Origin of the sequence: Mucilaginibacter sp., assembly GCF_039925265.1 — a bacterium.
GTDB lineage: Bacteria > Bacteroidota > Bacteroidia > Sphingobacteriales > Sphingobacteriaceae > Mucilaginibacter.
Map to the genome: position 1 here is coordinate 1 of NZ_JBDSZG010000065.1, position 57,671 is coordinate 57,671.

The 57,671-nt window shown below is 45.4% G+C and carries 40 protein-coding genes (1 of these 40 running past the window's edge); 30 read left to right on the top strand and 10 right to left on the bottom strand.

From position 1 onward, the window contains the following. Positions 1–177 precede the first annotated feature (177 nt). The 6 genes from ABIX36_RS26630 to ABIX36_RS26655 form a co-directional block, all read right to left on the bottom strand. Positions 178–3,237: an efflux RND transporter permease subunit gene (locus ABIX36_RS26630; RefSeq protein ID WP_348085210.1), complete on the bottom strand. Its 3,060-nt coding sequence runs from the start codon at positions 3,235–3,237 to the stop codon at positions 178–180. Further along, positions 3,234–4,175 (bottom strand): HlyD family efflux transporter periplasmic adaptor subunit, encoded by a 942-nt coding sequence (locus ABIX36_RS26635; protein ID WP_348085211.1) that lies wholly within the window; start codon positions 4,173–4,175, stop codon positions 3,234–3,236. The genes ABIX36_RS26630 and ABIX36_RS26635 overlap by 4 nt, the downstream gene beginning before the upstream one ends. After that, positions 4,172–5,407 carry a TolC family protein gene (locus ABIX36_RS26640; protein ID WP_348085212.1) on the bottom strand — a complete coding sequence of 412 codons (1,236 nt, stop codon included), beginning with the start codon at positions 5,405–5,407 and terminating at the stop codon, positions 4,172–4,174. The genes ABIX36_RS26635 and ABIX36_RS26640 overlap by 4 nt, the downstream gene beginning before the upstream one ends. Positions 5,408–5,601: 194 nt before the next feature. Next, the gene (locus tag ABIX36_RS26645) at positions 5,602–6,042 is read right to left on the bottom strand and encodes a PepSY-like domain-containing protein (RefSeq protein WP_348085213.1); all 441 of its coding nucleotides are present in this window, start codon (positions 6,040–6,042) and stop codon (positions 5,602–5,604) included. A gap of 74 nt (positions 6,043–6,116) precedes the next feature. After that, the gene (locus tag ABIX36_RS26650) at positions 6,117–7,364 is read right to left on the bottom strand and encodes a HAMP domain-containing sensor histidine kinase (RefSeq protein WP_348085214.1); all 1,248 of its coding nucleotides are present in this window, start codon (positions 7,362–7,364) and stop codon (positions 6,117–6,119) included. Beyond that, positions 7,361–8,038, bottom strand: coding sequence for a response regulator transcription factor (locus ABIX36_RS26655; protein WP_348085215.1), 678 nt, complete (start codon positions 8,036–8,038; stop codon positions 7,361–7,363). Before ABIX36_RS26655 ends, ABIX36_RS26650 begins: the two co-directional genes overlap by 4 nt. A gap of 303 nt (positions 8,039–8,341) precedes the next feature. Here ABIX36_RS26655 and ABIX36_RS26660 point away from each other — a divergent pair, with 303 nt between their 5' ends. The 7 genes from ABIX36_RS26660 (at position 8,342) to ABIX36_RS26690 (ending at position 26,449) form a co-directional block, all read left to right on the top strand. After that, positions 8,342–12,511 (top strand): two-component regulator propeller domain-containing protein, encoded by a 4,170-nt coding sequence (locus tag ABIX36_RS26660; RefSeq protein ID WP_348085216.1) that lies wholly within the window; start codon positions 8,342–8,344, stop codon positions 12,509–12,511. 581 nt (positions 12,512–13,092) lie between these two features. Beyond that, positions 13,093–16,281, top strand: coding sequence for a TonB-dependent receptor (locus ABIX36_RS26665; RefSeq protein ID WP_348085217.1), 3,189 nt, complete (start codon positions 13,093–13,095; stop codon positions 16,279–16,281). 20 nt (positions 16,282–16,301) lie between these two features. Then, positions 16,302–18,032 (top strand): RagB/SusD family nutrient uptake outer membrane protein, encoded by a 1,731-nt coding sequence (locus ABIX36_RS26670; protein ID WP_348085218.1) that lies wholly within the window; start codon positions 16,302–16,304, stop codon positions 18,030–18,032. Between the two features lie 135 nt (positions 18,033–18,167). Next, entirely contained in the window at positions 18,168–21,740 is a 3,573-nt protein-coding gene (locus ABIX36_RS26675) for a VCBS repeat-containing protein (RefSeq protein ID WP_348085219.1), read from the top strand. 87 nt (positions 21,741–21,827) lie between these two features. Next, positions 21,828–23,660: a family 16 glycoside hydrolase gene (locus ABIX36_RS26680; RefSeq protein WP_348085220.1), complete on the top strand. Its 1,833-nt coding sequence runs from the start codon at positions 21,828–21,830 to the stop codon at positions 23,658–23,660. A gap of 9 nt (positions 23,661–23,669) precedes the next feature. Continuing rightward, complete coding sequence (locus tag ABIX36_RS26685) at positions 23,670–25,616, top strand: c-type cytochrome (protein ID WP_348085221.1); 1,947 nt, start codon at positions 23,670–23,672, stop codon at positions 25,614–25,616. A gap of 65 nt (positions 25,617–25,681) precedes the next feature. Beyond that, a complete protein-coding gene (locus ABIX36_RS26690) occupies positions 25,682–26,449 on the top strand; it encodes a DUF1080 domain-containing protein (RefSeq protein WP_348085222.1) in 768 nt (255 codons plus the stop codon). A 250-nt stretch (positions 26,450–26,699) separates the two neighbouring features. On the opposite strand, the gene ABIX36_RS26695 is transcribed toward ABIX36_RS26690, so the two are convergent. Beyond that, positions 26,700–27,458 (bottom strand): SGNH/GDSL hydrolase family protein, encoded by a 759-nt coding sequence (locus ABIX36_RS26695; RefSeq protein ID WP_348085223.1) that lies wholly within the window; start codon positions 27,456–27,458, stop codon positions 26,700–26,702. A gap of 112 nt (positions 27,459–27,570) precedes the next feature. Here ABIX36_RS26695 and ABIX36_RS26700 point away from each other — a divergent pair, with 112 nt between their 5' ends. Continuing rightward, positions 27,571–29,199 (top strand): M1 family metallopeptidase, encoded by a 1,629-nt coding sequence (locus tag ABIX36_RS26700; RefSeq protein WP_348085224.1) that lies wholly within the window; start codon positions 27,571–27,573, stop codon positions 29,197–29,199. Between the two features lie 29 nt (positions 29,200–29,228). Here the strand turns inward: ABIX36_RS26700 and ABIX36_RS26705 are convergent, their stop codons facing one another. Beyond that, positions 29,229–29,957 carry an alpha/beta hydrolase-fold protein gene (locus ABIX36_RS26705; protein ID WP_348085225.1) on the bottom strand — a complete coding sequence of 243 codons (729 nt, stop codon included), beginning with the start codon at positions 29,955–29,957 and terminating at the stop codon, positions 29,229–29,231. A gap of 61 nt (positions 29,958–30,018) precedes the next feature. Next, the gene (locus ABIX36_RS26710; protein WP_348085226.1) at positions 30,019–30,615 is read right to left on the bottom strand and encodes a GDSL-type esterase/lipase family protein; all 597 of its coding nucleotides are present in this window, start codon (positions 30,613–30,615) and stop codon (positions 30,019–30,021) included. 193 nt (positions 30,616–30,808) lie between these two features. Here ABIX36_RS26710 and ABIX36_RS26715 point away from each other — a divergent pair, with 193 nt between their 5' ends. The 22 genes from ABIX36_RS26715 to ABIX36_RS26820 all read left to right on the top strand — a co-directional run bounded on the left by ABIX36_RS26715 (position 30,809) and on the right by ABIX36_RS26820 (position 56,697). After that, positions 30,809–31,828 carry a hypothetical protein gene (locus ABIX36_RS26715; RefSeq protein ID WP_348085227.1) on the top strand — a complete coding sequence of 340 codons (1,020 nt, stop codon included), beginning with the start codon at positions 30,809–30,811 and terminating at the stop codon, positions 31,826–31,828. A 284-nt stretch (positions 31,829–32,112) separates the two neighbouring features. After that, positions 32,113–32,820 carry a polysaccharide biosynthesis/export family protein gene (locus tag ABIX36_RS26720; RefSeq protein ID WP_348085228.1) on the top strand — a complete coding sequence of 236 codons (708 nt, stop codon included), beginning with the start codon at positions 32,113–32,115 and terminating at the stop codon, positions 32,818–32,820. 15 nt (positions 32,821–32,835) lie between these two features. Beyond that, entirely contained in the window at positions 32,836–35,307 is a 2,472-nt protein-coding gene (locus ABIX36_RS26725) for a polysaccharide biosynthesis tyrosine autokinase (RefSeq protein ID WP_348085229.1), read from the top strand. A 54-nt stretch (positions 35,308–35,361) separates the two neighbouring features. Next, positions 35,362–36,234 (top strand): ABC transporter permease, encoded by an 873-nt coding sequence (locus tag ABIX36_RS26730; RefSeq protein ID WP_348085230.1) that lies wholly within the window; start codon positions 35,362–35,364, stop codon positions 36,232–36,234. Positions 36,235–36,242: 8 nt separating this feature from the next. Then, positions 36,243–37,553 (top strand): polysaccharide ABC transporter ATP-binding protein, encoded by a 1,311-nt coding sequence (locus ABIX36_RS26735; RefSeq protein ID WP_348085231.1) that lies wholly within the window; start codon positions 36,243–36,245, stop codon positions 37,551–37,553. Positions 37,554–37,602: 49 nt separating this feature from the next. Beyond that, positions 37,603–38,541, top strand: a complete 939-nt coding sequence (locus ABIX36_RS26740; protein WP_348085232.1) for a glycosyltransferase family 2 protein — start codon at positions 37,603–37,605, stop codon at positions 38,539–38,541. Then, complete coding sequence (locus ABIX36_RS26745; RefSeq protein WP_348085233.1) at positions 38,525–39,139, top strand: acyltransferase; 615 nt, start codon at positions 38,525–38,527, stop codon at positions 39,137–39,139. Before ABIX36_RS26740 ends, ABIX36_RS26745 begins: the two co-directional genes overlap by 17 nt. Positions 39,140–39,163: 24 nt before the next feature. After that, a complete protein-coding gene (locus tag ABIX36_RS26750; RefSeq protein ID WP_348085234.1) occupies positions 39,164–40,150 on the top strand; it encodes a hypothetical protein in 987 nt (328 codons plus the stop codon). A gap of 5 nt (positions 40,151–40,155) precedes the next feature. Then, positions 40,156–41,007 carry a DUF5672 family protein gene (locus tag ABIX36_RS26755; protein WP_348085235.1) on the top strand — a complete coding sequence of 284 codons (852 nt, stop codon included), beginning with the start codon at positions 40,156–40,158 and terminating at the stop codon, positions 41,005–41,007. Continuing rightward, positions 40,997–42,163 (top strand): glycosyltransferase, encoded by a 1,167-nt coding sequence (locus tag ABIX36_RS26760; RefSeq protein ID WP_348085236.1) that lies wholly within the window; start codon positions 40,997–40,999, stop codon positions 42,161–42,163. Before ABIX36_RS26755 ends, ABIX36_RS26760 begins: the two co-directional genes overlap by 11 nt. A 55-nt stretch (positions 42,164–42,218) precedes the next feature. Continuing rightward, complete coding sequence (locus ABIX36_RS26765; protein ID WP_348085237.1) at positions 42,219–43,283, top strand: NAD-dependent epimerase/dehydratase family protein; 1,065 nt, start codon at positions 42,219–42,221, stop codon at positions 43,281–43,283. 8 nt (positions 43,284–43,291) lie between these two features. Beyond that, positions 43,292–44,404, top strand: a complete 1,113-nt coding sequence (locus ABIX36_RS26770; protein WP_348085238.1) for a hypothetical protein — start codon at positions 43,292–43,294, stop codon at positions 44,402–44,404. Between the two features lie 440 nt (positions 44,405–44,844). Continuing rightward, complete coding sequence (locus ABIX36_RS26775) at positions 44,845–45,972, top strand: hypothetical protein (RefSeq protein WP_348085239.1); 1,128 nt, start codon at positions 44,845–44,847, stop codon at positions 45,970–45,972. A 7-nt stretch (positions 45,973–45,979) separates the two neighbouring features. Beyond that, positions 45,980–47,143, top strand: a complete 1,164-nt coding sequence (locus ABIX36_RS26780) for a hypothetical protein (protein WP_348085240.1) — start codon at positions 45,980–45,982, stop codon at positions 47,141–47,143. Between the two features lie 53 nt (positions 47,144–47,196). Continuing rightward, on the top strand, positions 47,197–48,285 hold the full coding sequence (locus ABIX36_RS26785) for an acyltransferase (RefSeq protein WP_348085241.1): 1,089 nt from the start codon (positions 47,197–47,199) through the stop codon (positions 48,283–48,285). Between the two features lie 155 nt (positions 48,286–48,440). Continuing rightward, complete coding sequence (locus tag ABIX36_RS26790) at positions 48,441–49,682, top strand: glycosyltransferase family 4 protein (RefSeq protein ID WP_348085242.1); 1,242 nt, start codon at positions 48,441–48,443, stop codon at positions 49,680–49,682. Between the two features lie 30 nt (positions 49,683–49,712). Then, positions 49,713–51,098: a hypothetical protein gene (locus ABIX36_RS26795; protein WP_348085243.1), complete on the top strand. Its 1,386-nt coding sequence runs from the start codon at positions 49,713–49,715 to the stop codon at positions 51,096–51,098. A gap of 9 nt (positions 51,099–51,107) precedes the next feature. Continuing rightward, complete coding sequence (locus tag ABIX36_RS26800; RefSeq protein ID WP_348085244.1) at positions 51,108–52,214, top strand: glycosyltransferase family 9 protein; 1,107 nt, start codon at positions 51,108–51,110, stop codon at positions 52,212–52,214. 3 nt (positions 52,215–52,217) lie between these two features. After that, complete coding sequence (locus ABIX36_RS26805; RefSeq protein WP_348085245.1) at positions 52,218–53,435, top strand: glycosyltransferase; 1,218 nt, start codon at positions 52,218–52,220, stop codon at positions 53,433–53,435. A gap of 421 nt (positions 53,436–53,856) precedes the next feature. Then, the gene (locus ABIX36_RS26810; RefSeq protein ID WP_348085246.1) at positions 53,857–54,402 is read left to right on the top strand and encodes a putative colanic acid biosynthesis acetyltransferase; all 546 of its coding nucleotides are present in this window, start codon (positions 53,857–53,859) and stop codon (positions 54,400–54,402) included. A 20-nt stretch (positions 54,403–54,422) separates the two neighbouring features. Then, a complete protein-coding gene (locus ABIX36_RS26815; RefSeq protein WP_348085247.1) occupies positions 54,423–55,235 on the top strand; it encodes a glycosyltransferase family 2 protein in 813 nt (270 codons plus the stop codon). 205 nt (positions 55,236–55,440) lie between these two features. Continuing rightward, on the top strand, positions 55,441–56,697 hold the full coding sequence (locus ABIX36_RS26820; RefSeq protein WP_128535986.1) for a WcaI family glycosyltransferase: 1,257 nt from the start codon (positions 55,441–55,443) through the stop codon (positions 56,695–56,697). Between the two features lie 49 nt (positions 56,698–56,746). Here ABIX36_RS26820 and ABIX36_RS26825 read toward each other — a convergent pair whose 3' ends face one another. After that, a protein-coding gene (locus ABIX36_RS26825; RefSeq protein ID WP_128535987.1) for an endonuclease/exonuclease/phosphatase family protein crosses the window boundary here: on the bottom strand, positions 56,747–57,671 show its 3' portion. The gene runs 173 nt beyond the window's last position; 925 of the gene's 1,098 nt are visible here — the last part of the coding sequence; its start codon lies off the right edge, out of view; it ends in the stop codon at positions 56,747–56,749.

A 57,671-nucleotide genomic window follows, 5' to 3' on the forward strand; every position in this document is an offset into this window, starting at 1 on the left:
GGATCAGCTCTTCCCGTAAACCCTTCGGGAAATGAACCCCTGCGAAGAGCCGACCCGATCTTATTAAATCTTCATCCTCTATTTTCATACACCTTTTTTTAGTGTATAGTTATTTCAGGACGGGTCAATTTTTTGTAGATTAAATTCTCTCAACTACGCAGACCAAGCCAGCTCCTGCTATTTTACTGCCGGTTTATTAAAATTATGATTGCGATAAAATACGCGGATCAGACTTGGTAAAACGATCAGCAATAAAGGCAGCGCCGCCAAAAAGCCACCAATTACGGCAATGGCCAATGGCTGATGCAGCTGCGCACCAGCGCCTATACCTAATGCCAGCGGCGCGAGGGCGATAATGGCTCCCAGTGCTGTCATCAGTTTTGGGCGAAGGCGCGTAGAGATGGAATAAACTATCGCGTCGTCTATCGAATTGGTTTTCGCGCTCTCGCGGAATTGCCAGAAAGTAAAAATGGCGTTCTCGCCGATGATGCCTACGATCATAATGAGACCGGTATAGCTACCCACATTGAGCGGGGTATTGGTTAAGAACAGGGCCAGCATACTGCCGCCGATGCCCAGCACCGCCACAATTAATATCAGTAAAGCTATCCTGAACTGCTTGAACAGGAACAGGATCACCCCAAAAACAAGCAGACTGGAGGTAATCAGTATCATCAGTAATTCTTTAAACGATTGCTGCTGCTCGGCATAAGCGCCGCCATATTCTACGTGGTAGCCGGGCGGTAAATTTACCTTATCGGCAACGCCTTTTTGGATGGCGGGGATCACCGTGCCCAGGTCGCTGTTCTCTAAACGGCCACTGATAACGCCCATGGCCTGCAGGTTTTCGCGTTCTACCTCGGCATCGCCGGGATGCAGCTCTACATTGGCCAGCGAGGTGATGGGGATCAATCGGCCATCCGGTAAAAACACATTCAGGTTTTTAATGCCGGTAACATTTTGCATCCTGCTGCCCGGGTATACCATGCGGATGGGCGACTGCTGCTCCCGCTCGAACAAGTTACCTATCACGTTCCCTTCCAGTGCCGATTGTACCTGCGTTTGCAGCGCAGCGGGGGTAAGGTTATACTGCGCAAGTTTGGCATAATCGGGCACAATATTTACAGATGGACCCGCTATCACAATACCATCAAATACATCGGCGGTGCCTTGTACTTTGGTGGTGATATCAGCAATTTGCCTGGCAAGGGTTTGCAGTTTGGCCTGATCGTCGCCAAAAACTTTTATCTCGATGGGCTGGGTGGAGGTCATCAGGTCGCCCAGCATATCGCCGATCACCTGCCCAAAATCTACCCGTAAAGCGGGCTGCGAAGCTTCAATCTGTACGCGCAGATCGGTAATTACTTCTTCGGAAGTTTTGTCGTGCTCCTTTTTTAACTGGATAAGATAATCGCCGGTGTTGGGCTCGGTAATAAAGAAACCCATTTGCGTGCCCGTGCGGCGCGAGTAGGCGGCAACGTCCGGTTCTTTTATAATGAGTTTTTCTATTTCGCGCAGCATCCTGTCGGTTTCCTCTAAGGACGTGCCGGGAGGGGAAGTGTAATCCAGCACTATGCTGCCTTCATCCATATCGGGCAAAAAGCCGGTTTCCAGCCTGCCGGGGAGAAATATGATAACCGCTACCAATGCCAGGATCATGATAATACTGATGAAAGGGTTGAGGATAAAGAACGATACCCAGCGCTGTCTTTTTACCTCGTGTACTTCTTCTTTAGCTTGTTTGCCGTTAGCAGGCTTTTCTCTGGTGAGCAGCAGGTATATTACCGGCAGCCCTATCCAGGTTACAAAAAACGAGCAGGCGAGGGTAATGATCATGGTATTTGTCATTACCTTAAAATAGGCACCCGCCACCCCTGTCATCATCAGGAAAGGGATAAATATTACAATGGTACTGATAGATGAGCCCACCATAGCCGGGAACAGGTAATCGATAGCTTTTTGAAGCAGGGTTAATGTTGGCTCTTCAGGGTGCTCCTCGTGCGTGCGGTGAATTTGTTCTACCACCACAATGGCATCATCAATAATTAAACCTATGGCGGCGGCTATCGCGCCCAGCGTCATGATATTTAGCGTATAGCCAAAGGCATACAGCATAATAAGCGTAAGGCAAAGTGTTACCGGGATGGTGATCAGTATCGTAGCGCTTGCCTTTAACGACCGTAAAAAGATAATAGCTACAATAATGGCCAGCGCCAAACCTATCCACAGGCTATCGCTCACGCTCTTTACCGATTCGTTTACAAAATCGGCCTGTACGTAGTATGGTTTTAGGGTAACGCCTTTGGGCAATACCTTTTGCAGATCGGCAACCTTGGCCGTCATGGCGGCAGATAGGTCTACCAGGTTGGAGTTGGGTTGTTTAATAACCGCTATCAGCACGCCTTCGTGCCCGTTGGCGTTTATTTTGGTAAACTCAACGCCGGGGTTTATTTGGATCCCGGCGATATCCTTCAGTTGGATAACCCTTTTGCGGTTATTGCTTACCACCAGGTTTTGCAGCTGTTCGCTGGTGTTTACGCTGGCATCGGTAACGGTAAGGTACAGCATCTTATAATCTGCCAGGTACCCGTTAGATTTGATGAACGCCGTTTGCGTAAGCGTATTGCTGATCATATCGGGCGTGAGGCCCAGCGCGCTCATTTTCTGGCGATCGAGCACCAGCCAGTATTCCTTGGTTTTGCCGCCGATAACCCTAATTTCGGATACGCCATCCACCTGCGAAAGGAATGGCTTTACCGTGTAAGTGGCCAGTTGCTTTAGCTCGATAGGAGAGAGGTTGTGGCTCTCCAAAGTGTAACCGCTAACCGGGAGGATGGAGGGGTTCATCTTTTCAACAGATATATCTACGTCGGGCGGCAACAGGTTTTTTATCTGCGCAATGCGCGATTCGATGCGTTGCTGACTCAGGTCGATATCGGCATCCCAGTTCATATAAGCCGAAATTTCGCAGCTGCCGCGACTGGTAATACTGCGCACGTAATGCAGATCGGGCACTTGTTTAATGGCGTTCTCCAGCGGTTTGGTAACCGTAACCATCATTTTGTTTACAGGCTGCAGGCCTGCATCGGCAATGATCTTTATTTTGGGGAAGGTTATCTCGGGGAAAAGCGAGGTTTGCAAGCGCGAGTAGGAGAAGACCCCGCCCAGCAGCACAATAAAAAGCATCAGGCTGATAGGCTTTTTATGGGTGATAAAAAAGTTTTCCAGCTGGTTCATGGTTTCACAATTTTAACCTTTGCGGTATCGGCTAAACCATAATTGCCGCTTACGGCTATCCTATCATTAGTATTGAATTTGGGCGAAACGATCTCTACCTTACCGCCCGATTCGATACCTTTTTTTATCGGGGTTCTTATCGCGGTGGTATCGTTTATCAGTTTCATCACCCAAAATTCGTTCTGCGTTTCGTTGGACAGCACGGCGGATTTTGGTAACGATGGCGCGCTGCTTTTTGCTGTTTTGATGATGAGCGCTTTAGCCACCAAGTTATCGGGGATAGGGTGGCTGCTGTTTACTTTAATAACGATGCCCTGCGTTTGCGATAGCGAATCTACCGAGGGCATGGTGCTGGCCACATGCCCGTTCAGCTTTTCGCCATCGGGGAGGGTAAGCACCAGGTTCTGGTTGTTTTGCAGCACCCGCTTCAGCTCGTAAGGCAGCTGTAAAACAAAGGCGAAACTTTCGCGATCGCTTATGGTGGCCAGTTGTTCGCCGTCCTGCACGTAATCGCCTACCTGGTGGGTAAGATCGGTTACGTAGCCGCTGCGCGAAGCACGGATATTATTAATGCCCGAGAATTTGAAGGTAGTATCCAGCACATTGATGGTGTTGCCAATGCTTTGTGCCTCCTTGGTTTTAATGGTGAACATCAGCTGCCCCTTCTCTACATAATGCCCGGGCTGTATATTCACTTTTTGGATGTAGCCGATAGCGTTGGCCTTTACATAGTTTTTTTGCAGAAAAGATGAGGTGGCATTCAGTTCGATAGAATCGGCCAAAGCGCTGTTATCTATGGTTGTTACGGTTACCGGCGTTTGCGGGTTAGCAACCGTTTCTTCCTCATCGGCAGCAGAGCCACCGCCACAGCTGTAAACCGCCGTAATTACCATGCAGGCTAATAAAACAGTAAAGGGTTTTATATATTGTTTCATCATCTGCTCCAGTAATTAAGTTGGTTTATCAATTGCAGCCTGCTGATTACGTTTTGCGCAAGCTGGTTTTTTATGCTGAGGTAGCTGTTTATGGCCAGTATCAGGTCGGCAATCTTCAGGTCGCCGGTTTGCATGAGCTGGGTGTTTACTTTGATCAGGCTTTCGGAGTATTTGAATTGCTCGTTTATCTCGGCTATCAGCTTATCATATTCCTTTATCTGCTGGTTTAGCTGATTAATCTGCTGTTTGTACTGGTTAAAATAAAAAGCCTTATAAACCTGCTGCGTTTCCTGTTCTAAAGAGAGTTTTTTGTAAGCCAGTTTTTTTTGCCCGCCATCATAAATTGGCATGGTAAGACTAAAACCCGCGCTGGCACCAAAGTTTTTGTAGTACTGGCTGGTAAGGTCGGAGTTGTAGCCCCCATCTGCAAAGGCGCTTAATTTGGGGCGATAGCTGTAATCTATCAGTTTACGACTGTTTGCCAGGCGCATGCTATCCAGCTGATATTGCTTAAAAAATATGCTGTTGCTGCGGTCGTAAACTATGGCGCGCTGCAATTCGGGTTTCGCAATTTCGCTGATGGTGGTATCGGCTATGCCGCTTAAATAGTTCAGCGTGGCATAATCTGTTTTGTATTGCAGTTTAGTTTGCGAGAGCTGTAACTGCGCCCCTTTTAGGGTAACCAAAAAGGTGAGGTAATCGCTTTGGCGGTAAACGTTGCTGCGGGTAAGTTTTTTTAGCAGTTCTTCTTCTTTGCTCAGCAGGTCAACCACCTCCTGGTTAAACTGCTGCTGTTGCAGGCTGCCGTAGGCGGTGATGTATTGGCCAATAATGGTACGGCGCAGATCCTGCTCGGATAGTTTCACACTGTTGCGCAACGAATCTTGGCTGAGCCCAATGGCCGCGAATTGCGTATTGAGGTAATCTTTGCCGATGAATGATTTGCTAACAACCAACTGCCCGTTCAGGGTGCGTTCGTTGGTGATGGCCGCCGCGTAACCGTAACCTTTTATTACCGGGGCATAAAGCCCGCCGGCATTCAGCGCAACCTGTGGTTTAAAACCGGCACGAATGCGTACACTATCTATTTGGGCGGCCAGTACCTGGTTGTTGAGGTCTTTTATTAGCGGACTGTTTTTTAACGCCTGCTGCAGGTAATCGTCCAGTGTTTTGCTTTGCCCATAGCAGGTAGTTGTGGTAAGTACAAACGCAAAAAAGTATATGATATATTTCATTCGGTATCAGGTGCAGAACCCCACTATGAGAGAGGTTATGTTTGTAAATCTCTTATCAGATTCTGTATTAATTTTGTGGAATATTAAGGCTGCAAGGTGGGGTAGAAGAAAATGCCGCAGATACCTGGTATCCGCAGCATTTTGCTGCAAGCCATCTGTCCCCCGACAATAGCTTGTTTATTTACTACACCGAATTAGTCTTTGGCTATTTTGATGAACTTGCCATCTTTGTCAAATAAGAGGTCCTTGCCCTTTACTTCAGCTTCATAATTAACTTCCCCGCTGGCTGTTTTGGTGATTTTGGCGGCCTCTTTAATGGCAGCACCTTTGTAATGCTCCTTTACGTACAGGGCAATGGCTGCCGGTAATTCAGTCGCTTTTATCTCTGTTTCCGATTCTTTCTGCGTGCCATCTGCTTTAAAAACGGCTGACATTTCGCTGCTACCCTGTTTAAAACCGGCTTCGTAGCCGCCATTTTCTTTTTCCCATTTAACGGTTTTTACACCGGGGTAAGCCGATGAGAATGATTTTTTTACCATTGCGGGTACCTTGGTTGAATTAATTTTTTGCGCTGAGGCGGTGAGCCCGAATGCCGCGGCTATTGCAATAGCCATTGTTGTTTTAATGATTTTCATTTTGGTGTTTTTTACTAAGGTATTCCTCAAATCTGTCACTAAATTGGAAACAATCTGTAGCAATTTAGGATGGCTTAAAAATTTACTGAAAACAGGTGTTTTTCGCTGACATGACTATATTGCAACCCAAAACCATAATTATCGCAGATCTTTTTGCAAATGGTTAACCCAAGGCCGGTACCTTCAGATTCGCCGGACTTGTGGAACCTTTTAAGTACCTGCTCTATATCGAAGGTGTTTTTGCCGGTGTTGCTTACGGTAAGCTGGCGGGGCTGCAGGGTAATGGTAATTTCGCCGCCGCTGTAGTTATGCCTTATGGCGTTGCTGATCAAATTATTCAGCAGCACTTCCATCAGTAGCCTGCTTGCCTTAACCTGCGTCCCGTGCAGGTTGGTCACCAGAGTGATGTTTTTGCTGTGGATGATCTCCTCCTGCTGGTAAAGGCACTCTTCTAATATCGCTTTTACATCAACCTCTTCATCGCCGCCAATTATCCCGTTCTCTATTTTGGCCAGTAATAGCATAGATTTATTTAGCCGTGTTAAACGGGCAACTGTACCGTATATGTCGTTAAGTAATTTGCTTTGCCTGTCGGTAAATTCATCGGTTTGCAGCAGGGTATCCAGTTTGGAGTTGATAACCGATATGGGGGTCATTAATTCGTGCGAGGCATTTTCGGTAAAGGCTTTCAGGTTTTCATAATCTGATCTCACCCTGCCTGCCATCGCAATTACTGCCTGGTCAAGTTCTTTAAACTCGTCGATACCCGAAGGTGTACTGCTAACGCTTGCTTTATCAGCCAGGCTAAAATCTTTTAACTGAGCCAGCACCTTATAAAATGGTTGCCAGATGCTTTTTAAAATAACCCGGTTAAGTACCGTTAATAATACCAACAATACAAATATTACACAGATGGTTATCTGGAAGATGATTTTGATGAGGTACTCGGTTTCTACTTTTGATTGGGTTACCAGGATCCTGTAATTTTGCCCGCCTACCTTTACAGAACTAATGAGTGCGCGGCCTGCCTCCATATCATCCTCGTCTACCTCTTTATAAACGGTATCTAAGAACCTCCGTTTTATAACCTGCTTGCCAAGCGGTAAAAATGTGATCTGCTGATGGTTCGATTCATATACATCGGGGAGTTTATGGTTAAGGCTTACAGCGCTAAATACCTCGTTCTCTTCCAGCACCAGGTCCTTATCTATCCGTTTGGTTAAAATATGGCTAATAGCGTAATAATAAATGATGCCGGTAACCAGCATAATGCCAATGGTAACAGCAATATTAATGCGGTTATACTTGTTTAGCAGTTTCATGTCTCGGTAAATTTATACCCCATACCATAGGCTGCCTGTATATAATCATGTGCGCCCGCTTCCACCAGCTTTTTGCGGATGTTTTTAATGTGCGAGTAAATGAAGTCGAAGTTGTCGGCGATATCGATGCTGTCGCCCCAAAGGTGCTCGGCAATTGCGTTTTTAGAAACCACCTTGCCTTTATTCGCAATAAAGTATAACAACAGCGAATATTCTTTGCGGGTAAATTTTACAAAATTATCATTCACGGCTACCGTTTTTGCACCCAGGTCAATGCTCAGTTCATTGAATTTTAGCAGGTTATTACCGTTAAAGGACCGCCGCCGCACAATGGCCGTAACACGCGATTTTAGCTCCGACAAATGAAAGGGTTTGGTGAGGTAGTCGTCGGCTCCAAGGTCTAAGCCCGTCAGCCTGTCGTCGAGGGAGTTTTTAGCGGATACGATAAGCACGCCATCGTTATGCTGGTTGTTTTTTAGGTGCTTGATAATATCCAGCCCGTTACCATGCGGCAGGGTGAGGTCCAGGATGATGCAATCGTACCGGTACACGCTTACTTTTGCCAGTGCCGAGGTAAAATCGCCTGCGGTTTCGCAAATGCTGTCGCCCCCGGTAAAATAGGCCTCAATACTTTCCCGCAGCCCGGTTTCGTCTTCTATTATCAATATCTTCACCGTATAAAGTTAACGGTAAAAATTGTAGAAAACCTGTACGGTTGGTGTTGCCCTGTGCATATTTAAGTAATTGGTTTAAAGCTGGCTAAAAAAAACGCTTTAAAAAGTTTGACTTAACAAATAATCCGATGTTTGTTGGTAACTAATTGTTTTATAAATAGTTATATTTTATTATTCGATAATACCTAACCCGCCGCTATTTTTTATGAAATATCTTTTTACTACTTAGTGTGGTTGTGACAATTATTCTCTAATTTTATTTCGGTAATATTCCCCCGAATTGCCGGTGCCAATTATACTATTATGAGATTTAAATTATATGTATCCTGTGTGTTGTGTATGCTGTTGCAGCAGCAACTTTTCGCTCAGAAAGATACCTATGAGTTTTCGCGTCTCGATATCACCAACGGGCTTTCCGATAATCAGGTTAACTGCATTTTTAAGGATGAAAAGGGCTTAATGTGGTTTGGTACCACATCGGGGCTTAACCGTTACGATGGCTCAAAATTCAAAATATTTAAGCGCGATAACAACAACCCCAATTCACTGGTAGAGAACCATGTAATGCGGATAGATGGCGGCCCCGACCATAAAATGTGGGTGTTTACCCACAATAGCATCAGCGTTTACGACCCGGAGACGGAAAAGATGAACAACAACATCGCTGCCGAAACCAAACGCTACAATATCCCCAACGCTCAGATCACGCAAATAAAAACAGATGTTCAGGGGAACTATTGGTTTGTTACCAACAGGGCGGGGCTTTATTGCTATAATCCTGCTACAAAGGCTACCGTTTTTTACAGCACACTGAGTAATTCGCCGGTTATAATGCATTCAGACCGCATCTCCAGCATTGTGCCTTCGCCCAATAACACCGTTTGGCTGTTATACGAAGATGGTGTAATAGAAGAGTTAAACGCCAACCAACGTAAAGTTGCGCACACTTATACGGCTTTTGCAGAAGCTATGGGATTAATACCCCGCACCTACACTATGCAAATAGACCACATGGGAAACCTGTGGATCTGTTGTTACGAGGCACTCATCGGCGTGTACAGTTACAATACATCAACCAACGAGCTTTTACATTATAGCAAGGATACACCGGGCAGAAGGCTAAATGCTAACCTGATGACGAGCATTATCCAGGCGGATAACAACAAAATTTGGATAGGCAGCGACCACGGCGGCATCAACGTGATAGACCCGGTTACCCACGAGGTAAGCTATATTATGAGCAAGACCGATGATGCAAAATCGCTGAGCGGCAACAGCCTTTATTTGTATAAAGATAATACGGGCATTATTTGGGCGGGTACCTTTAAGCAGGGCATTAACTATTACCATAGCGGTATGATGCAGTTTCCGCTGTACAAGCATTACGCCAACGACCCCAGCACGCTGCCTTACGGAGATATTAACAGTTTTGAGGAGGATGATAAGCATAACCTTTGGGTAGGCACTAATGGTAACGGGCTGGTTTATTTTAACCGCTCCACCAATACCTATACCCGCTTTAAGCACGATGCGGCAAACCCCAACAGCATTGCCAACGATATTATTGTGAAGCTATACATAGACCGCAATAAAAAATTATGGATAGGGACTTACTTCGGCGGCTTGGATTGCTACGATGGCAAAAAGTTTATTCACTATCGCCATAACGAAAAAGACCCCAGCAGCATCACCGACGACCGTATTTACGCTATTATGGAGGATGCTGCCGGCGAAATGTGGGTAGGCACCTTCTCGGGTGGCTTTAACGTGTTCGATCCTAAAACCAATTCCTTTAAACACCCTAAATACTCTATGAGTTCGGAGTATACCTCGATTATTTACGAGGACAAGGATAAGAATAAATGGATAGGGCTTGATAGAGGTGTGGATGTTATTGATCATAAAACCAATAAGATAAGGCATTATGCATCGCAACCTAAAAACCTGAATAGCCTGGTAGGCAGCGATGTGAACGCCATAACGCAGGACAGGCGTGGGCTGATATGGATTGGCACCAAGGACGGCTTGAGTATATTAGATACCAAAACCAATAATTTCCTTAACATAGAGGAAGGTTTGAATTTGCCTGCCAACAACGTATCTAACATTATTGAAGATAAGCAGGGCATTATGTGGGTAAGCACCACCAACGGGCTTGCACGCATCAGGCTTTCCCTGGAAGGTGGCAAATACAAATTCCGCATAAACAACTACAACGAGCTTGACGGTTTGCAGGGCAGGGCGTTTAACCTTTATTCTGCATTACGTTTGCGAAGCGGCGAACTGGTTTTTGGTGGCATAAACGGCTTCAATTTATTCGACCCCAATATTGTGAACACATTTAAGCCAAAGCCAAACCTCGTTTTTACCGATCTGCACCTGTTTAACAAAAGTGTTGCCGCCGGCGAACCGGTAGCTGGCGATTTGATCTTAACCAAAGCGCTCTCAGAAACCAAAGAACTTACACTGGAGCATAACCAAAATGTTTTTGATATTGAATTTGCCGCCTGCGATTATTTTAACCCCGATAAAATAAAGTTTGAATACAAGCTGGAAGGCTTTGATAAAGGCTGGATCACCGTTGCCGGTAACAACCGTAAAGCCACATACACCAACCTTGATGGCGGCGACTATGTATTTAAAGTGCGTACGCAAAACGCGAGCCTTGATGACACCATCGCGCTTAATATTACGGTGAAGCCTCCGTTTTTAAAATCGCCTATAGCGTATGTAAGCTACTTTATTATACTGGTAGGCGGGTTGCTTTACATTCGCCACCGCGGCATACTTAAGTTAAAACAGCAGTTTGACGCCAGGCAGGCGGAGATGGAAGCCGAGCGTAAAATAGCACAGGAGCGCGAAGAAGCACGCCGGATGCACCAGCTGGACCTGATGAAGATAAAATTCTTCACCAACGTAAGTCACGAGTTCCGCACACCGCTTTCGCTGATACTTTCGCCTATTGATAACCTTATTAAAACAACCGAACGGCCCGAGCAACAGAACCAACTGGTTACCATCAAAAGAAACGGAAAGCGCCTGCTCAACCTGGTTAATCAACTGCTCGATTTTCGTAAGATGGAGTATAACGAGCTTAAATTGAGCTTGAAAAAAGGAGACATAGTTCAGTTTATTAAAGAGGTGTCATCATCATTTAAAGATGTAGCGCATCAAAAGCAGATCCAATTTTTAGTAGAAAGCGATATATGCTCGTACGTAACGGATTTCGACCATGATAAGATAGAACGGATCCTGTTCAACCTGCTTTCCAATGCGTTCAAGTTCACGCCATCGGGCGGACACATTAGCGTGATGCTGAGCATGGCTGGCATAAGCGAAAGCCCGGGCGCGCAGAATGAATTGGAAATAAAGGTAATAGATACAGGTATAGGCATTCCCAAAGAAAACCAGGACAAGATATTTGAGCGGTTTTTCCAGGATGACATGCCCGAGAGCCTGCTAAACCAGGGGAGCGGCATAGGCTTATCTATTACCCGCGAATTTGTAAAGATGCAGGGCGGCACTATCGAGATTGAAAGCGAACCCGATTATGGCAGCTGCTTTACCATATCACTGCCCGTTGGTAAGCAATCTGAGTTGAAGGATATTAAGGTTATTGCCGATATTCAGCTGCTGGAAAACGAACCGGCTATACTTAAAAACCCGGAAAGTACACCAGGAGCTGGCAAAAAACCAACCATTTTACTGGTAGAGGATAATGACGACCTCCGTTTTTACCTGAAGGATAACCTGAAAAACAGCTTCCACATTGTAGAAGCGGTTAACGGTAAGGATGGTTGGCAAAAGGCGCTTGCTATGCACCCAAAACTCATCGTAAGCGACATCAGCATGCCGGTGATGACCGGGATAGAACTGTGCAAAAAGATTAAGGCGGATAGCCGTACGGCCGAGATCCCTGTTATACTGCTTACGGCCTTGGGTACCGAAGAAGACCAGCTTGCAGGGCTTGATAGCGGCGCCAATGATTACATTATTAAACCGTTCAACTTTGAGATACTGCTATCCAAGATTCATAATTCCCTGCGGATGCAGACCACCTTCAAAAAGACCTACCAGAAACAGATAGAAGTAAAAGCGCAGAATATTACCGTGGTATCTGAAGATGACAAATTCCTCAAAAACGCGCTTGAATACATCGAACTAAATATCACCAATCTTAATTTCTCGGTAGAGGAACTGGCAAGGCATTTAAACCTCAGCAGGGTATCGTTGTACAAGAAACTCCTCACCCTCACTGGTAAAACCCCGGTAGATTGTATCCGCACCATTCGCTTAAAGCGGGCTGTACAGTTGTTAGAGAAGAGCAAGCTAAGTATTGCCAATGTGGCCTACGAGGTTGGTTTTAATAACGCGGCGTACTTTGCCAAGGTGTTCCGCGAGGAGTACGGTATACTGCCTTCAGAGTATATTACAGAGCTAAGGAACAAAGAAAAAGAAGCCGAGCTGGTTTAAATATTGGCTTACCCGCACCTTTATGCTGGCTTAACATTTATTGCATAGATGTAATAAATAGTGTTATCCGTTTTTATAAAACCAAACTAATTTTATAGCACGTTAAGTTTACATTATTGTATAACCCAAACGTACTTAACGCTCATAAATATGTGTGCATGTTTTTGGGGTTAGTTGGTTCTGTATTGGTAAATGGCGCCCCGCCTGAGAACGGGGCGCCTTTTTTATTTAAGGCCATTTTATTACTTCGATACGCCTGCAAACCCATTATTATCGCTCGTATTGTTTGTTTAGTATATTGCGGTGGTATACTAAAATTGTTAACCGGCCTTCACCTCCATTACGGGGCAGATACCGTTACTTAGCCTTAAAATACTGCCTGTTTAGCGTTTTTTGGCGCGAATTGATACTATTTTAACCGTATCTGACTCGTGGTATCCCCATTAACATTTGTTATATAAACGTTAACATTTGTGGTATTAATTCAATCGATTGTCTAATACTTTTACTTCCGATGATTAAGGCCTTGTCCGTAGGCCGGTTATCCACCACAACCAATTAAATTTTAGAAAATTAAATGTATGATGAGAAAATTACAAATTAAAAATCTTGTAGTACTACTCTGCACCAGCTTAACGCTGTGCCTGATGAGTATGGCCGGTTATGCCCAAAGCCGGCAAATTACAGGTACTGTAACCGAAACTAACGGTTCGCCTATACCCGGCGCAAGTATTGGTGTTAAAGGTACTTCAATAGGCGTGGTAACAGATGTTACCGGCTCTTTTAAATTAGTGGTTCCAACTAACGGTACGTTAGCTGTAACTATTATTGGTTACGCCAGCCAGGAAGTGGCCCTTGGCAGCGCAACTGTTTACAACTTCAAATTAACATCGAGCACAAGCGCTTTGAACGAAGTGGTGGTAATAGGTTACGGTACCGCAAAACGGAGAGACCTTACCGGCTCGGTAAGTTCTGTTAGTGCCGAAACTATTGCCAAAGTACCTGTACCTTCATTGGAGAATGCCTTACAGGGCCGTGCAGCAGGTGTACAGGTAACCAGTAACGATGGTTCACCTGGCGGTAACACTACAATATTGATCCGCGGTGTTGGTAGTTTGGCCACCAACGGTAACTCCCCGTTATATGTTGTAGATGGATACGCCATAGACGGTGGTATAAATAACATTAACCCCAGCGATATTGCTTCTATCGACATATTGAAAGATGCATCATCTACCGCCATTTACGGTGTTAGGGCTGCTAATGGTGTTGTTATTGTGACTACAAAAAAAGGCAGAAAAGACGGCGGTGTACAAGTTACTCTTGACGCTTACAGCGCTTTTCAAACTAAGCCTAAACAATACAAGTTATTAAATGCACAGCAATGGGCTACACTGGCCAACGAAGTTGCTGACGCAGATCCTCAAAAAAACTTCCAGGAATTACCTGCCTGGCGCGATCCTGCTTCGTTAACCAATGTAGATTGGCAAAATGCTATTTATCAATCAGCCAAAACGCAAAATTACAGTTTGGCTATTCGTGGCGGTAACGAGAAGGTTCAGTCGGCTACGTCTGTAGGGTACTATGATCAAAAAGGTATCGTGTTAAGATCGTTTTTTAAACGTGTTACCTTAGGCTCTAATTTAGATTACCAGGCCACCAAATGGTTAAAATCTGCAACAAGCGTTAAGTACACTTACCAAAACTCCAACAACCCCTATGGTACCGGTGCATTGGGTAATTTAACGCAATTAATTCCTACGCTTGATGGTGGTAACAAACTAACCAACCAAATAAAAGATGGTAATGGTAACTACGGTTTTTATAACCCTTTAAATACTTATACCTCTAAATACAATAACCCGGTTTATTCTATAGAAACTAACCAGTATAAAAACATCACTAATTTTTTACTGGCTAACACATCTTTGGAGGCTACAATTATTGATGGTTTAAGGATAAAAACCGGGTTGGGTATTAATAATAAAAGCTATTCGGGCTATTATCTTCAGCCGGAGGACTTACGCGCGCAAACGCAATATGGCCCTGGCGCGGTACCGGGCAGTGCTAATTACAATCAGCATATTAACAGCACGTTTGATTATACCTGGGAAAATACCATCGCTTACACCAAAACCTTTGGTGTGCACAGTATCGATTTTGTAGGCGGCGTTTCTCAACAGGAGATCACCTACAGTTCAATGGGCGGTAGCGGTATCCCTCCAAACAGTTCCATTCGCGATTTAGGGCAAGCTACCAATGTACAATTAGACAGATATGGTAATGGAGAAACCATATATGCATTACAGTCTCAGTATGCAAGGTTAACCTACAAATTTACCGACAAGTACTTAATTACTGGTACGGTAAGGCGCGATGGTTCTTCTAAATTTGACAAGGGCCACCAATACGGTATATTCCCTTCGGGTGGTGTTGCCTGGAAAGTTAAAGAAGAATCTTTCCTGAAGGATGTTAATTGGTTATCTGATCTGAAATTCAGAGCAAGCTACGGTAAAGTTGGTAACCAGAATTCCATCCAGCCATTTCAGTACCTTTCACTTTATGCATCAGGTTCGGCGGCGGCTACCAGTGGAAACAATGGTTATCCATTTGATAAAATTTTCCAGCCGGGGATAATCCAAACCCAGCCAGCCAATCCGTTTTTAAGGTGGGAGACTAATTATATGACTAACTTTGGTGTGGATGTGTCATTCTTAAATGGCGATTTAGCATTAACTGTTGACGTTTTCAAAAGACGGTCAAAAGATTTCCTGTTAACACTTGCTGCTCCTGCTCAGTCTGGGTATAATTTTTTAACCCGTAACGTAGGCAGTATGGAAAACAAAGGTTTGGAGGTTGCTTTAGCTTACAATCATACTACCCGTGATTTTCATTACGGCCTTAATTTAACTGTATCTGCTATCAAAAACAAGTTAACAGAAATTGCGTCGGGCACTAACTCTGTAACAAACTTTGGCGGCTTAGGCTTAACAGGCATGGGTTGGACTACCTTTACTCAAACCAACATAGGCCAGCCGGTGGGCGAATTCTACGGTTACAAATCGCTTGGTATTTTTCAAACACAAGCGCAAATAGATGCCTTAAATGCAGCAGCCGCGGCTAAAAACCCATCAAGCCCGTTCTACCAAAAAACAGCGACCGCGCCGGGTGACCGTTATTTTGCCGATACAAACGGCGACGGACAAGTAACCCCATCCGATCAGGTTAGCCTTGGTAGCCCATTGCCAAAATTCTTTGGCGGTCTTAATATTGATCTGTCCTACAAAGCGTTTGATTTTAATGCATACTTCTACGGTGTATACGGTAACAAGATCCTTAACTATCAGCAAAGTTCATTGCAAAGCTTCCAAAACCGCGGCTTTGTTGGTGTGGAGAACGTTAGTGTAGATTATTTTAACAACCGTTGGACAGCAACTAACCCATCTAACACTTACTCGCGCGCCACTTACAACGATGATGCTATTGGTAGCAACCTGCCATCAAGTGCATGGATAGAAAATGGCAGTTTCCTTAAATTAAAAAACGTTACAGTAGGTTATACTTTACCTAAAGAGATCTCAGAAAAAGCCTTGTTATCTAAAGTGAGGATCTATTTCTCAACACAAAACCTTTTCACTATAACAAAGTATACTGGTTTAGATCCTGAAATTGGTGTTCAAGGCGGAAACGCGACGCAGAATGGAGTGGATAATGGTACATACCCAGGCTCAAGATTTTATACCGTGGGTTTAAATGTAACTCTTAAATAAGAAGATAAAATATTAAAGACATGAAAATTAACAAGAAAAATATTGCCTTTATAGCCCTGCTTACCGCGTTGATAATGCCGGTAGGGTGTAAAAAGGACTTTTTGTCGAGAGACAGTAGCTTTCAGGCCACGGCAGATGCTACTTTCAAGAAATCATCAGATGTTGTAGCATTGGTTAACAGCATTTACGATGGCTATCAAAATAGCGACTTGCTGAAAAAATCTATCTGGTATTACGCCAACTTCACAACGCATGATTTTTATAATTATGGAGCGGATATTGCCTGGAACAATTACCAGATCAACTCAGATTTTGGCGCATTAGACGTATTCTGGAAGAATGCTTTTATCACTATTGGCCGTGCCAACGCTGCATTTAAAATTATTGCTACTGCAAAAGAGAATGGTGTTGTTACCGCTGCTCTTGCAGATCGCCTTACTGGTGAAGCATACTTTTTACGTGGTATGAGTTACTACTACCTGGCGGGTTCTTTTGGTGGCGTACCATTGGAGTTAAAGGCAGAAACAGACGGTTTAACACCACGCAGTTCTCAGGATGAAGTATTTAAACAAGTGGTAGCCGATATGAAACAAGCGGAAACTTTACTGGTATCTAAAGCAACACTTGATAAAAAAGACCTGGGCCGTGCTACAAAAGGCTCCGCTTACGCTTATGAAGGTGCTGCGCAAATGTGGTTGAAAGATTACGCTGCTGCCCTTACAGCTTTTAACAGCACCGAGCTTACCAGCAATTACCATTTATTGCCAAACTTTGCCGATGTGCATGAATTTAGCAACCAAAATAACGACGAATCGATCTTCGAGATACAGTTTGAAGTATCGGGTTCTCAAAGCTGGGACGGCGGCTGGCAAAATGGCGGTGAAGTGGCCTGGATAGATGACTTTAGCTGGCCTGAAGAGATCTCAAACTTTGGTTACGATTACGCCAACCCGGGCTTGTGGTATTCTTACCAGGCAGGTGATAAACGGAAAGCACTTACCGTTTTAGGCCCCGGCGATCAGAATATAAGCCCTGGTATCATCGCTAAATGGGGTGGTATAAAAGGTTATCCTGCGGTAACAGGTGGTTTTGCAAATGGAGATGCCCGTTTTAAAGCGGATGACGGAACTATTATTAACACTTGCGGTACGTTAACCAAACCATGGTATGGCGTATCAGATCAAAAACGGTCTGGCTACTACAATGCCAAAAAATGGCGCGATCCGCAACTTACAGGCGGTACCGGTAGCCAAATCATATTTGGCTCACAAAACCAGATCCTGATGCGTTACGCGGAAGTGCTGTTAAGCAGGGCTGAGTGTAAGGTCCGTACCGGTGATGTTGCCGGCGCAATGGCCGACCTTAAAATAGTTAGAGACCGTGCCTTTGGTGGTGTTGCACCTGCCGTAATGAAGGATGGCCTTACTTATGATGGTAAACCGTCTACGGCAATAACCGATCCTTTGCAAATGGTACTGAGCGAATACAGGCACGAATTAACTGCCGAATATTCTGTTTTTTATGATCTGCGCAGGGCCGGACCCGGTGTAGCGTCTGCATTCATCAAAGCCGCTTACGGTACCGATGCAACTTCTACACCTCAGCCTTATCCGTACGGCCCAACAGCCGATGGTTTATTGCATGGTGTATGGAAAACAACCCTTCCGGAAGGACGCGATATTTTGCCAATTCCACAAGCTGCGATTGGTCTTAACCCAAATCTTACGCAGAACCCTGCGTATGGCAAATAATAATGTTTCTACATAAAAAAAGGGCTTTCTCTGTAAAGAGAAGGCCCTTTTTTGCTGATGATAAAAATTTCGTTGAAGTGGATGTAAACCCATAAATTGTACATGCTTTTCAATCGATAACCTTAGGCTTACTATATGAGAATTTCTTACTATACAATAGTTCTGTTCTGTTTTATTGGCTTGTTTTCCTGTAAAAAGAAAACGCAGTTCCAGCAGGTCTCCTCCTCGCATTCGGGCATCGATTTTAACAATAAAATAACCGAGAACGACTCCATAAACCCACTGGATGTGGTGAATGTTTACAACGGCGGCGGCGTTGGCATAGGCGATTTTAACAACGATGGCAAACAGGACGTTTTTTTCTCCGGCAACATGGTGTCTAACCGCCTGTACCTCAATAAAGGCGATTTTAAATTTGATGATATTACCACCACGGCAGGCGTAGGCGGCAACGGGCGCTGGGGCCGCGGCGTAAGTGTGGTAGATATCAATAGCGATGGGCTAATGGATATTTATGTTTGTAACACCATTTATGCCGATGCTACCAGGCGGTACAACTTTTTGTACGTTAACCAGGGGCTTGATAAGGATGGCATACCGCACTTTAAAGATATGGCGAAAGCGTACGGGCTACAGGCTGGTCTCGAATCCACTATGGCCAGCTTCTTCGATTATGATAATGACGGCGACCTGGATATGTACCTCACGGTTAATAATGCCAGCGCACAATACAACCCCAACGTTTTTGGCTCTACCGAGAGCCGCGGGCCGCATATTATCACCGGTAAACTTTTTCGTAACGATTGGGACAGTGCAGCAAAGCATCCCGTTTTTACGGATGTAACCGTGCAGTCGGGCGTTACCATTCCCGGTTTTGGGCACTCCGCATCCACGGTAGATTTTAACGGCGACGGGTGGAAAGACATTTACGTGTCTGACGATTTTATCTCCAACAATATCTTATATATCAACAATCACGACGGTACGTTTACCGACCGCTCTAAAGAATATTTTAAACACACCTCCTTCAATTCCATGGGGCAGGATGTGGTAGACATTAATAACGACGGCCTTGCCGATGTGGTAGAACTGGATATGAACCCCGAGGATAACTATCGCAAAAAAATGATGCTCGGGCCAAACAATTACCAGCTGTTCCAAAATTTCGAACTGTTTGGCCACCAATACCAATACGTGCGTAACACCTTGCAGCTAAACCAGGGCCCGCGCCTTGGGCAGCAAGGTGCTATTGGCGAACCTGTGTTTGCCGATATTGGCTTCCTGAGTGGCATTTCCCAAACCGACTGGAGCTGGACACCACTCATTACCGATTTTAACAATGACGGTTTCAGGGATATGATCGTCACCAATGGTTTTCCAAGGGACGTATCCGACAGGGATTTTATGACCTACAGGCAGGAGGCTTATGCCGTAGCCTCAAAGGAAACCGTATTGAAACAGATCCCCGAAATTAAGATCCATAACTACGCCTTCGCCAATAACGGAAACCTTACTTTTAAAGATGTAAGTACCGATTGGGGCTTGTCCTTACCAACTTTTTCTAATGGTGCCGTATATGCCGATTTGGATAACGATGGCGCTATGGACATGATCATTAACAATATAAACGATGAGGCGCTGGTTTATCGCAACACCTCGCGCGATGATGAAAAGAACCTGGCGGGCGCGCACTACCTGCAGTTAAACTTTAAAGGTGATAAACAGAACCTGAACGGGCTGGGTGCTATCGTTAACATCTACTACGACAAAAAGCAGCAGGTTTATGAGAACAACCCATACCGCGGCTACCTGTCATCGGTAGAAAATATAGCACATTTTGGCTTAGGCAAAGTAGCTCAGCTGGATTCCGTAGTAGTGAAATGGCCCAATGGTAAACGGCAAAAGCTAATAAATGTAAAAGCCGACCAAAACTTAAAACTGAACATAGCCGATGCTGCTGACGCCAAAGTAGCACCAAAGCTCATGTTTGCCGCCAATGCCTTGTTCAAAGAAGTTACGGATTCGGTAGGGGTGCATTTTATGCATAAAGATGCCAATTTTGTGGATTTTAATATCCAAAAATTGTTGCCGCATAAACTATCGGAGTATAGCCCGGCCCTGGCGGTTGGCGATATTGATAACGACGGGCTGGACGATATGATCATCGGCGGCGATTCCTATTACCAGGCGCAGGTATTTTTCCAGTTGCCAAACGGTAAATTCAGGCAGCGGAATTTAATGCCAACAACAACCAGCCTTCCCATTCTTTTTAAAGATACCGGCATACTGCTTTTTGATGCCAATGGCGATGGTAAGCTGGACCTTTACATGGCCAGCGGCGGATACGAAATTGCAGCAAACGACCCCAAATACCAGGACAGGCTTTACCTTAACGATGGTAAGGGCAATTTTACCCTGGCAACAGATGCCCTCCCGCAAAACTACACCAGTAAGCTTTGCGTGCGTGGCTTTGATTATAATAAGGATGGTAAGTTGGATCTGTTTATCTCCGGTAGGGTGAAGCCATGGGAGTACCCTAAACCGGTATCCAGCATTATTTTGCGGAATGATAGCCAAAACGGAAAGCCTAAGTTTACCGATGTTACCATGCAGGTTGCCCCGGCTTTAAAAGATATAGGCTTAGTTTGCGATGCCACCTTTACCGATTTTGATAACGACGGATGGCCAGACCTGATCATGGCAGGGGAGTGGATGCCCATCACCATTCTGAAGAACAACCACGGTAAATTTGAGAATATTACTGCAAATTCGGGTGTAGCCAATAAATTAGGCTGGTGGAACTCCATCGTCGCCGGCGATTTTAGGCACACCGGCCGTACCGATTATATAGTGGGCAATGTTGGCCAAAACAGCCTGATGCAGGCCACCGATGAGTACCCGGTTTATATTACCGCTAATGATTTTGATAAAAGCAAAATTTATAGTGCGATACCTTCCATCTTTTTTAAAGATAAGAACGGCGTGAAGCAGGAATATCCGGTAGAAGGGCGCGACGATATGGTTAAGCAAATGATCAGCATGAAGAAAAAGTATACCAACTATAAGTCTTATGCCACCGCAACCATGGACGATATGTTTACGCCCGAACAACGCAAAGGCGCATTACGGTTAAAAGCCAACATGCTAAAAACCTGTTTTTTGCGCAACGACGGCAATGGTAAGTTTACATTGATACCCATGCCGGTTGAAGCACAAGTATCGGTAATAAATGGGATGGAAACAGGCGATTTTGATGGAGACGGTAACCTGGATGTGGTGATGAACGGCAACGATTATGGCACCGAAGCCGCTATTGGCCGCTACGATGCACTCAACGGCTTAATGCTGAAAGGCGACGGCAGGGGTAGTTTTAAGGCGCAAAGCATTTTGCAAAGCGGCATCTACATCCCCGGTAACGGTAAAGCACTGGTAAAACTGCGCGACAACAGGGGGCAGCTATTACTCGCCGCCAGCCAGAACAAGGATTACCTGAAGCTTTTTAAATTGAAAAGTAACACACGCAACATCCCGGTTGCGCCCGATGATGCTTATGCAATCATTGCATACAAGAATGGTAAAACCGAAAAACAGGAGTTTTACTATGGATCTTCTTTTCTATCGCAATCGGCCAGGTTCATCACCCGTAGTCCAAATATGCAAAGCATTATTATTTATGATAATATGGGGCATAAAAGAAGTATAAATTAATTAAAGCAATCGATTGTTTATTATATTTGGACAATTGAAACCAACAGCAATACCCTTACTTAACCGGGTAGTGCCTAATTAACTAAAATGGACAAGAAATTTTACACAGCAATTGGCGTGGTGCTGCTGCTTGCTTCGTCATTTGATGCGCGGCTGGCAAATGCCCAGGCGCTCAAAAGCCAGGTAGCACTAACAGATCTGTCGGCATTTGCTGCTCCTCCAAAAAATTGGGAAATAGATGGCGGTGTACACGCCGATTTAGACAAGCCCAACACATTTGCCTTAACCAAAGGAGTCGGGATATTGGTAAACACCGTGGACGAGAAAAACCCCGGGCACGATCTTTATTTTAACCTGCAGCACGGCGATATAGACCTGGAGATGGATTACACGATGGCCAAAGGTGCAAACTCGGGCATTTACCTCCAGGGCCGCTACGAAATTCAATTGCTGGATAGCTGGGGTACGGTAAATCCCAAATCGAGCGATAACGGCGGTATCTACGAACGCTGGGACGATACTAAACCCGATGGCATGAAGGGCTACGAGGGCCATGCACCAAGGCAAAACGCCAGCCGCGCGCCGGGCTTATGGCAGCATATCCGCATCTCGTTCCAGGCACCGAAGTTTGATGACAAGGGTGTAAAAATCGTTAATGCCAAAATACTTTATATTTGGCTTAACGGTGTGTTGATCCAGGAGAATGTAGAATTATCCGGCCCAACCCGCGGCGCTTACGATACCAAGGAAAGCGCGCTCGGTCCGCTTCGCTTGCAGGGCGACCACGGCGCGGTAGCTTTTAAAAACATCAGCTACACCAACTTTAACAAACCGCATCCAACGGTATCCGATCTTAAATACACGGTTTACAAAGGCAACTTTGCCGAAGAACCCGATTATAAAACCTTAAAACCAGAAGCCCGGGGCGTAACACCGATGCTCACTTCCAACGAGGTAAAACTGGCTAATGAGTTTTTGTTGAAATACACGGGTACTATTCATATTGCCGAGGCTGGAGAGTATGCCTTTAAATTGAGCGTACCGGGCGGTAAGGGCGCTTTGCGCATCAATGGCGCACCAGCGGTTAAAGCATCGGGCTTCCGGGGGAGCGGCACTGTACAATTACCCGCCGGCGATCTTCCTTTCGAGATATTCTACAGCAAGAATGTAGATTGGGCGAAAGCGGCTTTAGGGCTAACGGTATCTGGTCCTGGTGTGCGCGAGTACTTATTGAGCGATGCGAATGTGAGCTCTAACGACGCGGTAGATCCTATCCTGATCAACGCTACTGAAAACGCCATTCTGCGCAGCTTTAGCGATTTGCCGGGCGGCATCCGTGTAACACACGGCATAGGCGTAGGCAGTACCGAACAATTGCACTACACGTACGATGCCGATAAAGGGATGATCGTGCAGATCTGGCGCGGTGGTTTCCTGGACGCTACACCTATGTGGCACGAGCGCGGCGACGGTTCATCTAAACCTGCCGGTTCGGTTCAATATTTTGGCAAACCCGCACCAGGCATAGCTAAGTTAGCCACTGCCGATGCAGCCTGGCCTGCAGATACCAACGGTACGGTTTACAAACCTAAAGGCTACACACTGGATGCCGATGGCCGCCCAACCTTTAAATATGTGCTTTATGGTGCTGCGGTTAGTGATGCCAGTACAGTGATAGCAGGCGGGCAGGGGCTTCATCGCGTGGTAACCATTGCAACCCCGGTTGCCGGGTTAACCATGCGTTTGGCACAAGGTTCCAAAATAGAAATACTTAAAAACGGGCTGTATACGATCGACGATCAGTATTATATCCTTTTAGATGAGGGTGGCGCAGACAAGCCAGTTATACGCACTTCGGGTGGGATGCAGGAACTCATCATCCCCGTGACACAAAAATTAACCTATTCTATCATTTTTTAAAAACAGGTTATGACGAATTCAGTAAAGCAAATGATAAGCAGGTTAGTACTTTTTGTAAGTGTAATTACTGCCATAACGGCGACGGCGCAGCGTGCATTAGCGCAGGCCGAATCGCCAAAAGAGGACGACTTCTTTAAGATAATGAAAGTGCCCGCACCCGAAGGTACCATACTGGAGGTTGGCGGTTTATGCACCCTGCCAAACGGCAGTCTGGCGGTAACCACCCGCCGTGGTGATATTTTTATTGTGGAGAACCCAACCAGCCAGCACCCTTTCTTCCGCAAGTTTGCATCGGGATTACACGAGGTTTTAGGCGCGGCTTATAAGGATGGCGCTTTGTACGTGGTACAGCGCGGCGAGCTAACCAAACTGGTGGATACCAATATGGATGGCAAAGCCGATGTATTTGAAACTGTTTATGCCTGGCCATTATCCGGCAACTATCACGAATACAGCTTTGGGCCAAAGATTGCGCCGGACGGTTCTTTCTTTGTAACCCTAAACCTCGGTTTCCCGCCGGATTGGTGGCACCCTAAAAGCTTTGTGCCTTACCGCGGCTGGGCTTTAAATATAAAAGAGGACGGTACCGTTACGCCTTGGGCGGCCGGTTTCCGTTCGCCATGCGGTATCAGTATGATCGACGGCGAACTTTGGTACAGCGATAACCAGGGCGACTGGGTTGGATCGGGCAGTATAATGCCGGTAAAAAAAGGCGGTTTTATGGGTAACCCTGCCAGTTTAGTATGGACTGGCCTGCCAAACTCTCCACTAACCCTTACGCAGGAAAAATTCTTCGCCACCAATAATCCACGTATTGAGTTTGATAAAAACGGCCAGCCATTTAAGCCGCAAAACATCGTTAAAGAGAAGTTTAAAACAGAATTTGAAGCCAAAAAGGAAATTCCTGAACTACAGCTGCCTGCCGTATGGTTGCCGCATGGCATCCTGGGCATCTCCAATTCCGAAATTGTAAAAATACCCGAAGGTGCCTTCGGTCCGTTCTCGGGCCAGCTGCTGGTGTGCGATCAGGGGCAGAGCATGGTAGACCGTGTTTTCCTGGAGAAAGTGAATGGTGAATACCAGGGCGCTGCATGGGCGTTCCGCAGTGGCTTTCAATCGGGTATTGTGCGTTTGGCCTGGTTGCCTGATGGTTCACTGGCAGCGGGCGAAACCAATCGTGGCTGGGGTTCTGCAGGAGAGGCTAATATGGGCTTGCAGCGCTTGATCTGGAATAACCGTATCCCGTTTGAAATGCGTGCCATTCGTGCCCAGCCGGATGGTTTCGAAATAGAGTTTACGAAACCGGTTGATAAGAAGGTAGCGGAAGATATTGCCTCTTATTCGGTAGAAAGCTACATCTATAAATACCACGGCGTTTACGGCAGCCCGCCGGTGAATACGGAGAAATGCGCCATTACCGGCGTAAAAGTATCTGAAGACGGTATGAAGGCCCGTATTGTGGTAAGCAACCTGCGCCGGTATTACATCCATACCATTACGTTGGATGGCATGCGCGATAAAGAGAACTACTTTAACCTGGTTCACCCAACCGCCTATTACACCCTCAACAATATCCCCGAAGGGAAGAAGCTAAGCATGAGCGAAGTAAGCACCAAAAACTCGGTGAAAGCCGTTGCTCCTGTTAAAGCAACTGGTGTAAAATCGGGCGTTAAAGGCGCAGCCGTAGTTCCGGCGAAAGCGCTTACTTACGAGGATGTAAAGCCTTTGTTAGCTAAAAACACCTGTTCGGCATGTCATAACCCTACCACTAAACAGGTAGGGCCAGCATTTAAGGATGTAGCAAAACGTAATTATAGCGTAGCGCAGATTATGGCCTTGATCAAAAACCCTAAGCCCGAGCACTGGCCGGATTATTCCACGCCAATGCCGCCGATGCCGCAGGTTGCGGAGCAGGATGCCCGGAAAATAGCCACCTGGATCCGTTCTTTAAAATAGATTTTGATTTAGGTTTTTTTTAATTTTAAATGCTTTTTAAAGCAAATATCATAACAACAACAGATATGAAACAATTTCTTTTAGCAACAGTATTGCTTGCGGGCGCAACCTTAGGTGCTACCGCCCAAACCGCCAAGCCAGAGGATACCGAATTTTATACCCCCGTACCTGCGGTGGTTAGTCCGGGCAAAACTTCAAGTGACGCGCCGTCGGATGCCATCATTTTATTCGGAGGTAAAAACCTGGACGAATGGGTATTGGTGAACGATTCTACAGCCGCCAAAAAATGGCTGGTTGCCGGTGGCGTGATCACCGTAGATAAAAAGAAAGGCGATATCCAAACCAAACGCAAATTCACCGATTTTCAACTGCACATTGAATACCGCATCCCAGCCGATATTGAAGGCAGCGGACAGGCACGCGGTAACAGCGGGATCTTTTTAGCCGCCCTGCCATGGGGTGCCGGTGGTTACGAACTTCAGGTACTGGATAACTACAATAATAAGACCTACACTAACGGCCAGGCGGGCAGTATGTACAAACAATCGCCACCGTTGATGAATGCCTGCCGTAAACCCGGCCAATGGAACGCCTACGATGTGGTTTGGACTGCACCCCGCTTTAACGAGGACGGCACCGTAAAAACGCCAGCACGTGTAACAGCCATTCATAACGGCGTATTGGTGCAAAATAATTACGAGTTGAAGGGCGATACCCCTTACATCGGTGCGCCAAAGTACCGCAAGCACGGTGCCGCGCCTATCAAGCTGCAATCGCACGGCGACCCAAGCAAACCAATCAGCTACCGCAACATTTGGGTGAGAAATTTGTAAGTACTCTTAGATATTTTAAATGGAGAGGGGCTGTATGATCTTAATTTTGATACGGTCCCTTTGTTGTTTTTTGGCTGCCTGTATATCGCCAAAAAACAACAAAAAGTGTTCACGCGCACGCAGGTGAACACCGTGAACATTTATAAAAAACTCATAATCAGGTGTTTGAAAATTACGGTTTGGTGTCAATATTGTGTCACCACCAATTTGCTCTCTTTTTCCTGATTCCTGCCTTTTACCTCTTGATTCTCTACGTCAGCCCTATCTTTTTGTTCACCACTTTTAACCATTGCCTGGCCATAAGTTCGTGGCCGGCGGGCATAGGGTGGATGCCGTCCCAGATCCAGTATTCTACGGGTGCTTTGGCCAGCGCGTCGTTAAAGGGTTGCTGCAGTGGTACAAAAACGGCGGCAAATTCCAGTGCCAGTTTTTTGGCGATGGTCTGCCTCTTGGCAACTTCTTCGGTCCATTGAGCAAAATTGGCATTTACCCGGGCACCCGGTAACATAAAAGGTTCGCAAATAATGAGTTTAATATTGGGCAGGGCATCTTTGGTTTGCTTCAGCAGGGCGCGGTAACCGGTTTCGTAGTTTTCGGCGCTGTAATTTTTGTCGCCGTTTATAAAAGCCAACACATCATTCACGCCAATTAAAATGCTGAGCACATCGGGCTTAAGGGCCAGCGTATCGTTTTGCCAGCGGGCGGCAAGGTCGGTTATTTTGTTGCCACTGATACCGCGATTGTAAAAATGAAATTTCCGGTCGGGATGGTCGTACCACAATCGACTGGCCAGTAAGCAGGCGTAGCCATGGCCCATTACGTGGTTCCAGTCGTTATCGCGGGTGCGGTTACCATCGGTGATAGAATCGCCCTGGAACAGGATCACCGCGTCGGTACCTATTTTTTCGGTAATAAGTGTATCAGCTTTAAGAATCTCTGGGATAACGGTGGCGGCGGCCCCCATGAGCGTAGTTTGTTTGATGAAGGAGCGGCGTGAACTATTGGCCATAATGGAATTTAATTTTCATCAATGTATAAAGAAATTGCGAAAACGTCTCCTGTTTTTTCTGATTTATAATCCCGCCATAAATGTCTATTTTGTTGGCTCAAGGTAAACGTACATGAAAACCATCCGGCCATTTTTCTTCCTGTTTGTGTTATTGGTATCAACGGGCTCTTTCGCCCAAAACCGCGACATCAGTTACATGAGCGCCGGTGGCAAATTGCGACCCCTGCAGGCCATAATGGATATCCGCCATTATACCCTGGCGCTTGATGTGGATATCCCCAAAAAAAGTATTGGCGGCTATGCCGAGATAGACCTGCTGCTCAGCAAAACCACTGATACCTTACTGTTCGACTTGGTGCACCTGCTTCGCGTTAGCAAAATAACGGTTGATAAGAAAGATGCGGGTTTCGAACAAAAGGGCGATTCAATTTTCATCGTCAATAACAATAGCTATAGGGAAGGCAAGCATATCATCCGCATCAATTATGGCGGTGAACCGCCGGTTGCCGTGAGGCCGCCATGGAAGGGCGGTTTCACCTGGACAACCGACAAGGCCGGCAACCCCTGGGTGGTGATCAATTGCCAGCTGGAGGGCGCAAAGGTGTACTTCCCCTGTAAAGACCACCCAAGCGACGAACCAAACGAGGGGATAGACCTTTTCGTCACCATCCCCAAAGGGCTTTCGGTAGCCGGACCGGGCTTATTACAGGGCGTAAAAAACAGGGCGAATAACCGGGCAACCTGGCACTGGAAAACTAACTACACCATCAGCAACTATTGCGTGGTTTTTAATATTGCCAAATACAAGGTGTACAGTCGCCCCTATACCACCGTAGGCGGCCATACTGTGCCTATCCAGTTTTATGTTTTGGAGGAGGATACCGCTCACGCCGAACACGTACTTGATATCCGTGCTCGTGATACCCGTATCCTGGAAAAATACTTTGGCGAATATCCCTGGTTTAAAGAAAAGATAGGCATTGCCGAGGTGCCGAACCCCGGCATGGAACACCAAACGATGGTTACCTATGGCGACAGGTTTAAGTACGATAAGTACCCGGGCGGGCTGGATTATTCTGCCAACCTGTTCCACGAGTTTGGGCATGAGTGGTGGGCCAATAAGGTTACCAATAAAGATTGGGCGCACATGTGGATACAGGAGGGGATAAATACCTATGCCGAGGCACTATTTTTTAAGGAGACGCTGGGCGAGGCTGCTTACGATTCGGTTATCATCTCCCAGCGCGCGGGCATCCGCAACCAACAGCCGGTTGTAAAGGCCGAGGAGATGGGCATGGCCGAAGTTTACAATGGCGATATTTATAGCAAGGGTTCATTTTTTATGCACACCATGCGGCATGTACTGGGCGACAGCGTGTTTTTCCCGGCGCTAAAGAAATTTGTTACCGATGTGAAATATCCGTACAATAAATTTTTCACCACGCAGGATGTGCAGCACTTCTTTAACAAAGAGAGCGGCTGCGACCTGAGCCCGCTGTTTAATTTTTATTTGCGCACTACCAACACCATGGATTTTGAATTAAAACGAACCCGGCCCAATATCTACATCCTTAGCATAAAAAACAGCCCAATGGAATTGCCACTCGATATTTTAACCCATCAGGGGATCATCCACACCACTATTTCTGCCAATAAAAGCACGCCTTTTAAAATTGTAAGTAAAACCCAGCCGGTGGTAGATCCTAAGGGATGGTATTTTAAGAAGGTGATTATGCAGTAATAGTTCGGCAATATTAAATGGGTTTGGGGTTACAGATACAATTCCACCATCTGCCGCCAATACCGTGGCCGGTGAGCGTAATTATCCCAAATGTAAAATTCGTTGGTGATGCCCTTATCCCAAAGCAGGCGGCTCACTTCCTGATTGTTATGCAAAAATGGGTCCGTTTGTCCTACGGCCAAAATAATGTTCAGCTTGCGCATATCATTCAAAATGCCGTATTCGTGCAGGTTGGCAATGTATTGTCGCGGCATATTAAAGTATACCTCGTCGTTATGATAGCCATCAAACAGGTCTCTAAAATCGTCTATGTGCTGGGTAAGGTCGTATCTGCCGCTCATGCTCACCACTTTCTTAAAAATATGCGAATGTTTTAGGGCGAGGTTTAAAGCATGATAGGCGCCCATGCTGCAGCCGGCAACTTCAAAATAGCCAGCGTTGTTTTTCTCCTTCATTAAGGGCACCACCTCGTTAAGAATATACTCCTCGTATTGCAAGTGCCGGGCAATACGCACGGCAGGGTGCGCCCAGTTATTGTAAAAGCTTTCCGCATCTACGCTGTCTACGCAAAAAAGCTGCAGTTCGCCATTGTTTATTTTGTGCCGCAGGGCCTCTACAACGCCCCAATTCTCGTAATCGTAAAATCGGGCCATCCGGGTTGGGAAAAACAGCACCGCACGGCCGCCATGCCCGAAAATTAGAAGCTCCATGTCGCGCTGCAACCTGGGGCTGTGCCATTTATGATATTCCCTGTTCATTTCACTATGTATTGCGGAACGTAATATCTCCAACGGATGTTACTTTAAAATAAACAACGGGTTAACTGTTAATAATAATTTTGTTCTTCACCACCTGGCTCCAAAGTTCGTACCCGGCGGGGCTTAAATGCAGGGCGTCGCCGGTGAAAAATACTTTCTGTGGGTAGCCGTTGGCGTCCAGCATTTTCTTAAAAACATCTATAAACTGCCAGTTGTCGCCATCTTTAATGATCTGGTTTTCGATGAGGTTATTGGTGTATTTAAACTGATCGGCCATGCCCCAGCGGGCAATGCTCGGCTTAAGCGATATAAAATAACAGGGGATATCGCCGAATCGCTGGTTTGCTTTTGTAACCAGCTGCTGAAAAAAAATAAATACTTCCTCGGGGCACCTGCCATCGCCCAGGTCGTTATCGCCGGCATAAACCACCAGCCTTTTTGGCTTGTAGTTTACCATCACTCTATCAAAAAACCATACGCACGCCGCCAGGGTAGATCCGCCGAACCCCAGGTTAACGGGTTTTAGGTCCTTGAGGTCGTTGTAAAGGCTTGTCCATAAGCGTATTGACGAGCTGCCATAGAAAATGGTTTCGGCATTTTGGGCCAGTTTTAAACTGTCTTTTTCAAGGCGTTTTACCTCATCTTCATACCAATACATCCGCTTTGTTTATTAATAAGGGTATACTGCAACAGCAATAGCCATAGTGCTTCAAACCTAAAAATTCTTTATGTTGTTTGCGGTAACCGTGCCTTTAATTTATGTTACTAAATTGTTTTTGCAAGCCGGTAACGTTAAAGGGCTATTGCTTTAATGCCTCAAAATATTATTTTTGTTTCACAATCTATACCGAATGGAAAAAAAGGATACGGGGTACGCTAATCATTTAACGCAGTCGGAACTACCCGTTTTCTTTTTGCAATTGGGCGCAAATACCAGTTTGTTTTTCGGGCACATACTTAAACAGGCCGCGTTATCTCATGGCCATAATAATGTGTATGTGCTTACCGATACCAATTTTGACGACTACAGCAAGTACAATTGTATCGATGTTTCGGGGTATACCGATGGCGTAAAAGAATTTGATAAGGTTTACCAGCATCACTCTATTAATCCATACTTTTTTGAAAAGGCATGTTTCGACAGGTGGTTCATCATTAACGATATTGTAAAGGAGCTGGGTATCAGTCATTTTGTACATGCCGATTGCGACGTACTGATATTGCAGGACCTTATCCCTGTATTCCAGAAATTTATAAAGGTGCAGTACGATGGTACCATGATGTTTTTTGCACTTGGCGAAAACAGCGTAACATCGGGCCATACCTCATTTTGGAGCGCAAAACTTATTAATGATTTTTGCGAATTTGTATTGGCAAAGTACGCAGACGGGCCGGCTTTTGATAAAATGCTGAAAGATACCCTTGCTGGCAAATTCCTCGATAACAAAAACGTATCAGACATGATCCTGCTGGATGTTTTCCGTACCGAGACAAAACCCAATACACTAAACCTGCTCTCGCTGGAGACAGAAGGTATCAGTTTCGATTTTAATGCCAATGTGCCTTTCAATGGCTGCACCTATTATTTTGAATGCACCCCGGGTACGCGCATCAAAAAAATGACCCGGCGGAAAGACGGCCTTTACGGTAAAGTTGCGGATGTACAGAGCTCACCGGTTTATTCGAGGTTTTATACGCTGCACTTCCAGGGGTATTTAACCAAGACACTTATACCGCTGCACACCAACGCGCAAAGCGTTGCAGAAGCGTTATCTGATTACCTGTTGGCAAAATCTCACAACCTGGTTCGCCGGGCAAAATTGTATAAAAACAAAGTTAGAGACAGGGTAAAAAAATTAATAAAAAAATAAACTAAATTAGCACCAAACGGTTGCTTGTATTGGTTGCCAAAGGGCAATTTGTTGATTTAATAGTTTTTAAGATATATTTAATTTTTTTTTATTATTTTTAGAAAATCAGTCGATTATATTAAAAAAGTAAAATAATATTGCACAATAATTTTTAAGTTTGCAAAGGCTACAATTATTTTACCTGATATAATAGCTACGCTGCTGTGATATTTATGAAAAAAAACTCCTACTCCTTTATTGCCATTTTGCTGACCTTTTTGGTAATATCTTCTTTAAATTCATGTGTGAGTTCCAAGAAGCTCGCTTACTTTAGTAACCTCCAAAGGGACAGTATGGCCACGATAGACGAGCAGAGGCTTCAAACTAAAATAAACGTAAGCGACATACTGCAGATCAATATTTCTACTCCTGATCCCATCACCACTGCTATATTAAATTCGTCTACCGCAGTTAATACCGGCCAGGGTGGTGTAAGCGGTTACCTGGTAGATGAGACCGGCTCTATAAAACTGCCGCTTATTGGTTCTGTAAAAGCGGAAGGCTTAACAAAAATTCAGCTGGCAAACACCATTACCGAAACATTGCTGAGTAAACAAATTGCAAAAGCCCCGATAGTTAACGTACGCATAGTAAACTATAAGGTAACCATATTGGGCGAGGTTGCCAGGCCGGGTGTTATACCGGTACCCAACGAGCGCATCACCTTGCCCGAAGCTTTGGCTTCTGCCGGCGATCTTACCGCGTACGGAAAGCGCGACAATGTGCTACTGATAAGGGAGGTTGATGGCAAGCGCATCACCAAACGCTTCAGCCTTAACCAAAGCCAATTATTTGATAAAGATATTTACAATCTTCAAAATCAGGACATCATTTACGTGGAACCAAACAGCGCGAGAGCTGCCGGTGCCGATCGTACTACTCAGCTGATCCCATACTTCTTCAGCGCTGTGTCGCTTTTGATAGTGATATACTTACAGTTTATTAAAAACTAACATTTCTTCCTGTTAATGAAAAATACTGCTCAGTCTACCAATGTTACCAATCCATTTGAGGGTACCACCTCAAAAAACGCAGTAAGTGCAATTGCATTCAGGTATTTGCCTTTCTGGCCAATATTTGTATTTACAATTGTGGTATCCCTGTCGGTAAGTTATTTTTATATTCATTACCAAACCCCAATTTACGAAGCCGGCGCTACCATATTGCTAAAAGATTCGAGAGGTACCGATGGTGCCAACGTATTGGAAGCGCTGGGGCTTAATAATGGCTCTAAAACGGTAGAGAACGAGATAGAGGTTTTAAAATCGCGCGTGTTGATGGAGCAGGTGGTAAAAGACCTTGGCCTATATGCACAAGTTTACAGCAAGGGTGCTTTAAGGGATATTCTCATTTATCCAAACCCGGTTAAGTTTATAGCGCTGAACCCGGATGACCTGAGAAACTCCCCCAACCTGCCTATTTCTTTCGAGTATTTGCCAACCAATAATTATATCACCATCTCCGGCAAAAAGTATGCTTTAGGGGCTCCCGTGCATACAGATTATGGTGATTTTATAATCAATCCGGTTAAAACAGATAAGGCCGTATCAAACCAGGTTTTTAAAGGCGAATATTATTTACAGGTACGTAGTATCAAATCCGCAGCTAAAAATACCCAGGGTGCACTTGCCGTTGCATCGGCAGCGAGGCAGTCATCGTTAATTGCCCTTAAACTGGTAGACCAGGTGCCCGTACGCGCCGAGGATATTTTGAATGATTTGGTTAAAGTTTACAACGACGCCGGTGTTACAGAAAAAACGCAAACCGCAATAAATACCCTCAACTTTATAAATGATAGGTTGGTGCTGGTAACCAAAGAACTTTCGGGTGTAGAGAACGAGATGCAGGACTACCGTACCAGTCAGGGCATTGTAGATCTTTCTACCGAAGGAAGAAACTTTATAGACAACGCCCGCCAGAATGTTTCCCAGTTGGCGCAGATCCAGATCCAACTGGATGTACTTAGCCAGATAGAAAAATACATCGTGCGTAAAGGCAGTAGCTCCGGTACAGTACCGTCTACGATGGGTATCTCCGATCCTATTTTGCTTCAGTTACTTGATAAACTTTACTCTGCAGAACTTGAATTAACCAATTTAAGGCAAACTTCCGGCGAGAACTCGCCGCCAGTTGCCGCCGTGCAGGAACGTATAAACCAAATAAAACCAGGCTTATTAGAAAACTTAAACGCCCTGAGGCAAAACTTAGTTACCACACAAAACCGTTTAAAAGCCGAAGGAGGTATCAACTCGTCGCAGTTAAGGGGGGTGCCGCAAAAGGAGCGTAAGTTTTTAGAAATAAGCCGCCAGCAGGCTATCAAAAATAATATTTACACCTTGCTGCTTACCAAGCGCGAGGAAGTTGCGCTATCGCGCGCGGCGGCCGTTGCCGATAGCCGTATTGTTAATTACGCCGAAGCAAAGGGCACGCCTGTAAAACCAATACCACTTAATATTTACCTGGTAGGCTTATCTATAGGGGTTATTATAGGTGTTGTTTTTGTTTTAATTAGAGAGCAATACAACCAGGAGGTGCTTTTCCGTACCGAAATTGAACGCAAAACGGATGCAACCGTACTGGCCGAAATATTACATGACGACAGCGGCGAAACCCTGGTTATTAAAGACGGCAGCCGAACGGTAATTGCAGAGCAGTTTAGGGCGCTGCGTACATCGCTAAACTTTATAGGCATCCAGGGCGATAAAAAAACCGTCCTGGTAACATCATCCATATCCGGTGAGGGTAAAAGTTTTACGGCTATTAACCTTGCGGTAAGTTTGGCCTTAACCGGTAAAAAGGTAGCCATCCTGGAGTTCGATCTACGTAAACCTAAGATCAGTAAAATGATGGAGATTGCCCAGGAGCCAGGTATAAGTAACTACATGGCCGGCCTGGCAACTTATGAAGAGATAAGTCTGTCAATGGCCGACCGCGACATCCCCGGGCTGGTGATCCTGCCTGCCGGTACCATTCCGCCAAACCCTACCGAGCTAATGCTAAACGGCAGGCTGGATGTGCTGATGGCCAAGATTAAAGAAGATTTTGATTATATCCTTATCGATTCGCCGCCAATTGGTTTGGTTACCGATGCCAAAATATTGAATAAGTATGTTGATGCCTGCTTGTACATGGTAAGGCACAAATACACGCCTAAGTACTACTTAAACCTGATAGACCACATTTACATTAACAACGAGTTGAGCAACGTGAACATCATCTTCAACGGGTTAAAACTGCGTGGTATACTGGGCCGCTACGGTCAGGGCTATGGAGCGGGCTACGGTTATGGCTACGGTTATGGCTATGGTTACGGTTATGGCTACGGTTATGGCTACGGTTACACCCAGGAGGAAGATAAAAATAAGAAAGGCTTAAGAGGCTTGTTCAATAGCATTTTTAAAAAGCCTGCAAAACGCAAGAGTAAAAAATCCCAACACTAAAACTGCGTTGCTGTAAAGCTAAATGAGTACGGGAGAAAATAATAACAAAGTATAATGGAGTTGAATACGCCACAGGAGGAATGGGATTTAGAAATTAAACCTCACGATACCGTTTTTAATCTTCATTTAAAGGATGTTTGGAACTATCGCGACCTGCTTTGGTTACTGGTACGGCGCGATTTTGTATCTTTTTACAAGCAAACCGTTTTGGGCCCGCTATGGTTTTTTATCCAGCCCATATTCACTACTATCGTTTTCACATTTGTATTTGGCGGGCTGGCTAAAATTAGCACTGGTAATATTCCGCAGCCGTTATTTTACATGGCAGGCACCATTGCATGGAACTATTTTGCCGATTGCCTTACCAAAACATCAACCGTTTTTAAGGATAACGCCAACATATTTGGCAAGGTTTACTTCCCACGGCTCATCATGCCGCTGAGCATTGTTTTTTCTAACCTTGTAAAATTCGCGGTTCAGTTTTGCCTGTTTATTATCGTTTTTGCTTACTATCTTATTCAGTATCATTTTTACGGTGGTAAAATGGTAGAGCCAAATGCTTATCTACTGCTATTCCCGGTTATAATGGCGCTTATGGCGGTACTGGGGCTTGGGCTCGGGCTTATTATAACGGCGCTAACTACCAAATACCGCGACCTTGCCTTTGTAGTAACCTTTGGCATGCAACTGATGATGTACGCAACACCGGTTATTTACCCTTTATCCAGCGCATCGGCTAAATACCGCATCTTTATAACGCTTAACCCCATGAGTGGGCTTATAGAAACCTTTAGGTACGGGTTTACCGGAGCGGGGCAATTTTACCCCGGTGCGTTTGCTTACAGCATTGTGGCCAGCCTGGTGCTCTTTATGATCGGGCTGATCATCTTTAATAAGGTTGAAAAAGATTTTGTTGATACCGTTTAATTTAGGCCATGGGTGATATTGCTATAAAAGTTGAAAATTTATCTAAAGCGTATCAGTTGGGCGATTTTGGTACCGGCACCCTCAGCCGCGACATCGAACGCAAATGGGCCTTGCTAAGAGGTAAAGAAGACCCTTTTTTAAAAATAGGCGAATTAAATGACCGCGCTACAGCCGGCACCAGCGATATCGTGTGGAGCCTGAAAGATATCAACTTCGAAATAAATAAAGGCGATGCCGTAGGCGTTATCGGCCGTAACGGTGCCGGTAAAAGTACCTTGTTAAAAGTACTCAGCCGTGTAACGGTACCAACCGCCGGTTCGGTAAAAATTATGGGCCGGGTGGCCAGCTTGCTGGAAGTAGGCACAGGTTTTCATCCCGAGCTTACAGGTCGCGAAAATATATTCTTAAACGGCGCCATCCTGGGGATGCGTAAGCATGAAATAAAAAAACACTTTGATGCCATTGTTGATTTTGCAGGGGTAGAACGATATATCGATACGCCGGTAAAACGTTACTCCAGCGGTATGTATGTAAGGCTTGCCTTCGCGGTAGCAGCCCATTTGGAAAGCGAGATATTGATAGTAGATGAGGTACTTGCCGTTGGCGATGCCGAGTTTCAAAAAAAATGCCTTGGTAAAATGGGCGAGGTAAGCAAGGGCGAAGGCCGTACGGTGCTGTTTGTAAGCCATAATATGGCGGCCATCAGCAACCTGTGTTCAAAATCTATATTGCTGAAGCACGGGCAGCTGCAAACTATGGATTACACCCATACCGTAATTGATAAATACATCCGCACCGGCGAAAATAACGACGGGCAGGTAAACCTCGAAGATCTGATCGTTAAACAAAAATCAACCAAAGCCGGCTTTTACGCGCTAAGGTTGTTGTCGCGGTCTAAAGGTATCACAGCCGATTTTGCCATCAATGAGGATGTTATTGTGGAGATAGAATACGACGTGTACGAAGATGGTAGCACCATACAGCCGAGCATCCATTTGCTTGATAACTTGGATACCTGTATTTTTGCAACGTTCAGTGCGCCATCGGCCTCTTCTACTGTCGATCCTTTTTATAAAAAGCCGTTACAAAAGGGTAGGTACAAATCTACCTGTGTAATTCCGGGGAATTACTTAAACGATAAGAACTACAAGATCAACGCCTTTTTGGTGCCTGAGGATATGGCCGATATGGCTGTTGCCGAAAGCGTGTTAGCGTTTACGGTAATAGAAACCGGCGACATGCGCAAAGAATATACCGGCGATTGGTGGGGGGTAGTACGTCCCAAATTAGCATGGAACACCGAAGCGATTAAATTGTAATTGCTTTTATTTTGCTGCTTAGGTTTAACAATACGCATACAAGCTTACTATGGTAAAACCATTACTTTCAATTGCGATACCTACCTATAACAGGGCACAGCTTTTAGGCCAGTGCCTTGATGCCTTGTTTGCGCAATTGAGTGATGAGATTGCACCACTTATCGAGTTTATCGTTTCTGATAATTGCTCTGCAGATAATACCACCGCAGTAGTTGAAGGATATATTGCCCGCGGGCATAAGATCACCTATTTTAAAAACGCGGAAAACATTGGGGCCGACCGCAATATCACCGCCTGCTTTACTAAAGCATCTGGCAAATATGTATGGGTTTTTTCTGATGACGATTTCCTGCTGCCGGGTTACCTTAAGTTTATTTTCAACCTGCTTAAAAAAGAGGAGTGGGGTACCTTATACATGAACACGCAATGGTATAGCGGCGAGTACAAAGCTGTTAACACCCCGCCCACGGGCATCAGCTTGGATCGCTTTGCCGATCCCTTGCAATACATAGGCCGGGTAAGCTACTGGACAACCTTTATAACCGGTAACATCGTCAACAAATCGCTTTTTACCGATATTGCTTACATACAGGAGTTTTGCGAAAGCAACCTCGTACAGCTTAGCTGGACCTTGCCTGCTGCGTTTAAAGGCCCGCAAAATGGCATCATTAATGATAGGATCCTTGCTTGCCGGGCCGATAATACAGGCGGCTATAAACTGCTTAAAGTATTTGGTACCAATTTTAACGATGTGATGGATCGGCTGATCATGAAGGGCTTTATTGATAAGCGCGTGAAAAGGATAATGAACCACCACCTTTTAAGCACGTTCTTCCCCATGTTTATTAATAACCCGGGAGCGAATTTCGAGAAAGAGAATCCGTTTAAAATTATGGTGCCCGTTTTTTGGAACTACAGATCGTTTTGGCTAAAAATATTCCCGGCCTTGTTTAAAAATCAATATTTAAAGCATGTCAGCGCTCAATAACTTTATTGGTAAAATATTTTATAAAATATTGCAGTCGGGCTCATACATCGGCTTGGCTGCCGATGCCAAAGAGGTAGCGCTGTACGGAAAGCTTAAATTCCGGGGCGAGGAATGTACGGTACCAAAGCAGGCTATCATCAAAAACCCGCAATATATCTCTATCGGAAAAAAATTCTCGGCGCTGTATAATTTACGACTTGAGGCTTGGGATAAATACGAAGAGCAAACTTTTACCCCCGAGCTTACCATTGGCGAATGGGTAAGCATGGGTACCGATGTACATATCGGCTGTATCAACAAAATAGTTATCGGCAACCATGTATTAATGGGCAGCCGCATTTATATAAGCGACCACGCGCACGGAGATATCAGCGCGGCATCCTTTGCCTTGCCGCCTATAAAAAGGCCGCTGGTTTCAAAAGGGCCTATTATAATAGAGGATAATGTTTGGATAGGCGAGGGGGCATGTATTATGCCAAACGTACGTATAGGCAATAACGCGGTAGTGGGCGCCAACGCTGTGGTTACAAAGGATGTACCCGCAAATGCCGTAGTTGCAGGCGTACCCGCTAAAGTTATTAAGATAGTAGAGGCTTAGAATTTAACAGAACTTGTTTTTAAAATGAAGGTAGCTTATACTATTTGTGCTAATAATTACCTCGCCTCGGCAAAGGTTTTAAAGGAGAGTTTTACCAAACATCACCCGGAGATTCCGTTGTTTATTGTTTTGGTAGATAAAAAGGACCCGGCAATAAACTACAACGATTTTTATAGCGAAAGTATTCTTTTTATCGACGAGATAGTTGACCTGGATATGGAGGCGCTAAGCCATAAATTTAGCATTGCCGAACTTTGTACAACCGTTAAGCCATTTGTGTTTAAATACTTTTTTAGTAAGTACGATAAAGTGGTTTACATAGACCCGGATATAAAAGTATACGCCCCTTTTACCGATTGCTGGGAAGCGCTGGAGAAGTACACCTTTGTACTAACCCCGCACCTAATGAACCCGGTTGACGATGGTAAAATACCCAGCGATTTTTATACGCTGCGTACGGGTATATTTAACCTTGGCTTTTTAGGATTGGCCCAGGGCGACGAGCTGGAGAGATTTTTAAACTGGTGGGGCGAACGCCTGCTGGTTTATGGGTACACCAATTGGGATAAGGGCATGTTTTACGACCAGATATGGGCAAACTATATCCCGGTGATGTTTAATAATTACCTGATACTAAAACACTACGGTTACAACGTTGCCAACTGGAACTGGCACGAGCGTACATTAACCAAAACCGGTGATGGATGGATGGTGAACGATAAATATCCGCTTACGTTTTTTCATTTCAGCAGCTACCGGTATCACACGCCAATGGTATTGTGTAACTACAATACCCGGTACAACCGTTTTAGCCGGCCAGATATAGCCGAAGTGGTTGACGAGTATTACACCGGTTTAAAAGCTGCCGGGGCCGATGCGGTGATGAAAAGCCCGGCTTATTACCAGCAAAAATACAATGCGCACGAATTAAAGATGCTTGCCGCAAGGCCGCTTAAAGAGAAAATGCGCAACAGGCTCTCAAAAATGGTAGAACGATATTTTAGCAGTTAAACAAAATGGCCTCTACAAAAATGTGTGTAATTATTCCGGTGCATCAACCGGTAATTTCGGCAGATGAGGCGATATCTTTGCTGGCCTGTAAAACACATTTGAGCGCATACGATTGCTTTTTAATTTATCCCGAAGGGATGGATACAAGCGCATATACCGCGGCGCATGCGGGGTTATTGCTGTATCCGGTTGATCAGGATTGGCTCTCGTCTATAGAAAAGTATAATAAAATGAAAGTAAGTATAAGCTTCTATCAGCTATTTGCTAAGTATGAATACATGCTTACCTATGAGCTCGACGCTTATATTTTTCACAACGATTTTGATAAAGCAGGTGCATTTGCATTCGATTATATTGGCGCGCCTTTTTTTGAGGGTTACTGGGCAGCTACACCGGGCGCCGCATTTATGCAGGGCGGCAATTCGGGGTTTTCGGTTCGCAATGTCCAGTCGTGCATCAAGGCCCTTACGTCAATAAAAAAATACCGCCTGCATTGGGTGCTTTATAAGGCCTTGCTTTCTTCCTCCTCCAGGTTAAGAAACAAGCTGAATAAATGGACTAACGATAAGTACGAAGTTTTTATAACGGGTAGGTTCGCCTTTGCTTTCGCCGATTTTCATTTAAATGAAGATGTGATCTGGTCTGAAATAATCCCGCAGCTGATCCCGTCCTTCACTATCGCCGATCCGATGAGCGCGCTGCGTTTTAGTTTCGAATATAATTTAGAAGATTCGTTAAGGCTTACCGAAGGCCGTTTGCCGCTGGGCTGCCATGCCTGGGCTAAGCACCTGGGCTTTTGGAGCAAATACATCGATACAACAAGCATTAAAAAGAAGGGGCAAACCAATGAAGTTTGATTTCTACCTTTCGGAGATGTCGGTATCCGATAAGCATGGCGGCGGTTTAACCCTGCAGCGCATTTTAGGCGCCGATTTAAATGATATAGATCACTTTGTACATGTGAACCGTTTTGCGATGGATCTGCATGTAAAAGATGGTCTTCCCGGGCGGAGCCACGATCTGCTTTCGATCTGGGAAAGCGATTGGATGCGTAAACTCATCGGTCGTTCGCGCGCCTCGAGTATGAGCAAGAGGTTAGGGATGATCAAACTGCATGCAAACGGTGCCGCAAAAAAGATGGCCGCCATATTTAAGCATAAGCAGGAACTTACCGGGCTGGTATGCCCACAGGGAGCCAACGCGATTTTTACACTGGAGGCACTAAAGAAAATAAAACAGGTAAAATACATCACCTGGGTAATGGACGATCACCTGGTGAGCTACGTAAATGATGCCTGGCAATACCCGGCCGGTACGGAGGCTATATTTGGAAAACACCTGCGCGAAGCCGAACATGTTTTTGTAATAAGCCCCGCCATGCAGGCATTTTATAAGGAGCGTTTTGGCGTAGCATCCAGCGTGTTATTTGGTTCTTCGGGAACGGTTGAGAAGGGTGCTTCGTCGAAAAAGATCAGCGGCCCTTTAAAAATAGGGTATTTTGGTGCCGTGGCGGCCTGGCAGCGCGATGCTTTAAAAGCCGTAGCGGCAGCGCTTAAGGCTACCGATACACAATTGTACATTTACTCGGGTGTGGAGCGGCTGCCTGATGATATACTTTTGGATGGCGTGCACTTTAAAGGCAGCGTAGCCCCCCAAGAGGTACTTACAGAGATGCAAAATTACGATGCGGTGCTGTTACCTATTAGTTTTCAGCAAAAAATTCGTAATATGTCGCAGTTTAATATCGCTACCAAAATGAGCGAATATTTGGCATGTGGCGTACCGGTGTTGGCAGTAGGCCCCCCATACTCAGCCATGATCCATTATCTTAACGATCATCAGGCCGCAATTACGGTAGCATCAATTAAAGAAAACGATATCAGAGATGGCTTTAAACAGCTGCATAATTCGCAGCATGTTGCCGGGCTGTTAAAAAATGCCCAAAAATTAGTAACAAATGAAGTTGGCGCTGAGCCAATGCGTAGGGTGTGGCAGGCTGTGGTAAACAGCTAATGCTAACGCGAAACAGATTTAATTTACAACATACATAACCTTTGCTTAACGTACTATGGCAAGTTCAACTAAAAAATTATTGGTAACCGGGTCATCCGGCTTAATAGGGTCAGAAGTTTGCTATCATTTTGCTGGTTTAGGCTGGGAAATACACGGCGTAGATAATAACCAGCGGGCTATATTTTTTGGTGAGCAGGGCGATACCCGCTGGAACCAAAACCGAATCCAAACAGACCTCGGCGCAAAATTTATCCACCACGAAGTAGATATCCGCGACCGCGCCGGTGTGCTTAACCTCCTTAAAGAAATTAGGCCCGATGCCATTGTGCATACCGCCGCGCAGCCATCGCATGATCGCGCGGCCGCTATCCCATTCGATGATTTTGATACCAACGCGGTAGGGACACTTAACCTGTTGGAAGCCGTTAGGCAGGTGTGCCCCGAATCGCCTTTTGCGCACATGAGTACCAATAAAGTGTACGGCGACAGGCCAAACACTATCGACCTGGTAGAAAAAGAAACCCGCTGGGATTACGCCGATCCGTTTTATACCAATGGCATCACCGAGGAATTTTCTATCGACCAAAGCAAGCACTCGCTGTTTGGTGCCTCAAAGGTAGCTGCAGATATTATGGTGCAGGAATATGGCCGTTATTTTGGCATCCCAACCTGCTGCCTGCGTGGTGGCTGCTTAACGGGGCCAAACCACTCGGGCGTTGAGCTGCATGGCTTTTTAAGCTACCTGGTAAAATGTAACGTAGAAGGCCGGGAATACAAAGTGTTTGGTTATAAAGGAAAACAGGTGAGAGATAATATCCACTCGTATGATGTAGCGAGCTTTATTGATGCGTTCATCAGTGCGCCGCGTGTTGCCGAGGTTTATAACATTGGTGGTGGCCGTGCCAACTCCTGCTCTATTTGGGAAGCATTTAGCATCGCCGAGAAATTTACCGGTAAGCAGCAGGTGTATACTTATATAGATGAGAACCGCATTGGCGATCACATGTGCTATATCTCCAACCTCGATAAAATGCGCGCGCATTATCCAAACTGGGATATCACTATATCGCTGGAAGAAACCATCAGGCAGATAGTTGTGGCACAGGGCACACATAAATAAAAATACTCTTGAAGCTTTTAACGTACCAGCCATTTTCATTGTACTCCAACGGGGGAGGTAACCGTATCCTCCGTCGCTTATTTAAAGGCCGGGAGGCGGATGTAGTATCGCTGGTGGTAGAAGAAAATCCGTTGCATCCCCGTGAGGGCGCTATTACCGAAACTATTGTTTATGCCGCTCCCATTGTACGTAAATGGGCCCGCTGGAAACTGCGCAACTTTCGTACCTGGTTAAGACACGGGCTATATAAGCCATCAACCATTAAAAAAGTACAGATAGCAGCACGTAAAATTAAATACGATGTGCTGCATGTGATAGATCACGGGCCTTTTTCGGCAGCTTTATGTTCCGATGAATTTTGTGGTGACAAACCGCTTTGGGTATCTTTTCACGATCACTTTTCTACCACGTACGGGCTGCACGAAAATAGTGCCGCTTTATGGAAGCGCGCCAATCGTAGGTTGGTGATATCGGAAGAATTGGGTAACGAATATGGCAGGTTGTTTGGGAAAGCCGACTACGAGTTGATAACCGATGGCGTGGCAGCAACGGAAGTAAGCGAACCATTAGGTACACTCGGTTCGCCGGTAGCTGTTTATTTTGCCGGGCTTTTACACTTGGAGTATATCCCCTTATTTAAAGTACTGGCAGATGCGCTGGACTTGTTGAGCAAGCAGGGCCATCAGTTTAAACTGATACTAAGGGCTACACAATATATGCCGTTTTTAGAGAATAGGGCTTTTACAACCGATTACCGCCCCATGACGCTGGACGATGCCGAATTGAAACGGGAACTGGATAGCAGCGCCATCCTTTACCTGCCCATTAAATTTACCAGGCCCGATTTTTACCTGTACAGCCTTTCTACAAAAATGATTGGGTATCTTGGCGGCGCGGGGGCTATCTTGTACCACGGCCCGCATAACAGCGCGGCTTGCCACCTGCTAAAGAAAACGCAGGCGGCGGTTTGCTGTGATAATTTGGATGCCGAAAAGCTTTCTCTGGACATTCTTAATCTGCTGACTAACAATTACAGTATATCGGCTAACGCCAACGTGTTGGCAAAAAAGCAGTTTGAAATGGCACGCATCCAAAACCGGTTTTGGCAGGAAGCAACGTAACTGCTCCGTACGTTTATACGTGGTATTTGCTAACTTCTTCGCTGCTGATGATCTTGTAACGGGAAGTTAGGCACTTGGCGCAAAAAAATCGGTGCAAGGGAATAAATAGCGATAAGGGCTTCAGTAATAGCGGCAATGGCTTTTTGTAATGAAAAGGTTGATTGCAGCAGTCGCAATATAAAAAAGGTTTTTGCATGGTAGTATATAAATACTATATAGTACAATTGGTATGTTAAAGTATCTGAACGGTACTTAACCAACAGAAAAAATTAAGAGAGGGTTTTGGGCTACAAATGTATTTATTTGCCCCGATATTTTATTAACGGACAGGTAAATATTATTTGTAACATAACAGACAGTTAAAATTAATGATTGTTTTAGATTTTATAAAAAAAATTGTGGCTTAAACGGCACACAGCAAGCATTTTTTTAGGATAGCTATGCCCGATAAAATAAAGATAGTTTTTATATGTAGTTCGTTGGAGCCGGGACACGACGGCGTGGGCGATTATACGCGGCGGTTAAGCGCCGCTTTAATAAAAGCGGGGCATAGTTGTGCAATATTATCATTGAACGACAGGCACGCCAAAAATACATTTGAGGGCACCCAGCAGGCCGATGAGATTGATGTACCCGTGTTTCGCCTGGGGGCCGATATAGAACTCAAGCAACGCTTCGCGATAGCAAAACAATGGGTTGATAAAGTTGATCCGCAATGGCTTAGCCTGCAGTTTGTTCCGTTTGGTTATCACCCAAAGGGGCTTAAACCTGGCTTAAGCAAGTTGCTGCTAACCTTAAGTAAAGGGCGCAGCTGGCACATCATGTTTCACGAACTTTGGGTGGGAATGGCCGACGAGGAATCGAAAAAGTTGCATTTTTGGGGGCTGGCCCAACGCGTATTGATCCGGTCGCTCGTTAAAAATTTAGCGCCTAAGGTTATTCATACACAAACGCATTTGTACCAAACCCTTTTGGCAAAAATGGGTTTTAAAGCGGGATACCTGCCATTATATGGTAACATCCCGGTAATTGGAAATATAAACGGCAACCGTCCGGCAGGTAAATTATCCTTTGTAGTTTTTGGGGCCATACATGATAGGGCACCTATAAGCGAGTTTGCCAAAGAAGCCGCGCAGTACGCCGAAAAATTTAGGCTGCCCGTAACCTTAACCATTATAGGCCGGGGCAATAACGAACAACAACGCTGGGCAGACGTATGGGCGGCAGCAGGTTTAACGGTTGAGCGCTTAGGTGAACTATCTGCACAGCGGATCTCTGAGGTATTATCAAATGCTACGATAGGGCTTTCGGCAACGGCGCTTGCGGTGATAGAAAAAAGTGGCTCGTACGCCGCCATGCGTGAGCATGGCTTGCCGGTAATATCGGTATCCAAGGCGTGGACACCCACCCGTGTTTCCAAACCGGCGATACCCATTGGCGTAGAGGAGTATACCATCGGTAATTTGGAAGAATGTGTAGCCAACAGCAAGTTCCAGCCATACGGCAGCAACGTTGACGTGGTTTCAGTTAAATTTGCCCAGGCCCTTACTAATTTAAAAACGGAATAGAGACCGGATGATAAAAAGAAAAATATGCCTTTTTACCGCGCATTCGCCAAAAGTGGGTGGTGGTGGAGCAATATTAAGGAGCCTGGTGGCCAACCTGCCCGATATAGAGATCCTGTGGACCTATATTGGTAACGGCCCTGTTGAAGGTTACGAAGAAGGCTACCTGGGGCCGGCGCTTATGGGCGGGCCTATGTTAAAAGATATCATGCAAACCCGGCAGATGTTGAACGGTGGTAAAATAGCATTTATCGATAACATCGTTAAAAAACTTTTGGCTATAGATTGCGACGGGTACTGGATTGTATCGCATAACGAAGGATTGCGCATAGCCATAGAGCTATCAACCCACCAAACGGAACGCCCGGTACATATGACGGTGCATGACGATTGGGCCGGCGCGCTCTGCGCACGGTCGGTACGTTACCGGTTTATGGCAGGGGCGGCGCAAAAATTAACGGTTACGGCCTTAAAAACTGTTTCCTCGTTCGATCTCATCAGCGCCGGGATGCGCGATCATTACCGCAAACTAAGCGCCCGCCGTGGCGAGGTATGCCACCGCTATTTACCGGAGGGCACCATATTAGCTGGCGATAAGCCGGATAGTAAAAACGAAGTGCTGGTTGGGCATATCGGCTCCATTTACGATAAAAAGGACCTTTTTAATTTCATAGGCCTGCTAAAGGAATTTTATCAGCACGAAAATAAAAAAGTAACCCTGCAAATGTGGGGATGCCATTTAAAACTGAGCGATGTACCGCAAGCCCTGCAGGATAATATCAAATTCTATGATACCCTGCCCGAAGATAAAGTAGTGCCCGAGCTGGCGAAGTGCGATTTTGTTTACTGTATGTATCCGCTTAATAAGGCTTTACATACCTTCTCTAAAACCAGCCTGCCAACCAAACTAAGCAGCTACCTGCAAGCTGCCCGCCCCATTTTTGGGCACGGGCCGGCAGATAGCACACTGGCTGAGTTTTTAGGCAGTACAAAACTGGGCGGTATGTGGAGCGTGCGCTATAAACAGGAGGGTTTTAAGGCGCTCGAAATGATAAGCGCGTTAGCCCCCGACCACCAGCAATGGCAGGATGCACGCAGACTTTACTTCGGAGAAAAAAACCTGCAGGTGATGAACAAGGCTTTAAACAACAGGGAAATTAGCGGCAAGGCTTAGGTTGCCGCATTATTATTCCGGGCATATTTAATATCTTTCGGGCAATAAACACTATGTTAAATATAAAACCACGCGTTATAATTGGTAATTCGAGTATCTTTTTGGATGCCCTGCGTATAGGCGCTGCCTTAACGGTTTTATACATCCACGCTTTCGATCGCTGGTTCCCTACACTTGCCCACCCGCAGTACGAGCCCGGCGAACCATCACATGCTGCGGTAATTATCTTCTTCGTGTTATCCGGTTATGTAATAGCGCATACCACCATCAGCCGAAACCGCGGGGCTGTTATGTACGCCCAGGCACGTTTAAGCAGGCTGTGTTCTATTGTTATACCGGCGCTTGCCATAACTGCTGTGATAGCCTTCATCGTTAAACAGACCGATCCGCAACTGCTTGCAATTCACTCCAGGGGGTACGATTGGGTGCGGTACATCGCATCAGGCTTGTTTGTGAACGAACTGTGGTTATTTTCGGCCGCGCCGCCATTAAACGGCTCACTGTGGTCGTTAAGTTTTGAGTTTTGGTACTACGCCATATTTGGGTTGTGGTTTTTCAGGAAGGGCGGCTGGAAGTCGTTCTTGCTACCCGTTGCGGCCGTACTGATAGCAGGCCCCAAAATTGTAGTGATGATGCCGGTTTGGCTGGCGGGTTACCTGGCCTATATCCTCCCCAGGCCATCCTTAAAAACGGCTACCGCCTGGTTATTTGTGTTGCTGGGGCTTTTTGTCGCCTGGCTTGCGGTAACTTATATCCCGTTCATCCCCTATCGCATAGGGTACAAGCCGCTATATTATGCCAACCAGTTTGTTACCGATTGGATAGTGGGCCTGTTTGTTGCGGCTACCCTGTGGATATTGCCCACCGGAGATCACCTGAGCACCGAGCATAAATTTGCAAATGTATTCCGCAAAGCGGCAGACCTAACCTTTCCGCTGTATGTGCTTCATTTTCCATTGTTGGTTTTATGGCGTGCTTTGTTTGGCTATAAAGCGTACGATACGGCGCAGCTTTGGCAGGCGCTGATCTCGGTACTAATTGTGGCATCGTTACTGGGGGTTTTGTTGGAAATGCAGCGCCCGTTGTGGACCCGCTTTTTTAAACAGGTGCTTGGAGCCCCCAAATCCACAGGTAAAAGTTAACTATATCTGCATCTTAAGGTTAAACAAATAATAAGCTTTGGTTTTGGCTGATAATTACAATTTCAATGATTATAATTGTATATTCTTACAATTATGTTAATTTGTACGATTGTTTATAAAGGAATTTTACCCCGCAGGGTTTGGTTTAGGTATTTATGAAGGTAGTTCTGTCGCATCCAACAGGGAATGAATTTGTAAGGGCACTTATTAGCGCGTTATCAAAACAAGGCATGTTGGCGGAGTTTGATACTACAGTGGCGGCAAACCCAGCATCGGCATGGCTTAAGCTACTGCCCGGCAGTTTGAGGCAGGAGTGGCTAAGACGTACCTACCCTGTACCACGGCACCAGATCAATGCATTCCCGGTAAGAGAGCTGGGGCGGATGATATTGCCACGGGCGGGATTTAAAAGTGCAGTAAAACACGAGACCGGCTGGGCCAGCGTAGATGCTGTTTACCGCGGCTTGGATAGCGAAGTAGCTAAACGTGTTTTAAGGCTGGCAAAAGGGAATAAGCCCGATGCGGTGTATGCTTATGAAGATGGCGCGTTGCAATCATTCAGGCAGGCAAAGCAGCAGGGCATAAAATGTATATATGATCTGCCGATAGGCTATTGGCGGGCCGCCAGGGTAATGCTTGGTGCCGAGCGCGAACGCTGGCCCGATTGGGCGCCCACCTTAACCGGCTTGCGCGATTCGGAAGCTAAGCTGGCCCGTAAGGACGAGGAAATACAACTGGCCGACAGCATTTTTGTGGCAAGTAGTTTTACCGCCAAAACGTTACAGTATTTCCGGGGAGAATTGCCGCCGGTAAACGTGGTACCCTACGCTTTCCCACCAGTTGTTGTGGAAAGGCGTTATGAAAAAGTTTCCGCTGCAAGGCCGTTGAAGCTCCTTTTTGTGGGTGGTTTATCGCAGCGCAAAGGCATTGCCGATATGTTTGCCGCGGTAAAAACATTTGGTAACAAAGTGGAGCTTACCGTTGTTGGCAGTAAACTGGTTGATAACTGCGCGGTGCTGAACGAAGCTTTAACAAAGCATCGCTGGATTCCCAGCCTGCCGCACGATGGGGTTTTAAAATTAATGCATCAGCACGATGTATTGCTGTTCCCCTCGTTGTTTGAGGGGTTTGGGCTGGTAATAACTGAGGCGATGGCGCAGGGTACACCGGTGATTACGACAGACAGAACCGCCGGCCCGGATATTATTACCGATGGCGGGGATGGCTGGCTGATACAGGCGGGTTCTACGTTGAAGCTGCAGGAGGCCATTGAAAATATACTGGTAAAGCCGGCTTTGATAGAAGCTACCGGCCGTGCGGCTATGGCAACCGCCCAAAAAAGGCCATGGGAAGTTTATGGGCGCGAATTAGTGAACGCTATAATTCATAATAATTAATTATGTTTAAGGTTTTAATCATCTGCATTAATGAGTACAAGTCTCGATAACAATATTGCTGTTGTAGGCCGTAATGCCGCGCTTAATGTGGAAGGCCGCATAAACCACGCAATGGTGGTTGCGTCGTTAAAAAAGGGTATTTGGGTATATTTTATATTACTTATTATAGAAGGGGCGCTGCGTAAATGGTTGTTCCCTTCGCTTGCTACGCCCTTATTGATCGTGCGCGATCCTGTGGCTATATGGTTACTGGTAACTGCGTGGCGTAGCGGCTATCTGCCGTCAAGCAATCACTTTTTTGCCATGGTGTTTATTGGCAGTTGTGCATTGTTTACGGCTATACTGGTGGGCCATCACAACTTGCCTGTGGCCGTTTATGGTGTGCGCATTCTGCTTTTTCACTTCCCGCTTATATTTTTAATCGGGAAGATATTTGATAAGGAAGATGTTATCAGGCTCGGCACAATTGTGCTTTGGATGGCGATACCTATGTTTTTTCTTATCGCTATGCAATTTTACAGTCCGCAATCGGCATTTGTAAACAAAGGGATAGGCGCCGATTCGCAGGGTGGGGGTTTCAGCGGGGCCTTAGGTTATTTCAGGCCGCCCGGTACGTTCTCGTTTACAACAGGTAACACTCAGTTTTTTTCGCTGGTTGGCGTTTTCGTAGTTTACTTTTGGCTTAATATAGAGCAGGTGAACCGGCTTTTATTGATAGGCGCTACCATAGCGCTCATGGCCGCTATCCCAATTTCAATCAGTCGTGGTTTGCTTATCCAAACAGTGCTAACCGGCGTTTTTGCACTTGCATCAATTTCGCGCACACCAAAGCTATTGGGCAGGTTGCTGGGAGCGGCGATAGGTTTGGTTATTATAGTTGCCTTGCTTAGTAATTTACCGTTTTTTAGGAACGCCATTGAAGTGCTTACTTCGCGGTTTGATACGGCAAGCGAAAGCGAGGGCAGTATTAATAACACTATTGTAAACCGTATCGGCGCAAGTATACTGGAACCCTTTGTAAACTCCGAACTGCCTTTTTTTGGCTTTGGAATTGGTATGGGGACAAACGCCGGTGCAAGGTTGCTTATTGGCCGCTCCGACGTGTTTTTGATAGCAGAAGGCGAGTGGGGGAGGATGATTGGAGAGATGGGTGCCATTTTTGGTATCGGCGCCATATTGATAAGGGTGCATCTGAGTTTTAAAATGTTGATACAGGCCTATAAACGCCTCAAAATAAATAATATGTTGCCCTGGCTTATGGTGAGTGTTAGTTTCCAGGCGGTTGCCCAGGGGCAGTGGGCACAACCTACGGCTTTAGGTTTTGGGGTAGTTATGGGGGGCTTAACTATTGCAGCCATGAGACTGCCCAGTCAGGAACAGCAACAATCTCCGGCGCCACCCACGGCCGGCGTTTAACTATTACACATGGCCTTGTCTCCTAAAAGAATATTGATATACCGCCTTGGGAGCCTCGGCGATACGGTTATGGCATTGCCTGCCTTCCATAAAATACGGCAGGCCTACCCGGATGCTGATATTACGCTGCTTACCAATAGCCCGGTGGCAAATAAGGCCGCCCCGCTTGCAAGCGTACTTGGCGAGGGCTATTTTTTTAACAGAGTGCTTGCTTACCCCGTTGGTACCCGCAACCCTGCTGTGTTGCTTGGCCTGGTAAAGCAGATAAGGGGTTTAAAGATAGATACTGTGGTAAACCTTGCCGGCGTGCGGATATTAAAAACCCTTTTCAAAACAAAATTAACTGTATTTAGAGACTGGCTGTTCTTTAAAGCTGCGGGTGTGAAAAACACTATCGGGTTCCCGTCAGTATTGGCCGATTTTGAGCTATCAGTTGATAAAACAACCGGCGACCTGGAATGGGAAGCCAAAAGGCTTGCCCGCCGCATACAGGTATTGGGCCATATTGCGCTGGACGATGATAGCTACTGGGACCTTAAGTTCAGCAACGAAGAAATTAAAACGGCAGGGGAAAAGCTTGCGCCACTTGCTGCAGGCAGGCCATTTATAGCCGCAAGCACCGGCACCAAGAGCCAGGTAAACGATTGGGAAGAACACAACTGGCTAAATTTGCTAAAGCGGTTATCTCCCTTACTGCCTGGTTGGCAACTGGTAATGGTGGGCGGCCCGGATGAGTTTGACCAGGCCACCAGGTGTATTGAAACCTGGGGCGGGGTGGGGCTAAATTTATGCGGGCAAACATCTCCGCGGGTATCAGGCGTTATTTTAAAGCAGGCGAAGGTTTTTATAGGGCACGATAGCGGACCAATGCATTTAGCTGCTGCCGGCGGTACGCCATGCGCGGCGGTTTTCTCAGCAAGGCATTTTCCCAGGCAGTGGTACCCACGGGGCAACTTTAACAAAATAATTTACCACAAAACAGATTGCGCCGGCTGCGAGCTTGATGTTTGTGTAGTTCAGCAAAAGAAATGCATTTTATCTGTTACCACCGATGAGGTTATCGGTGCGGTTATGGAAATATTAGATCCCGAAAAATTAAATAATATTAACGCCTGATAAATGAAGCTGTTGCACATTATTGCAAGTATGGACCCCGCCAGCGGTGGCCCATGCCAGGGAATAAGGAATACCAACCCCGAACTGATGCACAACGGCATCAGCAGGGAAGTGGTAAGCCTTGACGACCCTAACAGTGCATTTTTGGGAATGGATGACTTTACTATCCACGCCCTGGGCCCAGCTAAAGGTCCATGGCAATATTCGGCTTTGCTGAGGCCCTGGCTACTTGCCAATATGGGGCGTTTTGATGTAGTAGTGATTAATGGCTTGTGGCTGTACTCGAGTTTTGCAGGCTGGAGCGTAAAGCGAACGCTGGAACGCAGTGCAAAGAAGATGGAGGAGCCCCAAAACGTGCCTAAACTTTATGTGATGCCGCACGGTATGCTCGATCCCTATTTTCAACGCGCACGCGACCGTAGGCTTAAGGCAATACGCAACTGGCTTTACTGGAAACTGGTAGAGCGCCGGGTAGTTAACGACGCAGACGGTTTGTTTTTTACCTGTGAGCTTGAATTGGAGCTGGCCCGGCAGGCATTCTCTCCGTATCATCCCAAAAAGGAAGTGAATGTAGGCTACGGTATAATTACCCCGCCGCAGCATACGGCTGCTATGGATGAGGCGTTTTATAAAAAATGCCCCGAAATGAGGGGGAAGCCATTCCTGCTTTTTTTTAGCCGGATCCATAAGAAAAAAGGGGTTGACCTGCTCATAAAAGCATACGCCGAAATAGTGAATAAAACCATACCCGAAAATGGCGAGCATTATAAGTTAGTTGTTGCCGGGCCGGGTTTAGAGAGCTCTTATGGTAAGATGCTGGAGCGGCTAATTGCCCACTACCCCGATCTGAAGAACAATATCTATTTTACCGGGATGCTCTCCGGCGACATCAAATGGGGAGCTTTATATAATTGCGATGCCTTTGTATTGCCAAGCCACCAGGAAAATTTTGGAATAGCCGTGGTAGAGGCACTTGCCTGCAAAAAACCAGTGCTGGTATCGCACCAGGTAAACATCTGGAAAGAGATAAAAGGTGGCGGCGGCGGTATCATCGCCCCAGATTCTATCGACGGCACACAGCAGCTTTTAAACACCTGGATGAGCCTGTCCAAAGCAGAGAAAGATGCTATGGGTAAAAATGCCGGGCAAGTTTTTAAAGAACATTTTAATATAGAACTGGTTGCCAAGCATTTTATAAAGGCAATTTTTACAGAGGGTTAAAGGCTTTATCGGGACGCAGGTTTCGTTGAAAAAACAATGTGGCCCCCATTCCGTTATATTTACTCTTTAAAAAGAAAGCCACTTTTACGACTCGTTTAAGGCTAACGGGATTTTATGATAAGTTAAGTGGTGGTGGCTTTTAAAACAATGTGCGGGTTATGCCGCGGCGGGTGTCTATTATTTATATAAATGGATATACGGTGTTAAAAATTTAAAAATTGCAGCTTTCTGTTGCTATAAATAAATAATATTGTTAAAAATTGTATAAGTTTAGTATTATTGTTTAAAATACTAATAAAGCGTAAAAACAATTATTGGTACCTGTAAAATTGAGTAGATAGCAGTTTTTTAAAAATAGGAGCATCGCAGATGTGCTGTTTGAAGATCGGTTAAATGCTATGTTATTTTACTTATTAGTTACATGGTTAATCAGGACACACACACAGGGCCATCTTTTTCTGTTAGCAATCGTGCGGCCAGGGTGTTATGGCAGTTTGTGGCCATCATATTCTTCAAGCTATCACCAAAGCCTTTACACGGATGGCGATCTTTTGTGTTGCGATGTTTTGGGGCAAAAGTAGGCCGGGGCGTACATGTTTACCCGGGCGTTAAGATATGGGCGCCGTGGAATTTAGAATTGCATGATGAATGCGGAATAGCCAGCGGTGCCACTTTATATTCGCAGGCGAAAATTACGATAGGCCGCAGGGCGGTTATTTCGCAGGGGGTAAACCTTTGCACCGGTACACACGATTATACCAGGGCGGGTTCGCCCTTAATAGCGCGCCCAATTTATGTGGGCAATAACGTTTGGATAGCAGCAGAAGCGTTTGTGCATCCCGGCGTAACTATTGCAAATGGCTGCGTGATTGGCGCCCGTGCGGTAGTTGTAAACGATATGCCCGAGTGGATGGTTTGTTCAGGGCATCCCTGCAAACCGCTTAAGGCAAGGGTAATTGTTGATTAGCAGAATTAGGTTTTTAATTAATGGTATCGGTACTCATACTCACTAAAAACGAAGAACAAGACCTGCCGGCCTGCCTTGCATCGGTAGCCTGGTGTAACGATATACATGTTTACGATTCGTATAGTGATGACAGAACGGTTGAGATAGCTGAAGCTGCCGGTGCTACGGTTACGAAGCGGAAGTTTGATAACTGGGCTGCGCATCAAAACTGGGGGCTTAAAAATATAACGTTTAAATATCCCTGGGTGTTGTATATAGATGCGGATGAACGTGTATCAGATAGTTTGTACCAATCGTTGCAACTGTTTGATGTAAATAATATAAATGCGGCATATGAGATACGCAGGCGCGATTTTGCCTGGAACGGAACCTGGTTAAAGCACGCGCAGGTTTCGCCGTTTTACCTGAGGCTGTTCCGGCCCGAAAAAATGCGTTACGAACGGTTGGTAAACCCGTTATCGATACCGGATGGCACAGTAGCAAGGCTGGAAGGTTACCTGGACCATTACCCTTTTAGCAAGGGGATAAAATTTTGGTTTGCCAGGCACTTAGGCTATGCAGACATGGAAGCGGCAATGCGCCTGCAACAAATGAACGCAGGCGAAAAATTTTCAGTAAAAAAGGCGTTGTTTAGTGCCGATTTTACGCAGCGCAGATACCACCAAAAAGGGCTCTTTTACAAATTGCCCGGCAGGCCACTTATAAAATGGCTATATATGGTTGTTGTACGGCGAGCGTTTTTGGATGGCTCGGCGGGTATTACCTACGCTACAATGCAGTCGATATACGAATATTTTATAGTGCTTAAAACAAAAGAGATATTGCCAAAATAATGCGGTTGGCAAAAAAATAATATATTTATACCAATCTGTTGGCGTAAGTACGTAATTGTAAGGGTTTAAAACTTTTATGTTTTATAAGTGCTGATGTTTATGAATGTTTAACAACTTATGCTTCATAAATTCTACTATCTTTAAAATATCTATTCGGTGATTTTTTACCAAAGAATGTGTTACCGGCCTTAGGCTCAGTTTATAAATGGACAAGAAAAAAATACTGTTAATAAGTCATAATTTCTCTCCTGAACCAATTGGTATTGGAAAATATAACGGCGAAATGCTTGGCTGGCTGGTTAACCGTGGGTACGATTGCACCGTAATTACAACGTTTCCGTATTACCCGTTTTGGAAAGTGCAGGAGCCCTACACTAATCGCTGGTATAAAAAGGAAGTAGTTTATAACGCCAAAAGCGATGCTACTTTAACCATATACCGTTGCCCATCTTACATCCCGAGCGACCCTACCGGCAAGCAGCGCGCCCTGCAGGATTTTTCGTATTGGGTTACCAAGTTCTTTATGGTTTTTAAGCTCATCTTTTTTAAACAGAAGTTCGATCTTATTATAACTATTGCACCGCCATTCCATTTAGCCTATTTGGGCTTGATGCTGAAAAAATTTAACGGGGGCAAGTTGCTGTACCATATACAGGATATGCAAATAGAGGCCGCTCGCGACCTTAAACTTTTCTCAAAGAAAACAGTATTAGCCGGTCTGTTTAAGGTAGAACATAAAATTCTAAAAGACGCAGACTTTGTAAGCAGCATATCCAACGGCATGATCAAAAAAATTAAGGCCAAGGTTGATAGGGAGATCTCGTTTTTCCCTAACTGGGTGGATACCGATTACTACTTCCCGCTGCCTAACCGCGAAAAGCTAAAAACAAAATGGGGCTACAAACCCGATGATATTGTTTACCTATACTCCGGCGCGGTTGGTGTAAAGCAACGTTTAGAACGGATACTGGTTACGGCAGAACAACTGCTCAATCATCAGCATATCAAATTCATCATTTGCTCATCAGGCCCTTATAAAGATCAACTGCACGAGCAGGCCAAGCGCAAGGGCCTCAATAATATTTCGTTTTTGCAGGTGCAGGAAAAAGAAGTGTTTAACGAGTTTTTAAACATGGCCGATATACACCTTGTATTGCAGATAGCCGATGCCGGCGACCTGGTGATGCCATCGAAACTTACCACTATACTGGCCGTAGGCGGTGCCAGTATTATCACCGCATCAAAGGGTACATCTTTGCACGATATGGTGCAGGATTATGATTTTGGTTATGTTGTAGAGCCGCAGGATAAAGACAACCAGGACTTACTGACCAACCAAATACTACAGATAAAACTTGACGAGGAACTGAAACACAAAAGGGACAATGCCCGCAAATACGCGGTACAATACCTCAATGTAGATAAGGTAATGAATAAGTTTGTAGAAGATTTCTTAGATTGATCCAATCTCTCCCCTGGTACTTCTTTAGCGTATCGTTATCTCTCTCTTGTTAGTTGAGTTTTAGATCACATATAAGAGGCTTATGATCCGACATCTTTTTATCAATGGTTTTGTAATTAAGAACATCGAATTGCGGGCTTACCATTATATAGTCAATTTGCAACGGGAAGAGGCTGTAATATGTGGTTTGAAAGCCGCTCGCTTTTTCTAAGAAGGCATTTTTTAGTCCATCGCCCAGCTCATTTACCGAAAATGAATTAGGTGTGTCGTTAAAATCGCCAGTGACGATATACGGGTAGGGGCAGTCATGCATATGGCGCTTTAGCTTGTCTACCTGGAAGCTTCTGAACACGTTTGCAGAAGAAACCCTGTCTTTTATAAAAAACAGTTTTTCGAAGCTTAAACTCCCCTTTAGAAATCTTTTCTTTTGTTTGTCATTCATGGTCACGGCCGCCAAATGCAGGCTGTATATTCTGATGGTTTTTTTGTTATAAAGCACATCGGCAAAAATTACTTTTGTATTTTGGAATGCGGTGGTATCTACCACACCGCTTTTTACGATAGGATATTTAGAAAAAATGGCGTTTCCCATCGAATCCAGCTTCCCTCCCAAAAAAGAATGAAAGTAGTAATTCATGTTATACTTGGTTTTTAAAAGGGTTAAAAGCGTGTCGGTATTTTTGCGGACTTTGGCGAATTCTACCATGGTTATAATGTCCGGTTCGTGATTCGTTATAATATCACCAACTTCATTCTGGATCGGCATGTCCAGGTATCTTTCTAAGCCTTCAAATTTGTGTACATTATATTGCATCACCCTTAAAGTGCCTGGTGCCGCAGTTTGCGGCTGTACAGTGTTACTGCGGAAGCCGAAATAATGCATCATGCTACTATACCCTAATAAAAATGACAGTAAGGAGATTAGAATGAAGATAGGTTTTCTGAAAGCCCAATAAAATATAAATAGCAGGCTG

Coding starts and splice junctions, on each gene's coding strand:
- ABIX36_RS26630 (WP_348085210.1), bottom strand. CDS start 3,237: ATGAACCAGCTGGAAAACTTTTTTATCACCCATAAAAAGCCTATCAGC.
- ABIX36_RS26635 (WP_348085211.1), bottom strand. CDS start 4,175: ATGATGAAACAATATATAAAACCCTTTACTGTTTTATTAGCCTGCATG.
- ABIX36_RS26640 (WP_348085212.1), bottom strand. CDS start 5,407: ATGAAATATATCATATACTTTTTTGCGTTTGTACTTACCACAACTACC.
- ABIX36_RS26645 (WP_348085213.1), bottom strand. CDS start 6,042: ATGAAAATCATTAAAACAACAATGGCTATTGCAATAGCCGCGGCATTC.
- ABIX36_RS26650 (WP_348085214.1), bottom strand. CDS start 7,364: ATGAAACTGCTAAACAAGTATAACCGCATTAATATTGCTGTTACCATT.
- ABIX36_RS26660 (WP_348085216.1), top strand. CDS start 8,342: ATGAGATTTAAATTATATGTATCCTGTGTGTTGTGTATGCTGTTGCAG.
- ABIX36_RS26665 (WP_348085217.1), top strand. CDS start 13,093: ATGATGAGAAAATTACAAATTAAAAATCTTGTAGTACTACTCTGCACC.
- ABIX36_RS26670 (WP_348085218.1), top strand. CDS start 16,302: ATGAAAATTAACAAGAAAAATATTGCCTTTATAGCCCTGCTTACCGCG.
- ABIX36_RS26675 (WP_348085219.1), top strand. CDS start 18,168: ATGAGAATTTCTTACTATACAATAGTTCTGTTCTGTTTTATTGGCTTG.
- ABIX36_RS26680 (WP_348085220.1), top strand. CDS start 21,828: ATGGACAAGAAATTTTACACAGCAATTGGCGTGGTGCTGCTGCTTGCT.
- ABIX36_RS26685 (WP_348085221.1), top strand. CDS start 23,670: ATGACGAATTCAGTAAAGCAAATGATAAGCAGGTTAGTACTTTTTGTA.
- ABIX36_RS26690 (WP_348085222.1), top strand. CDS start 25,682: ATGAAACAATTTCTTTTAGCAACAGTATTGCTTGCGGGCGCAACCTTA.
- ABIX36_RS26695 (WP_348085223.1), bottom strand. CDS start 27,458: ATGGCCAATAGTTCACGCCGCTCCTTCATCAAACAAACTACGCTCATG.
- ABIX36_RS26700 (WP_348085224.1), top strand. CDS start 27,571: ATGAAAACCATCCGGCCATTTTTCTTCCTGTTTGTGTTATTGGTATCA.
- ABIX36_RS26705 (WP_348085225.1), bottom strand. CDS start 29,957: ATGAACAGGGAATATCATAAATGGCACAGCCCCAGGTTGCAGCGCGAC.
- ABIX36_RS26710 (WP_348085226.1), bottom strand. CDS start 30,615: ATGTATTGGTATGAAGATGAGGTAAAACGCCTTGAAAAAGACAGTTTA.
- ABIX36_RS26715 (WP_348085227.1), top strand. CDS start 30,809: ATGGAAAAAAAGGATACGGGGTACGCTAATCATTTAACGCAGTCGGAA.
- ABIX36_RS26725 (WP_348085229.1), top strand. CDS start 32,836: ATGAAAAATACTGCTCAGTCTACCAATGTTACCAATCCATTTGAGGGT.
- ABIX36_RS26730 (WP_348085230.1), top strand. CDS start 35,362: ATGGAGTTGAATACGCCACAGGAGGAATGGGATTTAGAAATTAAACCT.
- ABIX36_RS26735 (WP_348085231.1), top strand. CDS start 36,243: ATGGGTGATATTGCTATAAAAGTTGAAAATTTATCTAAAGCGTATCAG.
- ABIX36_RS26740 (WP_348085232.1), top strand. CDS start 37,603: ATGGTAAAACCATTACTTTCAATTGCGATACCTACCTATAACAGGGCA.
- ABIX36_RS26745 (WP_348085233.1), top strand. CDS start 38,525: ATGTCAGCGCTCAATAACTTTATTGGTAAAATATTTTATAAAATATTG.
- ABIX36_RS26750 (WP_348085234.1), top strand. CDS start 39,164: ATGAAGGTAGCTTATACTATTTGTGCTAATAATTACCTCGCCTCGGCA.
- ABIX36_RS26755 (WP_348085235.1), top strand. CDS start 40,156: ATGGCCTCTACAAAAATGTGTGTAATTATTCCGGTGCATCAACCGGTA.
- ABIX36_RS26760 (WP_348085236.1), top strand. CDS start 40,997: ATGAAGTTTGATTTCTACCTTTCGGAGATGTCGGTATCCGATAAGCAT.
- ABIX36_RS26765 (WP_348085237.1), top strand. CDS start 42,219: ATGGCAAGTTCAACTAAAAAATTATTGGTAACCGGGTCATCCGGCTTA.
- ABIX36_RS26775 (WP_348085239.1), top strand. CDS start 44,845: ATGCCCGATAAAATAAAGATAGTTTTTATATGTAGTTCGTTGGAGCCG.
- ABIX36_RS26780 (WP_348085240.1), top strand. CDS start 45,980: ATGATAAAAAGAAAAATATGCCTTTTTACCGCGCATTCGCCAAAAGTG.
- ABIX36_RS26785 (WP_348085241.1), top strand. CDS start 47,197: ATGTTAAATATAAAACCACGCGTTATAATTGGTAATTCGAGTATCTTT.
- ABIX36_RS26790 (WP_348085242.1), top strand. CDS start 48,441: ATGAAGGTAGTTCTGTCGCATCCAACAGGGAATGAATTTGTAAGGGCA.
- ABIX36_RS26795 (WP_348085243.1), top strand. CDS start 49,713: ATGAGTACAAGTCTCGATAACAATATTGCTGTTGTAGGCCGTAATGCC.
- ABIX36_RS26800 (WP_348085244.1), top strand. CDS start 51,108: ATGGCCTTGTCTCCTAAAAGAATATTGATATACCGCCTTGGGAGCCTC.
- ABIX36_RS26805 (WP_348085245.1), top strand. CDS start 52,218: ATGAAGCTGTTGCACATTATTGCAAGTATGGACCCCGCCAGCGGTGGC.
- ABIX36_RS26810 (WP_348085246.1), top strand. CDS start 53,857: ATGGTTAATCAGGACACACACACAGGGCCATCTTTTTCTGTTAGCAAT.
- ABIX36_RS26815 (WP_348085247.1), top strand. CDS start 54,423: ATGGTATCGGTACTCATACTCACTAAAAACGAAGAACAAGACCTGCCG.
- ABIX36_RS26820 (WP_128535986.1), top strand. CDS start 55,441: ATGGACAAGAAAAAAATACTGTTAATAAGTCATAATTTCTCTCCTGAA.